The sequence below is a fragment of the Pseudomonas sp. No.117 genome, from assembly GCF_054558395.1.
Genome location: NZ_BAAJNP010000009.1, coordinates 224,356 through 278,615, shown reverse-complemented (window position 1 = coordinate 278,615; position 54,260 = coordinate 224,356). Strand labels below are relative to the sequence as shown.

The window sequence follows — 54,260 nt, the reverse complement described above, 5'->3', positions numbered from 1 at the left end:
CCCGCGCCTTCTTCGGGCTGCTGGAAGTGCGCCTGCCAGAGCGGAGCGAGGAGTTCGACTAGCGCCGGGGCGCGGTCGCGCTAAAGTCGAGGCGACAAACGCCGTTAACCTCTGGGCTCGTTCCGCGGCGTCGCGCCCCTCCCTGCAGGACGTTGACGCCAGTCAAGATCCGGGTTGCCTCGGCCTGTCAGGCTGGACGGCCCCGCCGACTGGATGCCCCCTATGTTCGCCTGGCTGCGCGATATCTCTCTCAAGTACAAATTCTGGGCGGTCAATGCCGTCGCCTTCGTCACCAGCCTCTTGCTGGTGCTGTTCGCCATGCAGCTGGAAGTCGCGGGTCGCGCCGAGCAGCTCAAGGCAGTCAGGACCGCCCTGGGTGAGACGGCCGCCCACCTGAGCGCCCCGACCTTCACTGAGGTCTTCCTGGCCCGGGCGCCGGAATACGCCCTGGCCGTGGGCGTGCTGATGCTGGTGCTGCTGGTGGCCTCGCAGCTGCTGATCCGCTTCATCCTCGGCAACCTGCAACGCCTCAAGGACACCATGCTGCGGGTGGAACGCGACGGCGACCTCACCGCTCGGGTCGAGGTGCGTGGTCGCGACGAGGTCGGGCAGATGACCCAGGCCTTCAACGCCATGCAGGACAGCTACACCCGCGTCGTCGGCACCGTGGCCGCCAGCGCCGCGCGCCTGGACGAAGGCGCCGGCCGCCTGGCCAGCGGCATGCAGGGCGTCCGCGGCGGCATGCACGACCAGCAGCACGAGACCGACCAGGCCGCCACGGCGATCAACGAGATGAGCGCCACCGTGCAGCAGATCGCCGAGCACGCCGCCGGTACCCGCGACCAGTCCCAGGAAGCCGACCGCCTGGCCGGTGCCGGTCAGCAGGCGGTGGATCTCGTCAGCCACTCCATCGCCGACCTGTCGCAGGGCGTGCAGCAGACCGCGGTGATGATCCAGGAGCTGGCCGAGAACAGCGAGCGCATCACCAGCGTGGTCAACGTCATCCACGGCATCGCCGAGCAGACCAACCTGCTGGCGCTCAATGCCGCCATCGAAGCCGCCCGCGCCGGCGAGGCCGGCCGTGGCTTCGCCGTGGTGGCCGACGAAGTACGCAACCTGGCCAAGCGCGTCCAGGGCTCCACCGACGAGATCACCCGCATGGTCGACGGCCTCCAGGCCGGCACCCGCGATGCCGTGGAATTCATGCGCGAGAGTTCGCTCAAGGCCGACAACTGCGTGGTCCAAGCCGGTGCCGCCGGGCAGGCCCTGGCCGACATCACCGCCGCGGTGACCCTGATGCGTGACAGCAACACCCAGATCGCCGTGGCCGCGGAACAGCAGGCCCAGGTGGCGGAAGAGATGAGCAGGTCGGTGGTAGGCATCCGCGATGTCACAGAAAGGACCATGCTGCTCACGCAAGACTCGGCCAGTACCAGTACCGAACTGGCTGCCTTGGCCGGCACCCTGAACCAGGCGATCCGCCAGTTGCGCCTATAGGCTCCATAGCGAGAGCGCATTCGCGCGGTTGCCCGACAGGCGGCAAGATGCCCGCACCTTTCCGGAGACCCGTCATGCGCTCGGTCACTACCCTCACCTCCGTCGTCCTGCTGCTGCTCGGCCTCGGCTGCATTGCCCAGGCCCTGGGCAGCCCCCATCCCCAGGCGTTGATCCTCGGCGCCCTGGCCTGCCTGGTGGCCTTCGCCCTGCAGGAACCCGAGGTGCTCCCCGCGCCTCAGTCGCTGCGCGCCTGACCAGCCCGCAACCGGCGGCCCAGCGACCTGAGCAGGCGCGCCAAAGCGGCCGGGTCCTGAGGGCGACCGGCATAGCGTTGCGCCTGGAATTCCCGGGCAAAGTCCCCGATAGCCTCGCGCGCCGCGGGTAGTTCGGCCATGGCCCGCGCGGCGAAGGTGCCGGCCGGCTCGCCTTGGCGGCGGACTATCCCCTGACGCGCCAGCAGTCGTTCGAACTGGGCGAAGCGCGCCAGCAGTGGATCCCGTTGCCGCTGCCACGGCTTGAGCACCAGCAGCGCCATCACCCCGAGTATCGCCAGCACCATTCCAGCCAAGATCAGCCCCAGGCGTTGCAGCGAGCCCTCCCCCAGCAGGCGCTTGAACACCTCGCCCTGGGTGTCCTCCTGATAGTTGAGCACCCAGCGCTGCCAGCCGTAATTGACCCTGTCCCAGCCCAGTCGCAGGGTGTTGAGCCAGGCGAGATTTCGGTAGCGATTGGCGGCGAAGGGATCCCCAGCGAGGAATTCATTGGCCGTGCCCTGGGCCGCCAGGGCTTCCTGCAGCCCGCGCTCGACCCGCTCGGGCGCCACCTGGGCGGTGGGATCGGCGCTGATCCAGCCGCGCCCCGGCAGCCAGTATTCCACCCAGGCATGGGCGTCGAATTGCTGCACCAGCAGGTAGCCGCCCGCGGCATTGAATTCACCGCCCTGGTAGCCCGCCACCACCCGCGCCGGGATGCCCGCCACCCGCAGGGCAAAGGTCATGGCGCCAGCATAGTGGGCGCAGAAGCCGCGACGGTTGTCGAACAGGAAGGCGTCGATGGCATCGACGCTCGCAGTGGGCGGCTGCAGGGTGTAGACGAAGGGCTGCTGGCGGAAATAGGCCAGGATCGCCGCGGCCAGGGCCTCTGGCGCCGGGTGGCGCGCCTTGAGCTGGGCGACCCAGGCGCGGGTACGGGGTTCGCCGCCACTGGGGAGTTGCAGGGCGCGGCGCTGGCTGGAGGCGGACAGCCGACCGGGCTCGCGCAGCGCCTGGGGCCAACTGGTCGCCCGATAGCGCAGCGCCTGGTCCACCGGGCGCCGGCGCTGCAGGTGGAAGTCACTGGCCAGGCGCACGTCGCGCTGGTCGCTGCGCGCGACGTCCAGCCCATAGAGCCAGGGTCGCCCGCTGGGCTCCATGACCACCTGGTAGTCCAGCCGGGGACCGCTCGGCGTCCAGGCCGGCTCCGGACTCCAGGCCGTGTCCGGATCCACCGACCAACGCGCGCCGTCGAAGCGCTCGTAGGTGGTGGCACGCCAGTAGAGGTCGCGCTGCGCCGGCCGTTCGCCGTCGAAGCTGACGCGGAACACCCGCTCGGCGGACTGCGAGAGCTGGGCGATCTCGCCCGGCGCCATGCTCTCACCCAATCCGGTACGCGCCTGGTCGCCCGGCTGGGGCAGCGACCACAGCGGACCGATCCGCGGGAACACTAGGAACAGCAGCAGCATCAGTGGTACCGCCTGCAACAGCAGGGTGCCGGCGACTTTCAGGGTCGCCAGCGGGCGGCTGGCCAGGGCGCTCTGCTGCAGGCCGATCAGCGCCGCCACCAGGGCGGTCACCGGCAACAGGCTGTAGAGGGCGGCGAGCAGGCCGTCCTCGAACAGGTAGGCGATCACCACGGCGAAGAAACCCAGGTAGATCACCACCAGGGCGTCGCGGCGACTGTGCATCTCGATCAGCTTGAGGGCGAAGGTCACCAGCAGCAGCACGGCGCCGGCATCCAGGCCGATGAAGGAGCCGCGCGACAGCCAGATGCCGCCCATGGCCAGCAGCAGCAACCCGCCTTTCTCGATCCGCGTGGGCGCCCGGACCTGCATGCGGAACAGCAGCACCCGCCAGCCGGCGCAGAAGGCCCAGAGCAGCCCGACCCAGGGCGGCAGGTGGGTGAGGTGCGGCAGGATCACCAGCGCCTGGGCCACCAGCAGCCAGATCAGGGCGATACGGGGGATGGGTTGCGGGAGGCTGGCGCTCATACCGGGCGCCCGAACAGGGCTAGGGCCTGGAGCGCCGCGTCGCGCTGGTTTTCCCCGGTCGCCGGCGCCAGCTCCTGGCCGGGCAGCCGCAAGCCGAAGCGCAACTGGCGGGCGTTGGCGTCCAGTACCGCCTGGCACAGCCAGGACAGCCGCGTCTCGGTATCGCCATCGAGCACGCTGAAATCCAGCCAGAGTTCGCTGCCGGCCAGGGCGGTGAAGTCCTTCACCAGCAGGCCCTGGCCGCGGGAAAAGGCCTTCCAGTCCAGTCGCCGCCGCGAATCCCCCGGCTGATAAGCCCGCAAGCCCTGGAAATCATCGGCGCCCTGCCCCGCCTGGCGCTGGCCTTCCTCGCCGCCGCTGTCCTCGCCACTGCGCGGCGGTGGCGCCGCCTCCAGCGGACGCGGATAGATCAGGCCGCGCACGTCCAGGTCCAGCCAGCTCCAGGCGACGAACAGGCCCAGGGGAAAGCGGCTCTCCACCCGCAGGCGCTCGGGCCTGAGCCAGCCCCGGGTCGGCGCGGGATGGAAGACCTGCAGGGCGACCGTCTCGCCCGCCGGGACATCGCTGACCACCAGGGGCTCGCCGCGCCACCCCAGGGCGATGGCCTGGTGCGCGCGCCGGTCGCTTTCCAGGCGCAGGCGAAAGCCGGCGACCTCCCCGGCGAACACCGGGCTGGCGCCGCCACCGGCCAGTAGCAGGCCGGCCAGGTTGCGATAGGTGTGCAGCATGGCCACCAGCGCCAGGGAAAACAGCAGGAAGGTCAGCCCATAGGCCAGGCTGTTCTGGTAGTTGATGCCGGCCAGCAGCATCAGCAGCAACGCAACGGCGAAGGCCGCGCCCTGGCGGGTGGGCAGGATGAAGATGCGACGCTGATCGAGGGTGATGCGATTGGCCGGCGGTATCCGTCGCGCCAGCCAGCCGTCTCGATAGCGCTGCCAGGCGCTGCCGGTCACAGCGCCGGGACTTCGCGCAGTAGCCACTGCACCAGGGCGCCGCCGCCGTGTCCGGCCGGATCGGCGATGTCGCGCAGGCGGTGCCCCGCCACCGCCGGCAGGACCGTCTGGACATCCTCGGGCAGCACGTGGTCGCGACCGGCCAGCAAGGCCCAGGCCCGCGCCGCCGCCAGCAGCGCCAGGCTGCCACGGGGTGACAGCCCCAGGGCGAAGGACGCCTGGGTGCGGGTCGCCTCCACCAGGCGCAGCACGTAGTCCACCACCGCGTCGCTGGCATGGATGCGCGGCACCTCGGCCTGGATCAGCCGCAGCTGGGCGTGATCCAGCAGCGGCTCCAGCCGCGGCAGCTGCTCGCGACCGGAACCACCGAGCAACAGGGCGCGCTCGGCGGCCCGGCCCGGATAGCCGAGCGACAGGCGCATCAGGAAGCGGTCGAGCTGGGACTCCGGCAAGGCGAAGGTGCCGCCCTGGGAGACCGGATTCTGGGTGGCGATGACGAAGAAGGGCTCGGGCAGCGGCCGGGTGGCGCCCTCGATGGTCACCTGCCCCTCTTCCATGGCTTCGAGCAGCGCACTCTGGCTCTTGGGCGTGGCCCGGTTGATCTCGTCGGCCAGCAGCAACTCGGCGAACACCGGACCGGGATGGAAGACGAACTGGCCGCTGTCGCGATCGAACACCGAGGTGCCGAGGATATCGCCGGGCAACAGATCCGAGGTGAACTGGATGCGCTGGAAGGACAGTCCCAGCACCCTGGCCAGGGCATGGCTGAGGGTGGTCTTGCCCATGCCGGGCAGGTCCTCGATCAGCAGGTGCCCCCGTGCCAGCAGGCAGGCCAGCGCCAGCCTGACCTGGGTTTCCTTGCCCAACAAAACGCCGTCTACCGCCTTGAGACAGGCGTTCAACCTATCGTGCATGCCCTGAGGTCTCTCGCCTTGCGCCGGCGCGAGAAGACGCCGGCTTGCAGATCGAGAATAGCAGCACCTTCGGCCGGCGAACGCCGCCCGAGAGGTTTGCCGCTTATTTCAGGGTGGCGAGGATCTCTTCCACGGCGCGCGCCGGATCGGCGGCGCGGGCGATGGGACGCCCGATCACCAGGTAGTCGGAGCCGGCATCCAGGGCTTGGCGTGGGGTGAGGATGCGGCGCTGGTCGTCGAGGGCGCTGCCGGCCGGCCGGATGCCGGGGGTGACCAGTTGCAGCGCCGGCTGCGCGGCCTTGAGCGCCGGCGCCTCCTGGGCCGAGCACACCAGGCCGTCGAGACCGGCACGCGCGGCCAGGCCGGCCAGGCGCAGGACCTGCTCCTGGGGATCCACGTCCAGGCCGATGTCGGCCAGGTCCTCGCGCTCCATGCTGGTCAGCACGGTCACGCCGATCAGCAGCGGCTTGGGCCCGTTGAAGGCTTCCAGGGTCTCGCGACAGGCGGTCATCATGCGCAGGCCGCCCGAGCAGTGGACGTTGACCATCCAGACGCCCATTTCCGCCGCAGCCTTGACCGCCATGGCTGTGGTGTTGGGAATGTCGTGGAATTTCAGGTCGAGGAAGACCTCGAAGCCGCGTTTACGCAGCGCCTCCACCACGCCGGCGGCGCTGGCGGTGAACAGCTCCTTGCCGACCTTGACCCGGCAGGTGGCGGGGTCGAGCCGGTCGGCCAGCGCCAGGGCGGCGGACGACGAGGGGAAATCCAGGGCGACGATGATGGGAGACTGGCAGGCGGACATGGGGGCTCTCGGCAAAACGGCAAAGGCCGGCATTTTCGCAGAAAAGCGCCGCGCGGGCACTTATCGACTGTCCGGCAGGGCCCCGGCGCGGCTGTCCGCCCGGGGCCCTGCCGCCTCAACCCGGCTTGAGTAGTTGCTCGCGTAGCCAGTTGCCCGCCGGCCCCAAGGCCTGCCGGCGTGACCAGATCACATCCACCGCCACCCGCCGGGGCCAGCCCGGTACGGCCAGCTCCACCAGGCGGCCCTGGCCGAAGGTCGCCACCAGCCAGAGCGGCAACTCGGCCCAGCCGAAGCCTTGCACGGCCATGTCCAGCAACAGCAGATAGTCCGGCGCCGACCAGCAGCGCCCACGGGTATCCGGCAGATGGCACACCTGCTGCGACGACTCGGTCACGGTGCTCAGGCGCAGCAGCCGATGGGGCGCGAGTTCGGCGGGGGTAACGGTCGGCAAGGCCGCCAGCGGATGATCGGCGGCAACGTACAGCCCGAAGGTGACCAGCCCATCCAGGGTCGCGGCCTCGATGCCGGCCGGATAGGGCGGCTGCGCCGCCAGCAGGCCGAGATCCGCCCGCCCCTGCACCAGGCTGAGCACGTCAGCGTCCTCGGCGATCAGGCATTCGAACTCGAGATCCGGATAGCGCTGGTCCAGCTCGGTCAGCAAGGCCTCGTAGCGGGTGGGCTGATAGGTATCGGAGATCACCAGGGTCAATCTCGGCTCCACGCCCGCCGCCAGCTGGGTCGCGCGGCTGGCCAAGCGGTCGTGGGCCGAGAGCACGGCGCGGGCCTGGTCGAGCAACTGTTCACCCGCGGCCGTGAGCTGCGGATAGCGGCCCTGTCGATCGAAGAGCACCACCCCCAGCTCGTCTTCCAGGCGGGCGATGCTCTCGCTGATGCTGGATTGCCGCTTGCCCAACGTCCGCGCCGCGGCGCTGAAGGAGCCGGCAGCGGCGGCTTCGACGAAGGCTTCCAGGGCCTCGGCATTGGGGTACATATCGGCTCAGCCTATGGAATCCACTTTGATACCCCCAGCTTAACCGATGAGACTGCAAGCCTGTCCATCAAGGAGACGCCTCATGTCCCTCTCGCTCACCCAACGTTCCGCCAGTGCCCGATTGCTGCACGCCCTGCTCTTCGAAGGCATTGCCGTGTTGATCGCCACCCCGAGCCTGGCGTGGTTGATGGAGCGCTCTCTGGCTCACATGGGTGCCCTCACCGCCGCCTTTTCCGCCATCGCCATGATCTGGAACCTGCTGTTCAACCTGGGCTTCGATAGGTTGCAGCAGCGCCTGGGCTTCAACCGCGGGCTGAGCGCGCGCCTGCTGCATGCGCTGGGCTTCGAAGGCGGCTTGATCGTATTGCTAGTGCCCTTGGCCGCCTGGTGGCTGTCCATCGACCTGTGGCAGGCGCTGTTGCTGGACCTGGGGCTGATCCTGTTCTTCCTGCCCTACACTCTGGCCTTCAACTGGCTCTATGATCTGGGTTACGCCGCCTGGCTGAAGCGCACGAATAACCCGTGCCAGGCGCACTGATAGGCCCTGGCGTGGTCGAACGATCATAGCCACTCAAGGAGAAGACAGATGCCCTGGTACGCCTGGTTGATCCTGCTGATCGCCGTGGGCTCCGTGGTCGGCAGCCTACTCATGCTCAAGGACACGGCCCGCAAGGTGCCCCTGACCGAAGAGCAGAAAGACAAGATCCGGCAACGCAATGCCGAGATGGACGCCAAGGAGGCCCAGGACCGCTAGCAAGGCGCCCGGGCTCCAGTTGAAGAGGCCCCGCCACACCTCGTGTGGCGGGGCCTCGTGCCGTCAGGACTCCAGTGGTGCCTTGGTATTGACGTACTCCGGTACCTGGGCCAGCGGCAGGCTGCGTACCTGCGCGCGGCTCGGCCCCTGGCGCTTGGGCAGCGGCTCCAGGCGTTGCGCCTGCCCGGTCTCGAGCGCCCTTTCGATGGCCGCCAGTACCCGGACGTCCCGCCAGCCCTCCTCTCCGTCCATTTCCGGTTGGCGATCCTCGAGGATGCAGTCGGAAAAATAGGCCGTCTCGCCGCCAAAATGATCCACCACCGGCGCCTTGAATTCCTGGGTCTCGCCAGCCACCGTCAGGCGATAGCCGATGGCGACGCCTTCACCGAAACCGAAGCACGGCGAAGCCTCGATCTCCCCCTTGCTGCCCACCAGCTGGAAGCGCTCGGTATTGGGTCCGCTGAAGCTGACGGTGAAGCTGGCCAGTCGCTCCTCGGGGAAGCGCAAGGTCACGGTCACGGCATCCCAGGTGGTGATGTCGCGCCCGGGTGTCTGCACCCCCATGGCACCGACTTCGATGGGCTCGTCAGCAAAGAGCGACCGCACGGCATTGAGTGGATAGGGCCCCATGTCGGTGACGGGACCCGCCCAGAAGCCGCTCTGGGCTCGGTGGTTGGCCGTGTCGACCGGCTGGGTGAAGGTCGAGGTGAACAGCCGTGGATCACCGATCTCGCCATTGCGCACCCGCTCGATCATTTCTACCGTACCCGGCTCGCAATGCAGTCTATAGGCGATCATCAACTTGGCCCCGGAACGCTCGGCTGCCGCATTGATCGCCTGGCACTCTTCCTCGCTGATCGCCATCGGCTTTTCCAGCAGCACATGGATACCGGCTTCCAGCGCCGGGACCGCGAATTCCAGATGGCGGAAGTTGGGCGTCGCCAGGTAGATGGCATCGATCTCCCCGGAGGTCAGCAGGATCGGGAATTCCTCGTAGGAGTAACTCTTGAGGCCGTACTTCGCCGCCAGGTCTCGCGCCTTGATCGGATCGCCGGTGACCAGCGCGGTCATCTCGGAGTTGTCGGTCTGGCCGATCCCAGGCATGAAGGCGCCCTGGGAAATCCAACCGCCACCTACCACCGCATAACGAATCTTGCCTGTCGCACTGGGCATGGAATACTCCCGAAGTCAGGCAGACGACACGTCCGCCACCTGAACTGTCGGCAAGCGCCGAGGGCATGAAGTTCCGAACCCGGGAGTCCGCCGCGGCTTCGCGCGCCCCTGGGACTAGCGGCGAAAGCGCAACTCGACTTCCGCTCCCTCGAAGTCGTCGCTGCGATCCCGGCTGATCACCCGCCCGCCCAGTTCGAAACGACCGGGGTCGTCTTCCTTGCGAAACAGCTGCGGCAGCAGGTTGGCGTCGGCCACGGCGTTCTCCGCTTTCCCGGGCGCGGCACGATGGGATGCCAGCGCCTGCGGCGGCGTGGCCTCACCGGGCACGCTGAGGTCGAGAGGATGAGCGGGGGCCGGTGGCGCCTTGGCCGCCGCCGGTTTCCGGAGCTGGCTGTTCTTCGCCAGGTCCTGCTTCTTCGGCGGCGGCGCTGGCAGCACGAAGGCCTTGGCTGGCAAGGGATCCAGGCGCAGGGCGCGCAAGTCGGCGGCGCTGCCTTGAGGGGCACTGGCGACTGGCGGGGTCGGGGTCACAGGGGTAGGGGCAGGATTCGCCTGGGTCGTCTTCGGCGGCCCGTCCTGGTCGCAACCCGCCAGCAACAGGAGGGTTGCCGTCGCCCACACCGCCAGGTATCCACGCATAGGTCACCATCCCAAAAGGGACCGCGCCCGCAAAGCAATGGCCGGCGCGGCAGGATCTGTCCCTACAACCGACCTTTCCGTCCTGAAACGGGTTCCGGAGGGGCCCCTAGGCGGCCAGGGTTTCCTGGCAGAGCTGACGAGCGAGCAGGCCGAGGGTCATAAGCGCCCGCTGGGCATCCCGGCCCCAGGGCAGCCCGCAATTGAGGCGAATGCAATGGTTGAACTGGTCGGTGTTACTGAAGATCATGCCCGGCGCGATGCTCACGCCCTGATCCAGCGCCCGCTGGTGCAGCAGGCGCGTATCCACCCGCACCGGCAGGCTGACCCAGAGGATGAAGCCGCCATTGGGCCTGCTCATCTGGGTGCCCTCGGGGAAATGCTCCTGGATCGCCAGCTGGAAAGCGGTCATGTTGCGCCGGTATTCCTGGCGGATGGCGCGCAGGTGGCGGTCATAGCCGCCGTTCTCCAGGTAGGCGGACACCCCCATCTGGGTCACGCTGCAGGCAGAGTGGGTAGTGAAGGTCTGCAGCCGGCAGATGTCGTCCTGGTAGGGACCGGCCACCACCCAACCGATGCGCACCCCCGGCGAGATGGTCTTGGAAAAGCTCGAGCAATAGATGACCCGCCCCTGCTTGTCGAGGGCCTTGAGCGCCTTGGAGCCGCTGTCGTAGGTCAGCTCGCCATAGATGTCGTCTTCGACGATGGCGATGTTGCGCTCGGCTGCCAGCCGCAGCAGCTGCTTCTGCCGCGCCTCCGGCATGCTGCCACCCAGCGGGTTGCTCAGGCGCGCCGCCACCACCAGGGCCTTGACCGGCCACTGGCTCGCCGCCAGTTGCAGGGCCTCGACACTGAGGCCGGTCTCGGGATCGCAGGGGATCTCGATCACCTTGAGGCCCAGCACCTCGGCCAGTTGCAGCAGCCCATAGTAGGACGGCGACTCGGTGGCGATCAGATCGCCGGGCTTGGTCAGCACCCGCAGCGACATCTGCAGGGCATCCACGCAGCCATGGGTGATCACCACCTCTTCCGGACCCACCACCACCCCGGCATCGCGCAGGCGGATGGCCACCTGGCGGCGCAGGGGCTCGAAGCCCGGACTGTGCAGATAGGAAAAGGCCGCCCGGGCCTGGAAGCGGGTCACCTTGGACAGCTGCTGGTGCAAGGCCCGCAGCGGCAGATAGTCGGGCTGGGGTACCGCCATGCCCAGGGGCACCACGCCTTCGCGGCGCGATTCGGCCAGCACCTGGTTGATGATGCCGGCGCGGGTCACCAGGCTCGGCCGCTCCACGGTGGCGATGTCCGGCGTCGGTGCGGTCAGGGCCGGCGTCTGGTGTACGTAGAAGCCCGACTGCGGCCGCGCGCGGATCAGGCCCTGGTCCTCCAGGGTGGCATAGGCCTGCAGGACGCTGGCATGGCTGACGCCCAGTTGCTGGCTCAGCTTGCGCACCGAGGGCACCCGCTCACCGGGCTTGTAGACCCCCGTGCGGATGTCGTTCGCCAATTGCTGGGCGATGCGCTGATAGAGCAACAGATTGGTCATGGCGTCTTCCTGGACAAGAGCGGAACAGTAGCAGGCTACCCTGAAGGTATACCGGTACAGCTGGTACTGACCTTACCGCTTCCATTCCCAAGGCGGCAATGTCCAAAAACGACAAGGCAGCGCCATGCTCCAGCTCGATGCCGAGGCTCTGCGCTAAGCATTGGCGCGGCCATGAAAAAGCCCGCCGAGGGGCGGGCTTCTTGCGAGCGGAAGAGCCTTAGACGGCCTTTTCCAGCTCCGGCACCAGTTCGAACAGATCACCCACCAGGCCATAGTCGGCCACCTGGAAGATCGGGGCCTCCTCGTCCTTGTTGATGGCGACGATCACCTTGGAATCCTTCATGCCCGCCAGGTGCTGGATGGCCCCGGAGATGCCCACGGCGATGTACAGCTGCGGAGCGACGATCTTGCCGGTCTGGCCGACCTGCATGTCGTTGGGCACGAAGCCGGCGTCCACCGCGGCCCGCGAGGCACCCACCGCCGCGCCCAGCTTGTCGGCCAGGGCGTAGAGGATCTTGAAGTTGTCGCCGTTCTGCAGGCCGCGACCACCGGAGACCACCACCTTGGCGGCGCCCAGCTCGGGACGGTCGGACTTGGCCAGCTCTTCGCCGACGAAGCTGGAGATGCCGGCGTCCTTGACCAGGCTCACGGCCTCGATGGCGGCGGAGCCACCCTCGGCGGCGACCGGATCGAAACCGGTGGCGCGCACGGTGATCACCTTGATCGGGGCGGTGGAGCGCACGGTGGCGATGGCATTGCCGGCATAGATCGGCCGCTTGAAGGTATCAGCGGATTCGACGGCGATGATCTCGGAGATCTGGTCGACGTCCAGCAGCGCCGCGACGCGCGGCAGGAAGTTCTTGCCGTTGGTGCTGGCGGCAGCCAGCACGTGGCTGTAGTTGCCGGCCAGCTCGACCACCAGCGGCGCGACGTTTTCCGGCAGCTGGTGGGCGTAGGCGGCGTTGTCGGCCAGGAGCACCTTGCTGACGCCGGCGACCTTGGCGGCGGCCTCGGCGACCGGCTGGGCGTTCTGGCCGGCGACCAGCACGTGGATGTCGCCACCGATGGCCTGGGCCGCGGCGACGGTGTTCAGGGTGGCGCCGAAGAGGCTGGCGTTGTCGTGGTCGGCAATGACGAGAATGGCCATCAGATCACCTTAGCTTCGTTCTTGAGTTTTTCGACCAGTTCGGCCACGGACTTGACCTTGATGCCCGCTTGGCGGCCGGCCGGGGCTTCCACCTTGACCACCTCGTAGGAGGCTTGGACCGCCACACCCAGGGCGTCGGGGGTCAGGGTTTCCAGCGGCTTCTTCTTGGCCTTCATGATGTTCGGCAGCGAGGCGTAGCGCGGCTCGTTGAGGCGCAGGTCGGTGGTCACCACCGCCGGCAGCTTGAGCGCCACGGTCTGCAGACCGCCATCGATCTCGCGGGTCACGTTGAGGCCATCACCGGCCTGCTCCACCTTGGAGGCGAAGGTACCCTGGGCGAAGCCGGTCAGGGCGGCCAGCATCTGGCCGGTCTGGTTGTTGTCGCTGTCGATGGCCTGCTTGCCGAGGATCACCAGCTGCGGCTGCTCCTTATCTACCACGGCCTTGAGCAGCTTGGCGGTGGTCAGCGACGACAGCTCGGCAGCGCCGGTGTCGATCAGCACGGCGCGATCGGCGCCCAGGGCCAGGGCGGTACGCAGTTGTTCCTGCGCCTGGGCGGGACCGGCGGTCACCACCACGATCTCGCTGGCAATGCCCTTTTCCTTCAGGCGCACCGCTTCTTCCACGGCGATTTCGCAGAAGGGGTTCATGGACATCTTGACGTTGGCCAGGTCGACCCCGGTCTGGTCGGCCTTGACGCGGACCTTGACGTTGTAGTCCACCACGCGTTTGACAGCTACGAGAACCTTCATGAATCCCTCGATTTATTCTGGTGAATAAACAGGACGCCAAGGCGGCCTTGCGTTGACACGACCCCTGTCGGCCAACACCTAGTTGCAAATTCTTCCTATGTTGACGTCCAAGCCAGCAGGGGTCAACGCGACAGTCCGTCAGGGGCCAGTGATACCCGAGTCTAACAGGCTTGCAGAAAATTTAAACAAACGTTTGAATGGGTGCCAGGGAGCGCCCCGGATATAATGAAGTCTTTTGTTGTACCCCTACATAAATAACCAGATCGTGAGTTTTGCCTGAGGAGAGTGAGCCGTGGAACGCGAATACATGGAATTCGACGTGGTGATCGTCGGGGCTGGCCCCGCGGGCCTGTCCGCGGCCTGTCGCCTCAAGCAGCAGGCCGCCGAACAGGGCCAGGAAATCAGCGTGTGCGTGGTCGAGAAAGGCTCCGAGGTCGGCGCCCATATCCTCTCCGGTGCGGTCTTCGAACCCCGGGCGCTGGACGAGCTGTTTCCCAACTGGAAGGAGCTGGGCGCGCCGCTGAACACCCCGGTCAAGCGCGATGACATCTACCTGCTCAAGGACGAGCGCCAGGCCACCAAGGTGCCCAACTTCTTCGTGCCCAAGCCCATGCACAACGAGGGCAACTACATCATCTCCCTGGGCAACCTCTGCCGCTGGCTGGGCCAGCAGGCCGAAGCCCTGGGCGTGGAGATCTATCCGGGCTTCGCCGCCCAGGAACCGCTGATCGATGAGCAGGGCGTGGTGCGCGGCATCATCACCGGCGACCTTGGCGTGGATCGCGAAGGCCAGCCCAAGGAAGGCGTCTACACCCCCGGCATGGAATTGCGCGGCAAGTACACCCTCTTCGCCGAGGGCTGCCGTGGTCACCTGGGCAAGCAGCTGGGTCAGAGATTCAAGCTCGGCGAAGGCGCCGATCCGCAGCACTATGGCATCGGCATCAAGGAACTGTGGGAGATCGATCCGGCCAAGCACGAGCAGGGCCTGGTGATCCACACCTCCGGCTGGCCGCTGGACAAGGAGAATCCGGGCGGCTCCTTCCTTTATCATCTGGAAAACAACCAGGTGGTGGTCGGCCTGATCGTCGACCTGGCCTACAGCAATCCGCACCTGTCGCCCTACGACGAATTCCAGCGCTACAAGCACCACCCGGTGGTGGCCCAGTACCTGGAAGGTGGCAAGCGCGTCTCCTACGGCGCCCGCGCCCTGGTCAAAGGCGGCCTGAATTCCCTGCCGAAGATGGTCTTCCCCGGTGGCGCCCTGATCGGTTGCGACCTAGGCACCCTCAACCCGGCCAAGATCAAGGGCAGCCACACCGCGATGAAGTCCGGCATGCTCGCCGCCGACGCCATCGTCGCCGCCCTGGCCGCAGGTCGCGAGGGTGACGAGCTGCAGGGCTACGTGGACGGCTTCAAGGGCAGCTGGCTGCAGGAAGAACTCCATGCCAGCCGCAACTTCGGCCCGGCCATGCACAAGTTCGGTCCGCTGCTCGGCCCGGCCTTCGCCTTCGTCGAGCACAACCTGCTGGGCGGCGCCCTGCCCTTCACCCTGCACGACCGCCGCATGGACCATACCTGCCTGAAGAAGGCCGACGAGGCGCAGCGCATCAGCTATCCCAAGCCGGATGGCAAGCTGAGCTTCGACAAGCTCTCCTCGGTATTCCTTTCCAACACCAACCATGAGGAAGACCAGCCGGTCCACCTGAAGCTCAAGGACCCGTCGATCCCCATCGCCCAGAACCTGCCGCTGTACGACGAGCCGGCGCAGCGCTATTGCCCGGCCGGGGTCTACGAGGTGGTGCGCGATGGCGGCGAGCCGCGCTTCCAGATCAACGCCCAGAACTGCGTGCACTGCAAGACCTGCGACATCAAGGATCCCGCGCAGAACATCACCTGGGTGGCGCCGGAAGGCAGTGGCGGCCCGAACTACCCCAACATGTAAGTCACAAGAAAGGGCCCCTCGGGGCCCTTTCTTCATTCGGCGGGAGCGACGGGAAAGAAGACGCCGCGACTCCAGAGGCCGAGCCAGTCCTGCCCTTGATGGCTGCCCTGCTCGACCCTGTCCATCAGCTGGTAGAAGACCGCCCGATTGAGCCGCGCCTCCAGGCCACCGCGCACCCGGACATAGGGCGCCGGCTGGCCATCCTGCTCGGCGAAGCGCAGCGAGTGCTCGGCGCCAGCGGCGACCCTGTCGCCCACGTTGGTGAGGAAATCCAGCGCCTGGTCTGTTCCGTCGCCGCGCCATTCGACGTCCACGGCGAGGAAGGGTACGTCCTCCACCTGGATGCCGACGCATTCCACCGGTGTCACCAGTACATAGCGCTCCGGATCACGGCGCAGGATGGTGGAGAAGAGGCGCACCATGGCCGGCCGGCCAATGGGCGTGCCCTGGTGGTACCAGGTGCCGTCGCGGGCGATGCGCATGTCGATGTCGCCGCAGAAAGGCGGATGCCAGAGTTCCACCGGCGGCAGGCGGCCATCTTCGCTGGTCGGCAGTTGCGCCAGCAGATTGCGCGTTACGTCACCTGGCTGCACAGCCCTCTCCTCTAGCGTGGGCCCAACCCCAGGAGGCGTTGGGCGTATTCGTTCAGCGCCGGGCCGAGCAGGTCTTCCGGGCGCTCGTCGTAGAACGTCAAGAAGCCGCCGCGACTACGGATCCGCGCCGTGTCCACCAGGCGGAAGGTGGCGACCTCCACCAACATCATCTGCACCACGCTGCGGTCACGGCCGACTCGCCCGATGTCGTCCTGGTCTTCCCACTCCTCCCAGGTCCCGATGCGGTCGTCCGCCCCGGCGAAACGGGTATAGAGCACATAGTGGGCACCCAGTTGGCGGGCCTTGGCCATGGCCTCGTCGAAGCCCTCGGGCTTGTCCGCCCGCCTGACCCGCGGGAAGTACTCCACGAACCCCTTGAAGGCCTCCTCGGCGACCACGTTGGGCCGGGCATAGGGATGGCCGATGGGGACGAAGGCGCCCTGGGCGATGTAGATATAGGAGTCGGCCTGCAGCCGAAAGTTGTTCAGCCGCTGGGTCTTGCTGTAGTCGAGCAGTCCCGCATCGCGCAGGTGGTACTCGACGCCGGACGCCATGTCGCTGACGTTCATGCAGCCGCCGAGGCCGGCGAACATTAGGGAGAGAAGCAGAAATCGCAGTCGTACCATGGAGATGAAGCCCCTGTCCGGCGCCAAGATGCCGTCGATACAGGGGCCATAGCAGCTTTCGCGCCAGCTCTAGCCGCCGATGATCTTCATAACCGTCACGCCACCGGAGAAGGCCACGTCCTGCTTGTCGCCCAGGGCCTTGACCAGCAGCCGCTGCAAGGCGGGCAGTGCCAGGTGGCGGGGCTTGTCCAGCAGATCGCCGACATAGTGGCGATTGCTCGACGACAGGCAGCCGTGCAGCCAGCCGGTGGACGACAGCCGCAGGCGCGAGCAGGTCCGGCAGAAGGGCACGCTCTCGTTGGCGATGATGCCGAAGTGGCCACCGGATTCGACGCGATAGCGCAAGGCAGTGGAATCCACCGGCGCATTGGCCTGCACATAGGCGTGGCGGGAACCGATGATCTCCAGCAACTCGGCCAGGGGCACCAGCTGGTTGTTGAAGGTCACCGGATCCTTGGCCAGATGGCCCATGCGCATCAGCTCGATGAACCTGAGCTCGAAGCCGCGTTCCAGGCAGTAGTCCAGCAGCGGCAGCACCTGGTCCAGGTTCTGCCCACGCAGGGGCACCATGTTGAGCTTGATCTTGAGGCCCGCCGCGTGGGCCGCTTCGAGTCCGGCCAGCACCGTCGCCAGGTCGCCACCGCGGGCCAGCCGTGGAAAGGCCTCGGCGTCGAGGGTATCGAGGGAGACGTTCAGGCGCCGGATGCCATGGTCGATGAGGAAATCCAGCTTGCGCGGCAACAGCTGGCCGTTGGTGGTCAGGCTGATGTCCTTGAGGCCGAGCTGCGCGACACGCGCGAGGAACGGCTCCAGCCGCGGCGTGACCAGCGGCTCGCCGCCGGTGATACGCAGCCGCTCGATGCCGGCGGCATCGATCAGGTATTCCACCCCACGCGCCATGGTCTCGGCACTGAGTTCGTCCTGCGCAGCCACGAGTCGCTTGCCATTGGGCACACAATACGTACAGGCATAGTTGCAGGCCGCCGTGAGGCTGATCCGCAAGTTGCGAAACGCCCTACCCTGGCGGTCGACGATCATCTTGGGAACTCCACTAGAACGAGAGAAAAGGGATGGCACGGCATCCCTTGCCTCTATCGGACCCTAGGATCGGACAGGCGTTTCGACATCCCGCTTGCGGCGATTGCCCATGCGGACGCCGATATCCATGAGGAACTGGAAGAAACCTTCCTGATCCTCCAGCACGTCGCGCCAGAACGGCGAATGGTAAAGGGCCACGGCCCCGTGCACCAGCGCCCAGGCAGCGCAGTAATGGAAATAGGGCGGCACGTCCTCGAGCTTGCCCTCGTCGATCCGGCCTTCGATCAGGCTGGTCAGCCGCTGGAAATTCGAGGTGCGGATGCTGTGCAGCTGCTCGACCAGTTCGGGCACCTGCCGTGTCTTGACCACCTTTTCCTCGAGCCGGTCGAACAGCCGGTAGCGCTGCGGATCGCTCATGCGGAATTCGAAATAGGCGCGGGAGAGCGCCTCGCGGTCTCGGGCGACGTTGTCCGACTGGAACAGCTCGGCCAGGTCCCGTTCGTAATCCAGCATCAACCGCAGATAGATCTCGGCCTTGGAATTGAAATGCTTGTAGATGGTGCCTTTGCCGATACCGACCGCCTCGGCGATCATCTCGACGGTGACGCTGTCTTCTCCTTCGGAGAGGAAGAGTTGTAGCGCGGTGTCGAGGATTTCCTGTTCGCGGCGACGGAACTCGCGGACTTTGCGGGATTCTTTCTGCATGGCAGCCCACTTGTTGTTTTGAAAAAGGGATAGGGCCTGCGAATCGCCGGTCGCCCCTCGGCTTACCGGCACTTCGTCACACCTTGGGCGGGCTCCCCCGAAAGCATCGGTGAACCGCGCGGGCGCGCCCCTTATTATGCCCCATCACACCCAGATTGTACGGATCGAGTCAATGTCTTCCTGGAAGCACGAATTCCCGCAGGCCTACGCCATGCGCTATCTCAACCATGCGGCCGTGGCCCCCTGGCCCAAGCGCGCCGCGCAGGCCGTCACCGAATTCGCCGCCGAGAACTGCCAGTACGGCGCGCGCAACTACCCGACCTGGCTGGGCCTGGAGCAGCGCCTGCGGGAGCGCCTGACGCGGCTGCTCAACGCCCCGGCGAGTAGCGACATCGCCCTGGTGAAGAACACCTCCGAGGCGCTGTCCTTCGTCGCCTTCGGCCTGGACTGGCAGAGCGGCGACCAGGTGGTGATCAGCGACGAGGAGTTCCCGTCCAACCGGGTGGTCTGGGAGGCCCTGGCGCGCTTCGGCGTCGAGGTGGTGGAGGTGACCCTGGGCGAAACCCCCGAGGCCAATCTGCTCGCCGCCTGCGGTCCGCGGACCCGCCTGATGGCCATCAGCGCCGTGCAGTACGCCAGCGGCCTGCGCCTCGATCTCCCCACCCTGGGCCAGGGCTGCGAGGCCAGGGGCGTGCTGCTGTGCGTCGACGCCATCCAGCAACTGGGCGCCCTGCCCTTCGATGTCCAGGCCTGCAACTGCGCCTTCGCCATGGCCGACGGCCACAAGTGGCTGCTCGGCCCGGAAGGCCTGGGGGTCTTCTACTGCCGCGCCGACCTGCGCGAGCAGCTGAAACTGCACGAATACGGCTGGCATATGCTGGATAACGCCGGCGACTACAGCCAGCGCGAATGGCAACCGGCGAAAACGGCCATGAGATTCGAATGCGGCAGCCCAAACATGCTCGGCGCCGTGGCCCTGGAGGCCAGCCTGTCGCTGCTGGAGGATGCCGGCATGGCCCAGGTGGGCCAGGACCTGCTGGCGCGAGTCGAACTGCTGGACAGCCAGATCCGCCAGCTGCCCGGTGCGGTCCTGCATTCGCCACTCGATCCGCAGCGCCGCTCCGGCATCCTCACCTTCTCGCTCGAAGGCTGGGACAACCGCCAGCTGTTCGAGCGCCTCAAGACCGCCGACGTGATCTGCGCCCAGCGTGGACCGGGCATCCGGCTGTCGCCGCACTTCTACACCAGCGAGCACGTGCTGGAGCAGACGCTGGACCTGATCCGGGCACTGGCACGCTTTTAATCGCCTGACCTTTCAGTTAGCCCAGTGCCAGAGCGGCGCTATTCCAAAACTGTTTAAAAAATGTCCAGTTGCGGCTGGACCTTTGCCGGGGCTGACCAATACTCAAGGGACTGGTCGCGCCGACCCCCGCGGCGAGATCCAGGCAGGCAGTCCGCCCATCCGGCGAACCGCTGGTCCGGCCCGGGTATCCCAGGATACCCGGGCCATTTTTTTGCCTAGCCCGAGGCGCGGGGAAACAGCCGTTGGAAGTTGGCGGTGGTCTGTTCGGCGAGGGTTGCCAGGCTGACGCCGCGGACATCGGCCAGGCACTGGGCGACCTCCACCACGAATTGCGGCAGGTTGGCCTTGCCCCGGTGGGGCACCGGGGCAAGGTAGGGCGAATCGGTTTCCACCAGCAGGCGATCGGCCGGCACCTGGCGGGCCACCTCGCGCAGCTCGGCGGCGTTGCGGAAGGTCAGGATGCCGGAAAAGGAGATGTAGAAGCCCAGGTCCAGCGCGGCCTTGGCGGTCGCCCAATCCTCGGTGAAGCAGTGCAGCACGCCCGCCCCGGGCAGGTCCGTCGCGGCCAGCATCGCCAGGGTGTCGGCGCGCGCCTCGCGGGTATGGATCACCAGCGGCAGCGCCGTGCGGCGGGCCGCCTCCAGGTGCAGGGCGAAGGAGCGCTGCTGGATCTCAGCGGTATCCGGCTGGTAGTGATAGTCCAGGCCGGTCTCGCCGATGGCGGCGACGCGGGGATGGGCCAGCCGCTCCAGCAGCCAGTCGAGATCGATGGCGTTGCCCTGGGCGGCATCCAGCGGATGGATGCCCACCGCGCAGTGGACGTCGGCATAGCGCTCGGCCAGGGCCTGTACCGTAGGGGCGTTGCCGGCATCGACGCCGATGCAGAGGAACTGGCTGACGCCCCGGGCGCGCGCGGCATCCAGCGCTGCATCCAGGGAGCCGTCGTGGAGGGAAAGATCGAGTCGATCCAGGTGACAGTGGGAGTCGACGAAGTGCACGAGAGATAGCCTTGAATCAGCCGCGACGCCCCGCCCCGAGCGGGACGGCGAAGGCATCACATGGTATGGGTGGGACGGTCCGACTTCAGCGAGCCGGCCAGATAGGTTTCGATCTTGTTGCGCGCCGTGTTGTCGCCTTCGTTGAACTGCACCCCGACGCCTGCCGCGCGGTTGCCCTGGGCACCCTTGGGGGTGATCCAGACCACCTTGCCGGCGACCGGGATCTTGTCCGGCTCATCCATCAGATTGAGCAGCATGAAGACCTCATCGCCCAGCTTGTAGGTCTTGCCGGTGGGGATGAACAGCCCGCCATTGCGGATGAAGGGCATGTAGGCGGCATAGAGCACCGACTTGTCCTTGATGGTCAGGGACAGGATGCCATTACGGGGGCCCAGGTTCTGCGGCAAACTCATGAGATTCTCTCGAGACAGGCAAGACGGACGCGCGGCTCGCTAGCGTCCGGGCACCAGATCGGCCCAGCGGATCAGCAGCGATTCCAGCAACAATACGCGGTTGAGGTTGGCTTTGCCCAGCACCTTCTGCCGCTCGGCATGCAGCCATTCCTGCAGCGCCAACACCTCGTGCGGCGCGCTCTTTTCGGCCAGGTAACCCAGCACCTTAGCCATGTCCGGCGCGGCTTCCCCATCGGCGCCGCCCCACTGCTGGCGGAGCACGCCGTGGGTCCATTCGCAGAACCAGTCGAGCAGCAGCGGCAGGGGCACGGCGGTCCAGGTCTCGGCCAGCTGGCTGGGGGCTGCCTGGCGCTTGAGCAGGCGTTTCACCCCCTCCACCACCAGGGCCCGGCGGGCGAGCACGTCTTCGCCGTGCAGGCGCAGCGCCGCCAGTGGCGAGCCACCGGCCAGCACCAGCAGCTGCAGACGGACCTCCTCGGCGAGCTCCGGCAGGCGTTCGCCCAGCCAGGCGAGACTCGCGGCCCGCGACGGTACCGGGCAGGCCTGCTGCACGCAGCGGCTGCGCACCGTGGGCAGCAGGCGACTCGGCTGGTGGCTCACCAGCAGCAGCACGGTCGCGCCCGAGGGTTCTTCCAGGCTCTTGAGCAGGGCGTTGGCGGCATTGAGGTTCATCGCCTCCACCGGCTCCAGCAGGATCAGCTTGCGCCCGCCGAGCTGGGCGGTCTGGGTGACGAAATCCACCAGGGCGCGGATCTGGTCGACCCGGATGGGCTTCTCGGGCTCGTCCGGCTGGATCACGCAGTAGTCGGGATGGGTACCCGCCTTCAGCAGCGCACAGGCCTTGCACTGACCGCAAGGCGCCTCGCCCTGGGGCGACTGGCACAGCAGCAGATGCGCGAGTCGCTCGGCCAGGTCGCGCTTGCCGATGCCGCGCGGCCCATGCAGCAGATAGGCATGGGGATGCTGTGGCCGCGGCCAGATCCGCGCCCAGAGCGCCTGCTGCCAGGGATAGACGTCAGCCACCGAACGCCGGCTCCAGGCGGGCGACCAGGGCACGCAGGTCGGCTTGCACCTCGGCTAGGCTGCGGGAGGCATCGATGATCCGATAACGCTCGGGCACGGCCTGGGCACGTTGCAGATAGGTCTGGCGCACCGCCTCGAAGAAGGCACGCTGTTCCTGCTCGAAGCGGTCCAGGGCGCCACGCCGGGCGGCGCGGGCCAGGCCGATTTCCACGGGCAGGTCGAACACCAGGGTCAGGTCGGGTCGCAGGTCGCCGAGCACGAAGGCTTCCAGGGTGGCGATGCGTTCCACGGGCACACCGCGGCCGCCGCCCTGGTAGGCGTAGGTGGCATCGACGAAACGATCGCAGAGCACCAGGGCGCCCCGCGCCAGGGCCGGCCGGACGACCTGGGCCAGGTGCTGGGCCCGGGCGGCGAACATCAGCAGCAACTCGGTATCCACGGCCATGGGCTCGGCCGCCGGTGCCAGCAGGATCTCGCGGATCCGCTCCGCCAGGGGCGTGCCACCCGGCTCGCGGGTCAGCACCACCTCGCGGCCGCTGGCACCCAGCAATTCGGCGAGATAGTCGCGGTTGGTGCTCTTGCCGGCGCCCTCGGGGCCTTCGAGGGTGATGAACAGGCCTGTTCCGGTCATGGGGTTTCCTTGCTGTCCGGCGTCTGGGGTGCAGGACTCGAACGGTAGTCGGCGCGCCGCTTGAGCTGGAAGTCCTTCACCGCCTGGTTGTGCGCCTCGAGATCCTTGGAGAAGACGTGGCTGCCGTCGCCGCGGGCGACGAAGTAGAGGCTGTCGCCGTCCTTGGGATGCAGGGCCGCATGGATGGCCTCACGGCCGGGCATGGCGATGGGCGTGGGCGGCAGCCCCGCATTGAGGTAGGTATTGTAGGGCGACGGCTCGCGCAGATCGGCGCGGGTGATCCGCCCGGCGTAGCGCTCGCCCATGCCGTAGATCACCGTCGGATCGGTCTGCAGCAGCATGTTGGCGGCCAGGCGGCGGACGAAGACCCCGGCGATCTCGTCGCGCTCGCTGGGGACACCGGTCTCCTTCTCCACCAGCGAGGCCATGATCAGCGCCTGGTAGGCATCCTTGTAAGGAACGCTGGGATCGCGCTCCTGCCATTCCTGGTCGAGCACCGCCTGCAGGCGCTGGTTGGCCTGGCGCAGCAGATCCGACTCGCGCTGCCCCTTCACATAGCGATAGGTATCGGGAAAGAAGCGGCCCTCGGGGTGCTCGCCGTCCAGGCCGAGGCGCTTCATCAGGGCGGCATCGTCGAGGCCTTCGGTGTCATGCTCGAGCTTGGGCTGCCGCGCCAGGGCGGCACGGACCTGGCGGAAGTTCCAGCCCTCCACCAGGGTGAGGCCGTACTGCACCACCTCGCCCTTGCGCCAGAGGGTGAACAGCTCCTGCACCGTCATGCCACGGGTCAGGCGATACTCGCCACTGTGCAGCGTCTGGTCGGCCAGGTTGAAGCGCCAGTACAGGCGCAGCCAGAAGGCCCCCGTGAGCACGCCCTGGTCTTCCAGGCGCAGCAGGCTGCCGCCCGGGGTGGCGCCCTTGGGAATCTCGATCAGTTGCTCGCTTGCGACCTTCAGCGGCTGAATCAGCGCCTGGTGCTGGCGCCAGCCGGCCAGGACCAGCAGCAGGCCGGCGCCGGCCAGCAGCGCCGTAAGCAGAGCTCTCGCCTTGCGCATCGGCTATTCCAGAATCTCGTTTATCGAACCTTGCAGTTTACGGGTCAGCGGCCCTACCGACCAGTTCGCCGCTGCGTACCGGCGCACGGGCCAGATACCGTACTGGCTATTGCAGAGGAAGACTTCGTCGGCCCCGGTCAGCTCGGCGAGGGACAGCGGCCGGACCTCGCTGGCGAGCCCCTGCTGGGCGGCGAGGTCGAGCAGCAGGCCGCGCAGCACTCCGGCGACCCCGCAGCGCTCCAGCGCCGGCGTCAGCAACCGCCCCTGGCGAACCAGGAACAGATTGCTGAACACCCCCTCGATGGGGCGCTCATCCTGGTCGAGCATCAGACCTTCGGCGTACTCCGCCGCGCGCCACTCGTCACGGGCGAGCACCTGCTCCAGTCGATTCAGGTGCTTGAGCCCGGCCAGCAGCGGCTGGCTGGCCAGGCGCGTCTGGCAGGGATAGAGGGCGATTCCCTCGACGGCATGGGCCGCTGGATAGGCGGGGGTGGGCGATCCCAGCAGCAGCCGCCGCACCTCGGGTGCCGCGGGCGAGGCATAACCCCGCAGGCCATCGCCGCGGGTGACCAGCAATTTGGCGACGCCTTCGCCCAGCTGGGCCGCGAAGGCCTGGACCTCGGCGCCGACCTGGGCGATGTCACAAGGGATCCGCAGTCGCTGGCAACCCGTGGCCAGCCGTTGCAGGTGCCGCTCCAGCAGGCGCGGCTGGCCGCGGCGCACGGCGATGGTCTCGAACAGTCCATCACCGTAGGCCAGGCCCCGGTCGCGCTGCAGGCCGGCGCCCAGGGGTTGGCCGTTGAGCCAGTCCTGGATCAAGTGGTGAAGCGCCGAAACACCAGGCTGCCGTTGGTGCCACCGAAGCCGAACGAATTGGACAGGGCCACTTCGATGGGCCGCTGCCGCGCCTCGTGGGGCACGAAATCCAGATCGCAGCCGTCGCTGGGATTGTCCAGGTTGATGGTGGGCGGCGCCACCTGGTCGCGCAGGGCGAGCACCGTGAAGATAGCTTCCACCGCGCCGGCGGCACCCAGCAGGTGACCGGTCATGGACTTGGTCGAGCTCACGCTCAAACGCCTGGCCTGCTCGCCGAACACCTGCTTGAGCGCCGCCACTTCGGCCAGGTCGCCGGCCGGGGTGGAGGTGCCGTGGGCATTGACGTAGTCGACCGCTTCCGGCGCGATACCGGCGTCCTTGAGGGTCGCCCGCATGCAGCGGGCGGCGCCGGCGCCGTCTTCCGGCGGGGCGGTCATGTGGAAGGCGTCCGCACTCATGCCGAACCCGATCAGCTCGGCATAGATGCGCGCGCCACGGGCCTTGGCATGCTCGTATTCCTCGAGCACCAGGGCGCCGGCACCATCGGACAGCACGAAGCCGTCGCGGTCGCGATCCCAGGGCCGGCTGGCACGGGTCGGATCGTCATTGCGCGTGGACAGGGCACGGGCGGCACCGAAGCCACCCAGGCCCAGACCCGAGGTCGCCATCTCCGCACCACCAGCGACCATGACATCGGCCTCATCGTAGGCGATGTTGCGCGCGGCCATGCCGATGCAGTGCGTCGCCGTGGTACAGGCGGTGGCGATGGCATAGTTGGGCCCCTGCAGACCCAGGTGGATCGACAGGAAACCGGACACCATGTTGATGATGGAACCCGGTACGAAAAAGGGGGAAATACGGCGCGGACCCTGAGCCAGCAACGATTGGCAATTCGCCTCGATGTTGGTCAGGCCACCGATGCCGGAACCCATGGCGACACCCATCCGCTCGCGGTTGCCATCGTTGACTTCGATGCCGCTGTCGCGCATGGCCTGGAAGCTGGCAGCGAGACCGTATTGGATGAACAGATCCAGCTTGCGGGCTTCCTTCGCGGACAGGTACTGCTCCACGTCGAATCCCTTGACCGATCCGCCGATCCGCGTGCTGAAGGCAGAGACGTCCATATGCTCGATCGGCGCGATACCGCTGCGACCGGCCAGGATGCCCTCCCAACTGCTCGCCACATCGGCGCCAAGCGGCGATACCATGCCCATACCCGTGATCACGACACGTCTACGCGACACACCCAACTCCTCTTGTCCTTCCGGGGCGGCCAACCCACCTAAAAAAAGCCGATTCCAACGAGCTAGACCCTGGACCTAAAGAAAAGCCGCACGCCCTGCAGGACGTGCGGCTTTTGATGTCCGAAACTAGGGACTACTTATTGCTGGTGAGCAACGATGTAGTCGATAGCTTCCTGGACGGTGGTGATCTTCTCAGCCTGCTCGTCCGGGATTTCGGTCTCGAATTCCTCTTCCAGAGCCATCACCAGTTCGACGGTGTCAAGGGAGTCGGCGCCCAGATCCTCGACGAAGGAAGCGCTGTTGGTAACTTCCTCTTCCTTCACGCCGAGCTGCTCAGCGACGATCTTCTTAACGCGTTCTTCGATGGTGCTCATACCGTGTTCTCACTCCTAAAGGAAAAATCCGCACAACGGATTGCGCGTAAGTGTATAGAAAGGGATTTCCGTATTTCAAGCTGACGCGACATTAAGACGTACGCGCGGCCATTGCTGGTCCGACAGTTTACCAGCTTAGCGCAATAGCCGCGCGGGGTAACGCCGGTCAGCTCATGTACATTCCGCCGTTCACGGGGATCGTGGCGCCGGTCACATAGGCCGCACCCTCGCCCGCCAGGAAACCCACCACCTTGGCGATTTCATCGGCCTGGCCGAGGCGGCCGGCCGGGATCTGGGTCAGCAGCGCGGTGCGCTGGGCTTCCGGCAGCTCGCGGGTCATGTCGGTGTCGATGAAACCGGGAGCCACGGCATTGACGGTGATGTTACGCGAACCCACCTCGCGGGCCAGCGCCCGGGTGAAGCCCTCGAGACCGGCCTTGGCCGCGGCATAGTTGGCCTGGCCGGCGTTGCCCATGGCACCGACCACCGAGCCGATGCTGACGATGCGACCCCAGCGGCCCTTGGTCATGCCCTTGAGCACGGCCTTGGACAGGCGGAACAGGCTGTTCAGGTTGGTATCGATCACATCGAACCACTCCTCGTCCTTCATCCGCAGCATCAGGTTGTCGCGGGTGATGCCGGCGTTGTTGACCAGGATCGACGGCGCGCCGAACTGGGCCTGGACCTGCTCGAGGGCGGCCGCGACGGAGGCGTTGTCGGAGACGTTGAGCACCAGCCCGGTGCCCTCGATGCCGTTGGCCTTGAGCGACTCGGCGATGCGCTGGGCGCCCGCCTCGCTGGTCGCGGTGCCGATCACGGTGGCGCCCAGCCGACCCAGTTCCAGGGCGATGGCTTGACCGATGCCACGCGTGGCGCCCGTGACCAGGGCGACCTTACCTTGCAGACTCATCTCGTTTTCCTCGGATTCAAAAAGCCGCGCGGGCGGCGGCGAAGGCGTCGGGGGTATCCAGGGCCAGCGTTTCCACGCCCTTGACGCATCTCTTGTTCAGACCGGCCAGGACCTTGCCCGGGCCGCACTCCACCAGGTGGGTGATGCCCTGGGTCGCCAGGTACTGCACGGACTCGACCCAGCGCACCGGGCTGTACAGCTGGGCCAACAGGTCCTGCTGGAGGCTGGCCAGCTCGGTGTTGACGCCGGCATTGACGTTCTGCACCACCGGAATCTCGGGCTGGCTCCAGGTGCAGCCACGCACGTCCTCGGCGAAGCGCTCGGCCGCCGGACGCATGAGCTCACAGTGCGACGGCACGCTGACCGGCAGCGCCACGGCACGCTTGGCGCCCAGCGCCTTGCAGGCCTCGATGGCGCGCTCCACCGCCGCGGCGGTACCGGCGATGACCACCTGGCCCGGGGCATTGAAGTTGACTGCGCTCACCACCTCACCCTGGGCGGCTTCAGCGCAGGCGGCCAGCACCTGGGCGTCTTCCAGACCGAGGATGGCGGCCATGCCGCCCTGCCCGGCCGGTACGGCCTGCTGCATCAGCTCGCCGCGGCGAGCCACCAAGCGGACCGCCTCGGCGAACGGCAGGCTGCCCGCAGCGACCAGCGCCGAGTACTCGCCCAGGCTGTGACCGGCGACATAGGCCGGCTTGGCGCCGCCTTCGGCCAGCCACAGCCGCCACAGCGCGATGGATGCGGTCAGGATGGCAGGCTGGGTACGGTCGGTCTGGTTGAGCGACTCCTGCGGGCCCTGCTGGGTCAGCGCCCAGAGGTCGTAGCCGAGCACGGCGGAGGCTTCCGCGAAGGTTTCACCGATCAGCGCATGGTGCGTGGCCAGCTCGCCCAGCATGCCCAGGGCTTGGGAACCCTGGCCGGGAAAGACGAAAGCGAGAGAGGCAGACATAGGCAGGTCTCTTGTGGGTCCATTGCGGGCGAACACTCTGTTTCGCCACTGACAGACTGAGATGTCGGTGTCGACCGGTCGGTCACACCGCTTTCAGAGCCGCCAAGTTTAACCGGATCCGCCCGGGGAGATCAGTCTCCACGTCGCGCAGGGCACGCTCGATGGCCTGAACGAGACCGACTTCGCCTGCCGCGCCATGGCTTTTCACCACCACGGCGTTGAGTCCGAGAAAGCTGGCGCCGTTGCGCAGCTCCGGATCCCAGTGGCGGAAACGCCGGGCCAGCCAGGGCTGCAGCAGCCAGCGCTCGAGCGGGGAGGCCGTGCCGCTGCGCTCGACCAGCAGGCGCAACAGCGCCTCGCCGGACTTGAGCACGGCGTTGCCGGTGAAGCCATCGCAGACCACTACGTCCGCCGCCGCGGCGTAGAGATCGCTGCCCTCGACGAAGCCGATGAAGTCGAAGGTCCGACTCTCGGCGAGCCGGCGCGCGGCCTCCTGGATCACCGGCGTCCCCTTGCCCGGCTCGCGCCCGACATTGAGCAGCGCCACCCGTGGCCGTGCCAGGCCCCGTGCCTGGGCCGCACCTGCGCCCAGATAGGCGAACTGCAGCAGTTGTTCGGCAGTGGTGTCGAGATTGGCACCGAGGTCGAGCAGCAGCGTCTGGTGCTCTCCCCGGCCGGGCAGCGCCGACATCATGGCGGGCCTGTCGATTTCCGGCAGCGTGCCGAGCAGGGATCGCGCCAGCGCCATCCAGGCCCCGGTGTTGCCCGCGCTCAGGCAGCCCTGGGCACGCCCCTGCTGGACAGCCTCCAAGGCGGCATGCATGGAGGTGCGGGCACGGCTGCGCACGACGCTGGCGGGGCGCTCATCGGGCCCTACGGCGGAGTCGACGTAGTCGAAATGCAGGCGGCTGGCGAGGGAAGCGGGCGGTGACCAGGCCGACAGGGCGTCGCGCTGACCACAGAGGAGAAGACTTAAGGCGGGGAAACGCGCGAGCGCGCGGAGTGAAGCAGGAACAATGCAGCGGGGACCGAAGTCCCCGCCCATTGCATCGATCGCGATGACGGTTTCGATCGAGGATTACTCGTCGGAACCCTTGTCGATCACTTTGCGACCGCGGTAGAAACCGTCGGGCGACACGTGGTGGCGCAGGTGAACTTCACCGGTGCTCTTTTCCACGGACAGGGCGTTCGCTTCGAGGGCATCGTGCGAACGACGCATGTCGCGAGCGGAACGGGATTTTTTGTTCTGCTGAACAGCCATGATTTAACTCCTAAACGTTTGGGTCACGCTTCAACTGCGCAAGTACACTGAACGGGTTGGGTCGCTTTTCCTCGTCCGCCGGCTCTTCGGGCGCCTCGAAACCTTCCGGATGCTGGCAAGCCCCTTCTGGATGCACGGGAATGATCGGCAGCGCGAGCAACAGCTCCTCTTCGACCAGGCTATGCAGATCCAGGGGATCTTCGCCAACCTCCAGGGCATCGTAACCCTGTGGCAAGGCATCGGCCGACTGCCCTTCCCAGAGCACGGCGAAATCGAATTCGCTGTGGATGGGAAGCACTGCCGGCTCCAGACAACGCTGGCAAATCATCTCGACCGCGGTGTCCAGGACACCGTGGATGACGAACTGCCGCTGTTGATCACGCCCGAAGTCGAGGACGACGGCTACCGCGCCTTCGGACTTCACGAGCTGCTCGCCGACACGCCGCATGTTCGCGAGAGGCAGCTCACCCTTGAGGGTGACGCCGCGATCCGCCAATTTGCGAGGATCGACCTGAGGTGGAATTGGCCCATTCAACATAAGCGCGCCATTATAGGGACGGCCTTACGGCTGTCAAAGGAAATTAACCCCGAAGCGACGCCGACCGACCTCTGGTCGACCTCGCCCGAGAACAAACTGATGCCTCTTATTCTACTCGCTTCCAGTTCACCTTACCGCCGCCAATTGCTGGAAAGGCTGCACCGGCCCTTCGCCCACCGGTCGCCCGACATCGACGAAACGCCACTGCCAGGCGAAGGCCCGCGGGAGCTGGTGGAGCGCCTGGCCCGGGCCAAGGCCGCGGCCCTCGCCGACCAGCCGGAGCCCACCCTGATCATCGGCTCCGACCAGGCCACCGCCATCGATGGCGAGATCCTCGGCAAGCCCCTGAGTCATGAGCGTGCGCAGGAACAGCTGGCGCGGGCCAGTGGCCGCACCCTGGTGTTCCATACCGGACTGGCGCTGCTGGACAGCCGCACCGGCGAGTGCCGCAGCGAGGTGGTGGAGTTCCGGGTGCGCTTTCGCCAGCTGGACCCTGCGACCATCGACCGCTACCTGCACGCCGAGCAACCCTATGATTGCGCTGGCAGCTTCAAGGCCGAGGGCCTCGGCATCGCCCTGTTCGAATCCATGCAGGGGGATGATCCGACCAGCCTGATCGGCCTCCCCCTCATCCGCCTGGCCGCGCTGCTGCGCGCGGCCGGGCAGCAGATGCCCTAGGTCACCTGCCACGACACCCGTCAGCGTAGGGTCGGCCCCTGCCACCCCATATAGAGGGCGAGGCGCTCGGCGACGCTGGCACCGAGTCGCTTGGCGAAGCGATCGAAGGGCGAGTCTTCCTGGGTGTAGTCCACCAGGCGCTCTTCCTTGATCACTTCGCGGGCGACATAGCTGGTACTGCCGAGACCGTCGATCAGCCCCAGCCCCAGGGCCTGCTCGCCGGACCAGACCAGGCCGGAGAACAGCTCGGGATGGCCCTCGACCTTCAGCCGGTCGCCGCGGCCCTTCTTGACGCTGTCGATGAACTGCTGGTGGGTGGTGTCCAGCACCTGCTGCCAGAAGCGGGTTTCCTCGGGCTTCTGCGGCTGGAAGGGGTCGAGGAAGGCCTTGTGCTCGCCGGAGGTATAGACCCGCCGCTCCACACCCAGCTTGTCCATGGTGCCGACGAAGCCGAAGGAGGCCGCCGTCACGCCGATGGAGCCCACCAAACTGGCCTTGTCGGCATAGATGGCATCGGCCGCACTGGCCACGTAGTAGGCGCCCGAGGCACCCAGATCGCTGATCACCGCGTACAGCTTGATGTCCGGATGCAGGCCACGCAGGCGCTTGATCTCGTCATAGATATAGCCGGACTGCACCGGGCTGCCACCCGGGCTGTTGATGCGCAGCACCACGCCGCGGGTATTGCTGTCGTCGAAGGCCTTGCGCAGTGCGGTGACCACATTGTCGGCACTGGCCTTCTCGTCATCGGCGATCACACCCTTGAGCTCGATGAGCGCGGTATGGGCACCGGACTCGGTCATCCCGCCCTTCTTGCCCAGCGACAACAGCGGGGTGAACAGCACCAGCATGAGGATCAGGTAGGCGAAGGTCAGCAACTTGAAGAAGATGCCCCAGCGCCGCGCCCGCCGCTGCTCGCGCACACTGGCGAGCATGGTCTTCTCGATCAGGGCCCAGGTCTTGTCGTCCGCCGGGCGCGTACGCCCGCTGTCTTCCTTCCACTCGTCAGCCATGCCCTGCCTCACTCCTGACCACAACATTGTCACCCAGCCATAGCGCCAGGTCCGTGAAAGCTTCGATCATCGCGCGCGGCGCGAAATCCCTGAGGACCTCCGCCGGCTGGGCACCATAGGCCGCGCCGACCGCGGCGACACCCGCCCGCCGCGCCATCTCCAGGTCGAACACCGCGTCTCCCACCAGCAGCGCCCGCGCCGGCGCCACGCCGCAGTGAGCGAGAATCTCCTGCACCATCTGCGGATCCGGCTTGCCGGCCGTCTCGTCGGCGCAGCGGGTGATATCGAAGAAGTCGCTCAAGCCATGCTGCTGCAGCGAACGGGCGAGACCCCGACGGCTCTTCCCGGTCGCCACGGCCAGCTGATAGCCCTGGGCGCGAAAGCGCTGCAGGCCCTCGAGCACGCCGGGGAACAAGGGCGACGCCTGCTGTTCGCGGCGCACGAATTCGGCGCTGTAGGCGTCACGGAAGCCTTCGATCTGGGCCGGGGTCACCAGGTGCGGGTAAAGGGTCTGGATCGCCGCGACCAGCTCCAGGCCGATGATGCCCTTGATGGCCACGTCGCTGCGGGGCGGCAGACCCAGTGTCTCGGCCGCCACGTGCATCACCTCGACGATCCGGCCGATGGAATCCGCCAGGGTGCCGTCCCAGTCGAAGATCAGCAGCTGGTAGTCAGGCATCCAGCCGCTCCAGCGTCTGGCTCCAGGTACTGTCGACCGGCGCCTCCAGGCGCAGCTCGCCGCCTTCGGGCAGCGGAATCACCAGGCTCGCCGAATGCAGGAACAGCCGCTTGCCGCCCAGGTCGCGGATCTCCTGGGAGAAGTCCTCGTCGCCGTACTTGGGATCGCCGGCGATGGCGTGCCCGGCGTGGCGGGCATGGACGCGGATCTGGTGGGTGCGCCCGGTCACCGGCCGCGCCTCGACCAGGGTGGCGAATTCGCCATAGCGCCGCAGCACGCGGAATTCGGTGAGCGCCTCCTTGCCTTCGTCATTGACCTCGACCATGCGCTCGCCGGATCTGAGGGTGTTCTTCAGCAAGGGGGCATTGATCTTCTTCTTGGCCGCCGGCCAGTGGCCGCGCACCAGGGCGTGATAGCGCTTGTCGACGCCATCGCCGCGCAAGGCTTCGTGCAGGAACCTCAGCATGCTGCGCTTCTTGGCGATCATCAGCAGACCCGAGGTGTCCCGGTCCAGGCGATGGACCAGCTCGATGTCCCGGGCGTCGGGGCGCAACTGGCGGAAGACCTCGATGACCCCGCCGGACAGGCCGCTGCCCCCATGCACGGCGATACCCGCCGGCTTGTTGATGACGATGAGCGTCTTGTCCTCGTGGACGATGGAGGCCTCCAGGCGCTCGAGCAGGCCCTTGGCCAGGGGAGCCGGCTCGTCCGGCTCGGACAGCCGCAGCGGTGGCACCCGCACCTGGTCACCGGCCTGCAGGCGGTAGTCGGGCTTGATGCGACCCTTGTTAACCCGTACCTCGCCCTTGCGCAGGATGCGATAGATGAGGGTCTTGGGCGCGCCTTTGAGCTGGGTACGCAGGAAATTGTCGATACGCTGGCCGGCATAGTCGGCGGGCACATCGAGCAGTTGAACGCCGGTGCTGGGAGAAGGAGGCTTAGTCATGGGCGAATGATAGCAATTTTCCCTGATTTGAAGCACTTAAAGCTTGCTGCTATAGTCCGGAGGCGGTTATCAGTCCTGTCTGGATGGCACCGCTCGCGAGGCCGTCGATTCCGCCCGCGAATATAGGCTGCAAATGCAATAGTCACTGGACGTCTGGCCGTCCAGCAGATTGCCGACTCTGCCCAAGGGGGTGAGTGGCGAGCTGCGATCCGCCTGGTAACCAAGGCAGCGGCACCCAGGGTGCCAGCTGTAAAACGACAACCGCTCCGGACCTCGCGGGCGGCACCTGATTCCTGAAGATTGTGTGCAGGATGGAGATGCACAACCAGCGTATCGCGTAGCCTGACAGTACGCCTGCAGCCCGCTTCGCGCCCAGCTTCGGCCAAGGTGACGATCGCAGGTGGAAGCCTCAAGGCCAACGGCCGATGCTCCAACCGAGCGACACCTGACACGAATCCCGCGACGACCCGGCTGCCCGAGCCTTTCGGCTGTCACGCCCGCACCATGCCTGGTTGATTCCTCCTCCTGTGGAGCTGCAAAGGCAGTCGCTCAAGCGCCTGCAGGAGACGTAGTCGCGGCACGCCCCCGGGCCTGCTGCTGGACACGAAGGCCGGATCCATACCGGCTTCGATACGACCCCGTGCACCCTTCTCCTGAATCCTGTTGCCACCACGCGGGCCGAGAGCCCGGAACGTAGTGGTATTACATGAAGAGAATGCTCATCAACGCGACCCAGCCCGAGGAATTGCGGGTTGCCCTGGTCGACGGTCAACGGCTGTTCGACCTGGACATCGAGTCCGGTGCCCGCGAACAGAAGAAGGCCAACATCTACAAAGGCCGTATCACCCGCATCGAGCCCAGCCTGGAAGCCGCCTTCGTCGACTTCGGCGCCGATCGCCACGGCTTCCTCCCGCTGAAGGAAATCTCCCGGGAATACTTCAAGAAGAACCCGGAAGGCCGGGTGAACATCAAGGAAGTGCTCTCCGAAGGCCAGGAAGTAGTCGTCCAGGTCGAAAAGGAAGAGCGCGGCAACAAGGGCGCGGCCCTGACCACCTTCATCAGCCTCGCCGGCCGCTACCTGGTGCTGATGCCCAACAATCCCCGCGCCGGCGGCATCTCCCGCCGCATCGAGGGTGAAGAGCGCAACGAACTGCGCGAAGCCCTGAATGGCCTCAACGCCCCGGGCGACATGGGTCTGATCGTGCGCACCGCCGGCCTGGGCCGCAGCACCGAAGAACTGCAGTGGGACCTCGATTACCTGCTGCAACTCTGGTCCGCCATCACCGAAGCCTCGGGTGAGCGCAAGGGACCCTTCCTGATCTATCAGGAAAGCAACGTCATCATTCGCGCCATCCGCGACTACCTGCGCCAGGACATCGGCGAAGTCCTGGTCGACAGCGTCGAAGCCCAGGAAGAAGCCCTGAGCTTCATCCGCCAGGTGATGCCGCAGTACGCCAGCAAGATCAAGCTGTACCAGGACAGCGTCCCGCTGTTCAATCGCTTCCAGATCGAAAGCCAGATCGAGACCGCCTTCCAGCGCGAAGTGAAGCTGCCGTCGGGCGGCTCCATCGTCATCGACCCGACCGAAGCCCTGGTCTCCATCGACATCAACTCGGCGCGCGCCACCAAGGGCGGCGACATCGAAGAGACCGCACTGCAGACCAACCTGGAAGCGGCCGAGGAAATCGCCCGCCAGCTGCGCCTGCGCGACATCGGCGGCCTGATCGTCATCGACTTCATCGACATGACCCCGGTGAAGAACCAGCGCGCCGTGGAAGATCGCGTCCGCGAAGCCCTGGAAGCCGACCGCGCCCGCGTGCAGATCGGTCGCATCTCGCGCTTCGGCCTGCTGGAAATGTCCCGCCAGCGCCTGCGCCCTTCCCTGCGCGAAACCAGCGGCATCGTCTGCCCGCGCTGCAACGGCCAGGGCATCATCCGCGACGTGGAATCCCTGTCGCTGGCCATCCTGCGCCTGATCGAGGAAGAAGCCCTGAAGGATCGTACCGCCGAGGTGCGTGCCCACGTGCCCATCCAGGTGGCGTCCTTCCTGCTCAACGAGAAGCGCAACAGCATCACCAAGATCGAGCTGCGCACCCGCGTGCGCATCATCATCCTGCCGGACGATCACATCGAGACCCCGCACTTCGAAGTGCAGCGTCTGCGTGACGACAATCCCGAGCTGCTGAACAGCCAGTCCAGCTACGAGATGGCCAACACCGAAGCCGAAGAGGTGCAGCCGGTCAGCTCGACCCGCACCCTGGTGCGCCAGGAAGCCGCGGTGAAGGTCGCCCCCGAGCGCGCCCCGGCGCCCACCCCGGTGACCGCCGAAGTCGTGACCCCCGTCGCCACCGCGCCGGCCAAGCCGGTAGCCGAGCCCAATCTGTTCAAGGGCCTGGTCAAGTCCCTGGTCAGCCTGTTCGCCGGCAAGACCGAAGAGCAGCCCATGGCCGACAAGACCGTCGCCACCCCCGAGGCAGCCAAGAGCAGCGACGAGCAGCGCCGCCAGGACGAGCGTCGCAACGGCCGCCAGCAGAATCGCCGCCGCGAGGGCCGTCGTGACGACGAGCGCAAGCCGCGCGAGGAACGCCAGCCGCGCGCCGACCGTGGCGAGCGCAGCGAGCGGCCGGCCCGCGAAGAACGCAAGCCGCGTGAAGAGCGCCAGCCTCGCGAAGAGCGTCAGGCCCGCGAGGACCGCCCGGCTCGCGAGGAGCGTCAGCCCCGCGAGGAGCGCGCCAACCGTGAAGAGCGCCAGCCCCGCGAGGAGCGTCAACCGCGCGAAGAGCGCCAGCCGCGTGAAGAGCGTCAGCCCCGTGAGGAGCGCGCCACCCGCGAGGAGCGTCAGACGCGTGAAGAGCGTCAGCCCCGTGAAGAACGTCAACCCCGCGAGGAGCGTGCCGCTCGCGAAGAGCGTAAGCCCCGTGAAGAGCGTCAACCTGGCGAAGCGCACATGAGCGCCGAAGAGCGTCCGGCTCGCGAGGAACGTCAGCCCCGTGAGGAGCGCAAGCCCCGCGAAGAGCGCCAGCCGCGTGAAGAGCGCAAAGCTCGCGAAGAGCGTCAGGCAGCGGCCACCGCCGAAGAGCTGAACGAAGAAGAGGTGCTGGAAGGCAACGAGGAGCTGGAAGAAGGCGAAGAGCGTCCCCGCCGTCGCTCCCGCGGCCAGCGTCGTCGCAGCAACCGTCGCGAGCGTCAGCGTGATGCCAACGGCAACTTCATCGAAGACGACGAGCAGAGCGCAGCGGGCACCGACACCCCTGTCGCGCCGGCCGCCGTCGCCCTGGGTACCGCCGTGGTGGTTAGCGAGAGCGTGACCGCCATCGCGACCCAGGAAGAAGCAAAGGACGCTCGCCAACAGGATGCGGCACCAGCCGTGGCAAGTCCCGCCGCCAGCGCGGAAGCTCCGGCGGAACAGCCGGCCGCCGATGCGCCTGCCCAGCCGGAAATCCTCACCCCCTCGGTGAGCCAGCTGCAGGACGAGCGCGCGCCGCATCAGGACGTGGAAATCACCGCGCCGGTTGCCGAGCAGGTCGCTCCGGTCGCAACCCCCGCTCCTGTCCCCGCCGCACCCGTCGAGCCCGAAACCGCGGAATCGGCTGCCGGCCGCGCCTCCAACGACCCGCGTGAGCGTCGTCGCCGCGAGCGCCTGGCCCGCGAAGCTGAAGCCGCCGCTCGGGCCAAGCAGGCTGAGCAGCCCGAGCAAGCAGCTCCGGCACCGGCCTTGGGCGCCATCGCCGAAACCGAGGAAACCTTCGCTACCGCAGCGGTAGGGACCCTCGAGCCGCAGCCGGTAGTCGAGTCCGAGCCTACCCCGGTGGCCGAGACCACGCCTGCCGTCGAAGCGGAATCGGCGCCCATCGTAGTGGAGCAACCCGCCGAACTCGCACCGAGCGCTGTGCAGGAAGAAGCGGCCCCCGCCGCTCCGGCCAGCACCGAGATCGCAGCCGACGAGCACGCCAAGACCGACGCGGAGAAGGAGGACGAGCCCGCTCAGTCCGAGCTCGAGCGCAAGCGTGAAGAGTCGCGGGAAAACCATCCCCGCTGATTCCTGACGCAAAGGAAAAAGGGCGCTTCGGCGCCCTTTTTCATGCCCGGGATTCGTGGTGGCGCCGCCCTGTTGACGAGACTGCGGGCTACCCCTCCCCTCGCGCCCCTCCCGACCTTATCAATGCCAGGCGGCCAGCGCAGGCTGGCGGCGAAGCCCATCACTGCGAGCCGTGAACCCTCTGTTGGGCTTCGGCGGTGGAGCCGCCTCAACCCAACCTACGCGGCCAGATAAAGCACCGTAGGTTGGCGCTGAGCGCAGCGAAGCCCAACACCCCCAGGCACAGAGCGGCTGTTGGGCTTCGGCGGTAGGGCTGCCTCAACCCAACCTACGTTGCCTCGCTGAAACGCCGTAGGTTGGCGCTGAGCGCAGCGAAGCCCAACGCTGCGAGATACAGAGCGGCTGTTGGGCGTCGGCGATGGAGCCACCTCGAACCAACCTACAGGTGTCGCGCCAAAAAATCCCAGGCATAAAAAAACCCAGCCAACAGGCTGGGTTTTTCGAGCGAATCCCGAGGGATTAACGCTTGGAGTACTGCGGACGCTTACGCGCTTTGCGCAGACCGACTTTCTTACGCTCGACTTCACGGGCGTCACGAGTGACGTAGCCAGCTTTGCGCAGGGAGCTGCGGTAGCCTTCGTCGTACTCGATCAGGGCGCGGGTGATGCCGTGACGGATGGCACCGGCCTGGCCGCTTACACCACCGCCAGCGACGGTAACGTAGACGTCGAACTTCTCCAGGGTCTCGGTCAGCTCGAGGGGCTGACGAACGACCATGCGTGCGGTTTCGCGGCCGAAGAAGGTGTCCAGGGTGCGATCGTTGATGGAGATCTTGCCAGTGCCCGGACGGAGGAAGACACGAGCGGTGGCAGTCTTACGACGGCCGGTACCGTAATTTTGAGTTGCCGACATGTTGTACTATCCCGATTAAAACTTGAGTTCTTGGGGCTGCTGAGCGGTGTGCGGATGGTTCGCACCCTTGTACACCTTGAGCTTGCGATACATGTCGCGGCCCAGCGGGTTCTTCGGCAGCATACCCTTGACGGCGGTCTCGATGACGCGCTCGGGAGCACGGGCGATCAGCTTTTCGAAGTTGATCGACTTGATGCCACCCGGGAAACCGGAGTGATGGTAGTACATCTTGTCGGTAGTCTTGGCACCGGTCACCCGAACCTGCTCGGCGTTGATGACGACGATGTAGTCGCCGGTGTCAACGTGAGGAGTGTATTCGGGCTTGTGCTTGCCACGCAGGCGAGTGGCGATTTCAGTAGCCAGACGACCCAGAGTCTGGCCAGCAGCGTCGACGACGTACCAGTCGCGCTTAACGGTTTCCGGTTTTGCGGTGAAAGTTTTCATTCTCTATGGCCTCAGAGGCCGCCCTGGTAAAAAGACGGCAAATTCTACACAACAGTGCAACCCCGGACAAGTCAGGGGCAGCCGGAAACAGACGCTCTTCGGGGGCTCGGGTCGGCGTCCGCTACGGCGATCTCGGCAGGCTTAGGCATCCCCCGCCAAGAAAGCTGCGGCATGATACCCCTTCATGGCGAAAAAGCAACCGGAGATTAGAAGGAAAACAGCGCCTGGGTCGCCGCCGAGCCCTGCCGACGCGAGGCCAGATGATCCGCCAGCCGGGTCGGCTCCGGCAGGCGATGGCGCCGCACGCAGGCCATGACCAGCGCCGGCGCGGTGGCGAGACTGACCCTATGGCCGGGCGAGACGATCAGCGGCTTGACCCTGTCCTTGCTGCGCAGCACCGTGCCGATCACCGCGCCGTCCCGATCCAGCAAGTCGACCTGGCTGCCGCGCGTCTCGGCCAATTCGACGTGGTGACCGGTGAGGATCTTCTTGGCGACGCCGATGGTCGGCAGACCAGTGACCACTCCCAGATGGGCGGCGATACCGAGACGGCGCGGATGGGCGATGCCATGGCCGTCGCAGAACACCAGCTCGGGCGTCTCCGGCAACTCTTCCAGGGCCTGCAGCAGCGCCGGCAGTTCGCGAAAGGACAGCAGCCCCGGCACATAGGGCATCACGGTGGGGATGCGGGCGACGGCATGGGCCAGCGGCTGCAAAGTGTCGGCATCCAGCAGCACGGCCACCGCCCGGGTGATCTCGCCACCGTCCTCGAAGCCCACGTCGACCCCGGCGTAGCGCCGTGGCGAACCGAAGTCATCGTCCAGGCGGACCTGTCTGGCCAATTGCTTTTGCAGAAGGCGCGCCTGGGCGGGCGAGCCGTCCCAGTCGGCGAAGGGGTCGGAATTCACGAGCAGCTCCCAAGAACCTGAGTCAAAGGATTGATCCTTCAACCCGAGCAGGGTTCAGGGCTTGTGCGGACGGGCCAGGTACTCGTGGGATTGCATTTCCAGCAGCCGGCTGAGGGTACGCTGGAACTCGAATTCCAGCCGACCGCCGGCATAGAGGTCCTTGAGTTCGACCTCGGCGGACAGGATCAGCTTGACCTGGCGGTCGTAGAATTCGTCGACCAGGTTGATGAAGCGCCGCGCCATGTCGTCCTTGAGGGCGTCCATCCGTTCGACATTGGAAACCAGCACGGTCTGGAAGATCTTGCCCAACTCGATGTAGTCGTTCTGGCTGCGCGGGCCATCGCACAGAGCGCGGAAATCGAACCAGGCGACGTCTTCGCAGGTACGGCGCGCGCGGATCTCGCGATTCTCGATCATCAGCGGCACGTCCTCGCAGAGGTCGTTGCACTCGACGGTCAGCGAACGGAAGCTCTTGGCCATGGCCGCCTCGACTTCCTCGCTCAGCGGGTAATGGAAGAGCTGGGCCTGTTCCAGGGCACGCAGGCGATAGTCCACGCCGCTGTCGACGTTGACGATCTCGGTGTGTTCCTTGAGCAGCGCGATGGCCGGCAGGAAACGGGCGCGCTGCAGGCCGTCCTTGTAGAGGCCGTCCGGCACGATGTTGGAGGTGGCGACCAGGCTCACGCCGTTCTTGAACAGCTCTTCGAGCAGGGTCGCCAGGATCATGGCGTCGGTGATGTCGGAGACGAAGAATTCATCGAAGCAGATCACCCGCGCCTCGTCGGCGAAGCGCCGGGCGATGATGGTCAGGGGGTTCTTCTCGCCCTTGAGAGTGCGCAGCTCTTCGTGCACGCGCTTCATGAAGCGGTGGAAGTGGGTACGCATCTTCTGCTTGAACGGCAGGGCGTCATAGAAGGTGTCGACCAGATAGGTCTTGCCGCGCCCTACCCCGCCCCAGAAATACAGGCCCTTGATCGGCGTGACCGTCTTGCGCCCGAGCAGCTTGCCGAACAGGCCGCCCTTGGCCGCCGGCTCGGCGAGCAAGTCATCATAGAGCCGCTGCAGATGGCGGACGGCCTCTTCCTGGGCGGCATCGTAGAAAAACTCCGGGCGCTTGAGGTCGGCCTGGTAACGCTCGAGGGGGGTCATGGCGGCTTCTGGTCGGATGAAAAAGGGTGGTCACTGTAATGGCGGTCCCTGGCGTTGACAACGCCGGGGACCGCAGGTGCCGTCAGCCTTCGGCCAATTGCGCCAGGGCGGCGCGGGTGCGCTCGACCAAGGCATCGCGGGCGGCAGGAGAGTCGCTGGCGACGCCTTCGGCCACGACCTGGTCGTCCAGCAGCAACTGGAAGCCGTTGCCTTCTCCCGACAGGACACGGGCAGGCGTGGTGACCAGCTGCTTGCTGGTGATGCCGGCGGTCTTGGCTTCGGCGAAGGGGATCGACAGCGCCAGTTCGGTGCCGTCGGCATCGAGCAGGCGGAAGCGGAAGCTGCCATCGCTCTCGCGGAAGCTGACGAAACGGGCGGTCTTGCTGGCCTTCTTCTTGGTGGCACCGGTGGCGACCTGGGTCTTGAGCGAGCGCAGGCCCACGGCTTCGCGCAGTTCGCCGAGGAAGGGCGTGGCGTAGCGGCGGGCCTTGGCGGCGCCGGCCAGCAGGATGTCTTCGAGGTCATCGGGACGGGCGATCAGCGCGGCGTAGCGCTCGCGCGCCTCGCCCAGCTCGGCGTCGAGCAGGTCGAACAGCTGGCCCTTGGCGTCGCCCCAGGCCAGGCCGTCCTGCAGGGCCGCACGGAACGCCGCGCTCTGCTCGGGGGTGGCGAAGGCCTGGTAGAGGGTGAAGAGGTGGGCGCTGTCGGGGTCCTTGGGTTCGCCGGGCAGGCGCGAGTCGGTAACGATGCGGGCGATGGCGTCCTTGAGCTGCTTGGCGCTGCCGAACAACGGGATGGTGTTGTCGTAGCTCTTGGACATCTTGCGGCCGTCGAGACCGGGCAAGGTGGAGACGCTTTCCTCGATGACCGCCTCGGGCAGGGCGAAGTAGTCGCGGCCATTGCCGAACAGGTGGTTGAAGCGCTGGCCGATGTCGCGGGCCATTTCCACGTGCTGGATCTGGTCGCGACCGACCGGCACGCGCAGGGCGTTGAACATCAGGATGTCCGCCGCCATCAGCACCGGGTAGCTGTAGAGGCCCATGGTCACCCCGGCGTCCGGGTCCTCGCCCTGCTCCAGGTTGCGATCCACCGCGGCCTTGTAGGCGTGGGCGCGGTTGAGCAGGCCCTTGCCGGCGACGCAGGTGAGCAGCCAGGTCAGTTCGGGGATCTCGGGGATGTCGGACTGGCGGTAGAAGGTCACCCGCTCCGGATCCAGGCCACTGGCCAGCCAGGTGGCGGCGATCTCCAGCCGCGAGCGCTGGATGCGCGCCGGGTCGTCGCACTTGATCAGGGCGTGGTAGTCGGCGAGGAAATAGAAGGAGTCGGCATCGTCGGCCAGGCTGGCGCGAATGGCGGGACGGATGGCGCCGGCGTAGTTGCCCAGGTGCGGGGTACCGGTGGTGGTGATGCCAGTGAGGATGCGAGTGGTCATGGAGGCGCTGGAAATCCGAGAGACGAGGGCTTATCTGAAGAGGTCAGGCCTGCAGGCGCGGCAGGACCAGATCCTTGAGTTCGACGAGTTTGCCATGGAAGAAGTGGCTGCACTCGGGAACGCGGAGCAGTTCGTGAGGCAGGTCGAGGCCGGCGGACCAGGCGTAGACGCGCTCGGGGGTCACCACCTCGTCGGCTTCGGGCTGGATGACGGTGAGACGTGCCCGGGCGGGCAGCCGGCCCTCGACCGAGAAGCGCTCCACCGGGGGCGCCAGCATGAACAGCCGCGCCACCGCGACGCCCTCGCCTTCCAGGCGCCCGCCGAGGCAGGCGGCGACACAGGAGCCGAAGGAGAAGCCACAGAGGGTCAGCGGCAGGTCGGGATGGCGTTCGCGCAGCCAGGCCACGGCGGCCGCGGCGTCGTCGATCTCGCCTTCGCCGCCGGCATGCACGCCGGTGCTGGCGCCGACGCCCCGGAAGTTGAATCTGAGGGTGGCCTGGCCGGCGTCCCGGGCGATGCGCTGCAGGGTGGCGACCACCTTGTTCTGCATGGCGCCGCCATGCAGCGGATGGGGATGGCAGAGCAGGACCGCGCCGGTGGGTTCGGCCGGGCTCTGGTACAGGGCTTCCAGAGTGCCCGCCGGGCCCTCCAGCAGCAGGGGTTCTTCACGGGCTGACACGCTTGACTCCGTGACCTCGGACGCACAGTGCTCATCCAAGGAGTTGATTTTGATAGGGTCGATCCTGCGCGATGCCTGAGTGCGGGGTATGATGACGCCCAGCGAATGGCAGATGACGCAACCCAGTGTACAGGCTCGCCGGTCTGCCGTTACCGTAAAGCAAAGCCGCTCATAGAGGAAGTTTCGTGGAACAGTCGCTCACTACCTGGTTGTTGCCCCTGCTCGCGCTGCTGATCGGGGTCGGGATAGGTTTTCTGCTGGCGCGCCTGCTGCCGGGCGCCGCGCCGAGCCGGGTGCAGCGCCAGCTGGATGACCTGCAGAAGAAGTTCGACGACTACCAGCACGAGGTCACCAGCCACTTCAGCACCACCGCCGGTCTGGTGCGCAAGCTGACCCAGACCTACCAGGACATGCAGACCCACCTGTCCGAGGGCGCCGAGCGCCTGGCGCAGGACGAACTGACCCGCCAGCACCTGCTGGCCTCGCTGCACAGCGCCGAGCAGCGCTATCCGACGAGTCGCGAGCGGATCGACGGTCCGACCGAAGCGCCGCGGGACTACGCGCCCAAGGGTGACGGCACCCCGGGCACCCTCGACGAAACCTACGGCGTGAAGAGCCGCGGTTGATCCCAGCGGCCGGGCACTGTCCCGGCCTTTTTCCTGGCTGCTTCGCCTTGCTGGCCTGGGTGCAACGCCCGGCCCTTTTCCAGCTCGACATGGCATAATCCGCGGTTGCAGTCTTTCGCAGGAGAACGCCATGCCCGTAGCGGCCGATGGCCTGAGCCTCTACGGCATCAAGGCCTGTGACACCATGAAGAAGGCCCGCCTCTGGCTCGACGAGCACGGCCAGGCCTATCTCTTCCATGACTACAAGCAGAGCGGCATCGACCGCGAACGCCTGGCCGCCTGGTGCGCCGAGCACGGCTGGGAGAAGGTGCTCAATCGCGCCGGCACCACCTTCCGCAAGCTCGACGACGCCCAGAAGGCCGACCTCGACACCGCCAAGGCCATCGACCTGATGCTGGCGCAGCCTTCGATGATCAAGCGACCCGTGCTCGATCTCGGCGACCGTACCCTGCTGGGCTTCAAGCCCGAGCTCTATGCCGCGGCCCTGAACTGAGCCCAGCGGCGACAGCCCATTACGCACACCCCGCACCGAACCGGATCGGTGCCTTTGCAAAGGATAAATAGAATGTCGAATGCCCTCTTCAGTATCGCCTTCGGTGTCGGCACCCAGAATCGCCAGGACGCCTGGCTGGAAGTCTTCTATGCGCAGCCCCTGCTGAACCCCGCCGCCGAGCTGGTCGCGGCGGTCGCGCCGCTGCTCGACTACCAGGGCGGCAACCAGGCCATCGCCTTCGCCCCGGCCCAGGCCCGCGGCCTGGCCGAGGCGCTCAAGGGCATCGACCCGGTGCAGTCGGCGCTGCTGACCCGCCTGGCCGAGAGCACCAAGCCGCTGGTGGCGACCCTGCTGGCCGAAGACGCCGCGCCTGCTTCCACCCCCGAGGCCTACCTGAAGCTGCACCTGTTGTCCCACCGCCTGGTCAAGCCGCACGGCCTGAACCTGAGCGGCATCTTCGCCCTGCTGCCCAACGTGGCCTGGACCAACCAGGGCGCCGTCGACCTGGCCGAACTGCCGGCCGAGCAGCTGGAAGCCCGCCTGCGCGGCAAGCTGCTGGAAGTCTTCTCGGTGGACAAATTCCCCAAGATGACCGACTACGTGGTACCGGCCGGCGTGCGCATCGCCGACACCGCCCGCGTGCGCCTGGGCGCCTACGTGGGTGAAGGCACCACGGTGATGCACGAAGGCTTCGTCAACTTCAACGCCGGTACCGCCGGCCCCGGCATGATCGAAGGCCGCGTCTCCGCGGGCGTCTTCGTCGGCAAGGGTTCGGACCTGGGCGGCGGCTGCTCCACCATGGGCACCCTGTCGGGCGGCGGCAACATCATCATCAGCGTCGGCGAAGGCTGCCTGATCGGCGCCAACGCCGGCATCGGCATTCCGCTGGGCGACCGCTGCACCGTGGAATCCGGTCTCTATGTGACCGCCGGCACCAAGGTCGCCGTGCTGGATGACCAGAACCAGCTGGTGCGAGTGGTGAAGGCCCGCGAGCTGGCCGGCCAGAGCGACCTGCTGCTGCGCCGCAACTCGGAGACCGGCGCGGTCGAATGCAAGACCAACAAGACCGCCATCGAACTCAACGAAGCGCTGCACGCGCACAACTGAGTCCCCCACCGGGCAGCCCGCCGCGCGCGGGCTACCCCGGAGCTGTCGCCATGTCGCTACCCTCTCCCTGGAGAGCCGAATTTCCGGCTTTCACCGCCTTCGCCGCCGACGGCATCACCTACCTCGACAGCGCCGCCACGGCGCAGAAGCCCCAGGTGGTGCTGGATGCCCTGCTGGCCAGCTACAGCCTGGGCGCGGCCAATGTGCACCGGGCCCAGCACTGGGCCGCCGAGCGCGCCACCGCCGCCTACGAGGGCGCGCGGGGGCGGATCGCCGCCTGGTTGGGCGCTGCCGCGCCGCACGAGGTGGTGCTGACCCGCGGCGCGACCGAGGCGCTCAACCTGCTGGCCTATGGCCTGGAAGACGCCTTCGCCCCGGGTGACGAGATACTGATTAGCGCCCTGGAGCACCATGCCAACCTGCTGCCCTGGCAGCAGCTGGCCCAGCGGCGTGGTCTGCGCCTGAAGGTGATCCCCCTGACCCCGAGCGGTCATCTGGACCTGGATGTCGCCGAGACGCTGCTGGGATCCAAGACCCGCCTCGTCGCGGTCAGCCAGCTGTCCAATGTACTGGGCACCTGGCAGCCGCTGGCAGAACTGGCCGAACGGGTACGGGCCCGTTCACCGGCCTGGCTGGTGGTGGACGGCGCCCAGGGCGCGGTCCATGGCCGCCATCGCCCGGGCGACTTCGCTGCCGACTTCTATGTCTTTTCCGGTCACAAGCTCTATGCACCCGAGGCCATCGGCGTGCTCTGGGGCAAGGCCGAGTGCCTGGCGCAGCTCAAGCCCTGGCAATTCGGTGGCGAGATGGTGCGGCACACCACCTTCGCCGAAGCCCAGTTCCAGGCCGCGCCCATGGGTTTCGAGGCGGGGACGCCACCCATAGGCGCGGCCATCGCCCTGGGCGCAGCAGTGGACTGGCTGCAAGGTCAGGACGAGACCTTGATCCGCGGTCACGAGCAGGCACTGAGCCTGAAGCTGCTGGCCGGTCTCGCTGCTCGGGACGGGGTGCGAATCCTTGGCGAGCCGCAGATCGCCCTGGCCAGTTTCCAGGTCACAGGGATCGACGTCGGTGACCTGTCCCATTTATTGGGTGAACAGGGCATCGCCGTACGGGCTGGGCAGCACTGTGCCATGCCGCTGTTCCAGACCCTGCAGACGCCCGGCGCGTTGCGGGTATCCCTGGGCCTCTACAACGACGCCGAGGATCTGCAGCGCTTCTTCACCGCGCTGGACAACGCACTGGAGCTCTTGCGATGAATCTACTTCCCGATGCGGCGGAAGCCCGCCGCGCCTTCGTCATCGCCAAGGGCTGGGAAGCGCGGTCGCGTCTCCTGCTGCAATGGGCCGAGCGCCTGCCGGCGGTCCTGGAGGAACGCGACGAAGACCTGGTGCAAGGCTGCGAGAGTCGCGTGCGCCTGACCCATGAGGCCCAGGGTGACCGCCATTTCTTTCGCGCCAGCAGCGAATCCCGGGTGCTCAAGGGGTTGCTCGCCGTGGTACTGGTGCGCGCCAACGGACTCACCCACGAGGAACTGGGCCGGCTCGATATCCATGGCTGGCTGGGCGAACTCGGCCTGGAGCGGCAGCTGTCGCAGTCGCGCAGCAATGGTTTGAATGCGGTGCTGGCCAGGATGCGCGAACTGGCAGCCTAACCCTCACCTGCCGCCGGGTTCCGGCGGGCACGGAAGAAGTCGGTCAGTACCTGGCCGCAGGCCTCGGCCAGCACCCCACCCTCCACCAGCACCCGGTGGTTGAGGAAATCCTGCTCGAAGAAACGCCCCCGACTCTGGGCCATGCCGGCGCGGGGTTCGCTGGCGCCGTAGACCAGCCGCTGGATGCGGCTATGGACGATGAGGCCGGCGCACATGCTGCAGGGCTCCAGGGTCACGTAGAGGGTGGCGCCCGGTAGCCGGTAGTTGGCCAGGCGCGTGGCGGCGGCGCGGATGGCCTGCATCTCGGCATGGGCGCTGGGGTCATGGGCGCCTATGGGGCTATTGAAACCGCGGCCGATGATCTCGCCCGCGAGTACCACCACCGCGCCGACCGGTACCTCGCCTTGCAGGGCTCCCTGTTCCGCCAGGGTGAGCGCCTCACGCATGAAGCGATCATCCTGACTACGGTCGACGATGGGCGAGGGACGGAAGCGGGCCATGGGGAGCACTCGACGCAAAGGTCCATGATACCGCGGCCGACCGCCGAGATCAGTCACGGCACTCCATGATCGGGTGTGCGGTGCTCGACAAAAATACATCGCAGTAATAGTTATTGAAAAATCCAAATGAAAGAATGACCCCAGGTCAGCTCGCGCATTTTTGCGACACTCGTCACATCACCGGTCATTCGACGACTAAACTTCAACAGCCGAGGCCGCCCGCGGTCTTATTCAAGAGTTCATCTGAGACAGTCGCATGATTGCTGCACCTTCCGGTCAGTCGCTGCAAAGCTGTGAAAGCGAGCCGATCCGCATCCCAGGCGCGATCCAGGCGCATGGCTACCTTCTCGCCTTCGACGCGGTAGAGCAGCTGGTGAAGCACATCAGTCGTAACCTGCCCGAGCTGTTCGCAAGACCGGAAGTCGAGCTGCTGGACCGCCCCCTGGACCAGATCCTGCCTGCCGACCTCTATGAGCAGGTACAACAGGCCCTGACCTTGGAGCATTTGGAGGAAGCCAATCCCCTCGGCTGGACCCGCCCGAGCCGGGACATGGATGTGATCCTGCATCGCAGCCATGGCCTGGTCTTCATGGAGTTCGAGCCGGATGACCATGGCGGCGTCGAGCCCGCGGGTCTGGCCCGCGCTTTGGCCCGCCTGCAGCAAGCGCGCACCCTGCCCGAGCTCTGCGCCGGCGCGGTACGCGAGGTGCGGGCCCTGACCGGCTTCGACCGGGTGGTGGTCTATCGCTTCGACGATGGCGGCGATGGCCAGGTGGTCGCCGAGGACCGCATCGAGGACATCGACAGCTACCTGGGCATGCATTTCCCGGCGAGCGACATCCCGGCCCAGGCCCGCGCCCTCTATCACGAGAACTGGATTCGCAACATTCCCGATGCCCAGTACGAGGCGGTGCCGCTGGTGCCCGCCTACCTGCATGGCACCGCCCACGATCCCATCGACCTGACCCACGCGGTATTGCGCAGCGTCTCCCCCATCCATTGCCAGTACGTGCGCAACCAGGGCCTGCGGGCGTCCATGAGCGTCTCGCTGATCAGCGACGACAAGCTCTGGGGCCTGATCAGCTGCGGCCATCGCGAGCCGCTGTACCTGCCGTTTCGCACGCGCATGGCGTGCCGCTCGGTCGGGGTGCTGGTCTCGCTGATGATCCGCGCCCTGGAAAATCGCCAGGTGCAGCGTGAAATCGACGCCCGCGAGGCGCAACTCGCCGCGCTGATCCAGGCGATGTGCGATTCCCGTGGCGAGGTCCTGAGCGGGCTGTGCGAGCGAGCGACGGATCTGCTGGAGCTGGTGGATGCCGCGGGCGCCGCGGTGCTGGTGGAAGACGAGCTGGTCACCCTGGGCGAATGCCCGACGGCAGAGGACATCCGCCTGCTGGCGGCCTGGGTCACCACGGAGATGGATACCTCCGGTATCTACGCCACCCGCTGCCTGGCCGACGAAGTGCCCGATGCGCGCCGCTACAGCGACAGGGCCAGCGGCATCCTGGCCTTGGCATTGCCCAAGCCGGTGCGCAACCTGGTGCTCTGGTTCCGCCCCGAGATCGTGACCACCGTGGTCTGGAGCGGCAACCCGGCCAAGCTGGAACCCACTGCCGCCACGCCGGGGTCCGGCCTCAACTATCCCCACCCGCGACGCTCTTTCGACGCCTGGAAGGAACTGGTACGGCTGCGTTCCGAGCGCTGGCGGTCCTCCGACCTGTTCGCGGCCAAGGACCTGCGCCGCTCGGCGGTCGAGCTGGACCTCGCCCGCCAGGTGGAGCGCGAACGCCAGGCCGTACGACTGCGCGACGAGATCGTCGCGGCGGTCTCCCATGACTTGCGCAGCCCCATCACCATCATCCTGATGAAGGTGGGCATGCTGCAGCGCCTGCTGGAAAAGCTGGCGGTGAATGACGACCGCCTGCCGGCGTCGCTGGAGGTGATAGAGACCGCCGCCAATCGCATGAACGCCCTGATCAACGATCTGCTGGACCTGTCGAAGATCGAGTCCGACCGGCTGGCGCTGGACCTCAAGGCGGCGCGGCTGGTGGACGTTTGTGCCCAGCCCATCCTGCTGTCGCGCCCGCTGGCGGAAAGCAAGACGATCAGCCTGGAATACGCCGCCGATCCGGAGATCCAGGTACTGGTGGAGTCCGAGCGCATCTTCCAGGTGCTGATGAACCTGCTGGGGAATGCCATCAAGTTCACCGCACCGGGTGGCTTGGTGCAGCTCAGCATGCAGCGTGTCGGTGACATGGCGGAGATCAGCGTGGCGGACAACGGCCGCGGCATGAACCAGGCACAGCAGGCGCGGGTATTCGAGCGCTTCTGGCATGTCCAGGAAGACAACCCCACCGGTCACGGGCTGGGGCTGTATATCGCCAAGGGCATCGTCGAGGCCCACGGCGGTGAACTGAGCGTCACCAGTGCCCTTGGGCAGGGCAGTACCTTCAGCTTCACCCTGCCGCTCGCACCCCAGGCCGCCCCCTAGCGGAAGAAAAGCCCCGGTGGCCGACAGCGACGTTGAAACCACCGGGGGAGCGCTAGGCTCGCGGTAATGGACGCGTGCGAAACGCCTTGAATTCCCGCCTTTCGTCGGCCCGCAGGGTCATTTTCTTCAATACCGCCCGCCGGTAGGCTCGCTAGGGTCAGGTCTCCCCTTTACCGAGACCTCGAGATGACCCTGATCCTGTCCATGGCCGCCTTCGCGCTGGTGGCTTCGCTCTCCCCCGGCCCGGTCAATCTGGTGGGCTTCAATACCGGCCTCACCCACGGCTGGCGCCCGGCGCTGTGGCATGTCGCCGGGGCGACCCTGGGCTTCGTCGCCCTGCTGCTGGCGGTCGGCCTTGGCCTGCACGAGGTGTTGGCCAGCTGGCCGGTACTGCTCGACGTCCTGCGCCTGGCCGGGGCGCTGTTCCTGCTGTACCTGGCCTGGAAGCTGGCTCGGGCTCCAGGCGAGCTGGGGACGGGACGGCTGGCGCACTGCCCGGGCTTTCGCGATGGCGCCCTGCTGCAGTGGCTCAACCCCAAGGCCTGGCTGGCCGCCGCGGCCGGGGTGGCGCTGTTCGTCGGCGAGGATCGCGGTCGCCTGGCGCTGTTCGCCGGCCTCTACCTGGTGATCTGCTTCGCTTCCCTCGCCTGCTGGGCGGTGGCCGGGGAGCTGCTGCGGGGGCGGGCCCTGACCGCCCGGCGGCTGCAACTGCTCAATCGCGCCCTGGCGGCGCTGCTGGTGCTCTGCGCCGCCTCGCTGCTATGGGAGGGCTGAAGCGGCCCGGTACTGGCCGGGCGTCGCCGCCACCAGGCGCTTGAAGGTCCGTTGCAAATGGGCCTGGTCGGCGAAGCCGGTGGCCAGGGCCACCTCGGCCAGCGTCTCGCCCTGGCGCAGTCGTTGCCGGGCCAGGCGGATGCGACGGTCGATCAGATAGGCGTGGGGCGTGAGCCCGTAGCGCCGACGGAAGCTGCGGATCAGCTGGGTAGCGGACAGCTGCGCGACCTCGCTGAGCTGCTCCAGGCTGACCCCTTCGCCGCAATGGGCATCGAGGAACTCGGCGACGCGACGCAGGCGGCGATCCTCGCCCACCAGGGCTGGCGTGCCGGGCGTCCGCCCCAGCCGGGCCAGCACCGTCTCGAAGTACAGCAGCGTCCGGCTCTGGCGCTGCAGGGTGGTGCTCACGGGGTCGACCAGGCAGGCATGCAGGGCTTCCAGCCCGAGGTACAGCTGCCGGTCTTGAGACAGCTGCACCGCCAGCGGCTGGAAGTCCGCGGTAGCCCGCCCCTGCAACCCGGCCAACCAGCCGGCATCCACGTGCAGCATCCGATAACGCCAGGGCTCCTCGCCCTGCGGGTTGCAGGCATGGACGTCACCGGGATTCATCAGCACCAGGGTGCCCGCCCCGACCAGTTCGCGGGTCGGGCCGTTGTGATAGCGGCTGCGACCGCCCAGCACGGTCCCGATGGAGAAACTCTCATGGGAATGGGGCGCATAGCAGAGTGCCCGGCCGTCCTGGATGGAACGGGCCTCGAGGAAGGACAGCGCGGGATCGCGCCAGAAGCGGGGAACGGCGGTGCCGGTAGCGGTCATGCGGCGAGGATTCCGGGACGACGGACCGGATCAGTCTAGACGTCGCCCCGGAGGGAGGAAAGTCAGGCGCTCACCGGGTGGCGGCGTCCTCGGCCTCCTCCAGCAGCACGTCGGCGGTGATGACGTAGTCGGCATCCGGGTGCAGTTCGGCGCCCAGGGCCAGCTGCTGCGCAGCGGCGGCCAGGGTCGGGGCACCCTGGAAGGTGGCATTGAGTTCGGCCAGCAGGAGGCCCATGTCCTTGTGCATCAGCGCGGCCGGAAATTGCGGGGCGAAGTCGCCATCGCGCAAGGCGGCCAGCTTGCGCTGGTGGTGGGGCGAGAGCACTGCCAGATCGCCGAACACCTCGAACAGCACCTCGGCATCCAGACCGGCACGGGTGGCATAGGCCAGGGCTTCGGCCAGGGCGGCGAGACCGGCGCCCATCAGGCCGTTGATGGCCAGCTTGATGGCGGCGCCCTGCCCGGTCGGGCCGACGTGGTGCACCGTCTTGCCCAAGGTCTCGAGGATAGGACGAGCGCGCTCCACCGCCTCGGGTTCGCCGCCGGCCAGCACCACCAGTTGCGCCTTCTCGGCCTCCGGCGTGCTGCCGGACACTGGCGCCTCGACCACGGCGATGCCGCGGGCGCGACCAGCCTGCTCCAGGCGCAGAGCCAGGGCCGGCGAATTGGTGCTGGTGTTGATCAGCAGGCGACCGCTCTCCAGTCGGGCCAGCACGCCATCGGCTCCGAGCAAGACCTGTTCGAGGATGGCATCGTTGGGCAGCGAGACGATCACCACCTCGGCCTGAGGCAGCAGCGTAGCCAGGGGCTCCATGGGCGTGCCGTGGCGCTCGCCGTCCTGCTGGTGTTCGGCATAGGCGCGGACGGGATAACCAGCTTCGCGCAGGTTGGCGCCCATGCGCTGGGCCATGGCACCGAAGCCGATGAAACCGATCGAGGGATGGGCGGACATGGCGAGACTCCTGGGTAAAGGATGGGTGGTATCTCGACTGCCCCCGAAGACGGGGGTTCCGCCGGCTAGATCCCGCTCAACGTCTCGCGAGCTAGAGACAGACAAGGCGCAACGACCAGCGGGAGGACCAGCGGGAGGACCAGTCAAAGCCTGGCCCGAAGGGTGAGCGCCAGCGAATCAAAGACCTGAGGAAGCGGATCGGACCCGCGCTCGGGTTCACGAGTGGTTAATGAGCATTGCGACGGGGCCGCCTAGGTGGGGCTGACGACCCAGGGTCTTTTCAACGCAGTTTGACCGACGCGCAGCAGACGTCGAGTGGGATCTTAGATCCCGCTGAACCAGTTGTAGCCCTGGTCCTCCCAATAGCCGCCGGGATAGTCGTTGGTCACGAACAGCGCCTGGATGTGCTTGGGATTCTTGAAGCCGAGCTTGGTCGGTACCCGCAGGCGCAGCGGGTAGCCGTAGTCCGGCGGCAGGGCCACTTGGCCGAAGTCCAACGCCAGCAGGGTCTGGGGATGCAGCGCCGAGGCCATGTCGATGCTGGAGTAATAGCGGTCGGCGCACTTGAAGCCGACGTACTTGGCCGTGGTGTCGGCGCCGATGCGTTCGAGGAAGGTACGCAGCGGTACCCCACCCCACTGGCCGATGGCGCTCCAGCCTTCGATGCAGATGAAGCGGGTGATGTCGGCCCGTTGCGGCAGGCGGCGCAGGTCTTCGAGGGTCCAGGCCTGCTTGTGGGCGACCAGCCCGGAGACCTCCAGGCGATAGTCGCTGAGGTCGATTTCCGGAACGTTGTATTCGGGATAGAAGGCATTGAACGGAAAGGGGGTGGTGATCTGGCTGGCGGCGAAGGTCGGCGCCATGCGCTCGCGGCCGAACAGCCAGGCCTGCACCCGGTCATTGAAGCGCGACATGGACCAGAGCACCTTGTCGACGCTGTCGCCGTCCTGCAGGTTGCAGCCGCTGAGCATGGCCAGGGCGCCCACGGTAAGACCCTGCTTGAGCAGCAGGCGCCGCTGCAGGTTCTCCACCTGCCGCTGTTGCGCCGGCTCCAGGCGCAGTCGTTCACGCCGACTCATCGTTCACCTCCTCGTGCGCCCGGCCGGTGATCATTGGCGGCAGGGTGCGGGGGACCAGGATGACCAGGGCCAGGTGCACGACGACGAAGGCGCCGATGCCGGCCATGGCGAAGAAATGCACGTAGCGGGCGGTGTCGAAGCCCCCCAGCAGCGCGGCCAGCCCTTGCAGCTGTACCGGCTTCCAGATGGCCAGGCCCGAGAGCACCACCAGCACCCCGAGGGCCAGCACCCCCCAATAGAGCAGGCGCTGCACGGCGTTGTAGGTGCCCAGCTGGTGCCCAAGCCGTAGACGTGCGGCGGCGATGAAATCCCGGCCGATGGCCCGCGGCGACAGCGGCAGAAAATCCCGCCGGAAGTGGCCACTGAACAGTCCATAGAGCAGATAGATCAGGCCATTCACCGCCAGCAGCCAGAACACCGCCAGGTGCCAGGCGATAGCACCGCCCAACCAGCCGCCCAGAGTGGCCCAGGCGGGAAAGGTGAAGGGGAACAGCGGCGAGGCGTTGTAGATCGCCCAGCCGCTCATGAACATGCAGGGCATCGCCAGGGCGTTGAGCCAATGGGTAAGGCGCACCGGCCAGCGGTGCACCAGGCGCCGTCGCGAGGTGGTCATGGGGTTCCCCTCCACGAAAAGTTGGACGCGGTCGCCAGGCGACCGCGCAGCGGCTTACATGGGCGGCGTGAAACCGTCCTTACCGATCGCCACGCCCCTGACGTGCTTGCCGTCTTCGGCGGGGAACAGCACCACCTTGGCGCCGGGCTTCAGCAGGCTGCGGTCGCCCTTCTCGACGTAGGCGATGGGGACGTCTTCCGGCACCACCAGCTGCTTCTCGCCACCCTTGTACTGCACGGTCAGGGTGCGGCCGTTGGCTTTCTTGAGTTCGCCCACGGTGCCGTTGGTCATGGTGCCGGTGCTGCCGTCGGCATTTTCCCAGCCGTAGTGGCCTTCACCGGAGCCACGCAGGCTGGCTTCGAAGACCGTCACTTCCAGCGCCTTGAGGGTGCCGTCGGGCTGGGGCGTGGCGGCCGAGCCGATGAAGCTGTTGGCCTCGATGCGGTC

Annotated in this window: 58 protein-coding genes (2 of these 58 only partly in view); 16 read left to right on the top strand and 42 right to left on the bottom strand. The window is 66.9% G+C overall.

Features of this window, described 5'->3' with window-relative positions; translation table 11 throughout:
• From ACYJP6_RS22270 to ACYJP6_RS22260, 3 genes are all read left to right on the top strand, one after another.
• Positions 1-62: the 3' end of a TatD family hydrolase gene (locus ACYJP6_RS22270; RefSeq protein ID WP_459477930.1), read on the top strand. It extends 769 nt beyond the left edge of the window; 62 of the gene's 831 nt are visible here — the last part of the coding sequence; the start codon falls outside the window, past its left edge; it ends in the stop codon at positions 60-62.
• A 160-nt stretch (positions 63-222) separates the two neighbouring features.
• A complete protein-coding gene (locus tag ACYJP6_RS22265) occupies positions 223-1,497 on the top strand; it encodes a methyl-accepting chemotaxis protein (protein WP_459477928.1) in 1,275 nt (424 codons plus the stop codon).
• A 74-nt stretch (positions 1,498-1,571) separates the two neighbouring features.
• Positions 1,572-1,751, top strand: a complete 180-nt coding sequence (locus ACYJP6_RS22260) for a hypothetical protein (RefSeq protein WP_459477926.1) — start codon at positions 1,572-1,574, stop codon at positions 1,749-1,751.
• On the opposite strand, the gene ACYJP6_RS22255 is transcribed toward ACYJP6_RS22260, so the two are convergent.
• The 5 genes from ACYJP6_RS22255 to ACYJP6_RS22235 form a co-directional block, all read right to left on the bottom strand.
• Complete coding sequence (locus ACYJP6_RS22255) at positions 1,733-3,742, bottom strand: transglutaminase TgpA family protein (protein ID WP_459477924.1); 2,010 nt, start codon at positions 3,740-3,742, stop codon at positions 1,733-1,735. The genes ACYJP6_RS22260 and ACYJP6_RS22255 overlap by 19 nt on opposite strands.
• Entirely contained in the window at positions 3,739-4,695 is a 957-nt protein-coding gene (locus ACYJP6_RS22250; RefSeq protein WP_459477922.1) for a DUF58 domain-containing protein, read from the bottom strand. The genes ACYJP6_RS22255 and ACYJP6_RS22250 overlap by 4 nt, the downstream gene beginning before the upstream one ends.
• Positions 4,692-5,609 carry an AAA family ATPase gene (locus ACYJP6_RS22245; RefSeq protein WP_459477921.1) on the bottom strand — a complete coding sequence of 306 codons (918 nt, stop codon included), beginning with the start codon at positions 5,607-5,609 and terminating at the stop codon, positions 4,692-4,694. Before ACYJP6_RS22245 ends, ACYJP6_RS22250 begins: the two co-directional genes overlap by 4 nt.
• Before the next feature lie 103 nt (positions 5,610-5,712).
• Complete coding sequence (gene pyrF / locus ACYJP6_RS22240; protein ID WP_459477919.1) at positions 5,713-6,411, bottom strand: orotidine-5'-phosphate decarboxylase; 699 nt, start codon at positions 6,409-6,411, stop codon at positions 5,713-5,715.
• Between the two features lie 115 nt (positions 6,412-6,526).
• On the bottom strand, positions 6,527-7,402 hold the full coding sequence (locus tag ACYJP6_RS22235; protein WP_459477917.1) for a LysR family transcriptional regulator: 876 nt from the start codon (positions 7,400-7,402) through the stop codon (positions 6,527-6,529).
• Positions 7,403-7,484: 82 nt separating this feature from the next.
• Between ACYJP6_RS22235 and ACYJP6_RS22230 the strand changes: the two genes are divergently transcribed.
• Positions 7,485-7,940 (top strand): multidrug/biocide efflux PACE transporter, encoded by a 456-nt coding sequence (locus tag ACYJP6_RS22230; RefSeq protein WP_459477915.1) that lies wholly within the window; start codon positions 7,485-7,487, stop codon positions 7,938-7,940.
• Between the two features lie 48 nt (positions 7,941-7,988).
• A complete protein-coding gene (locus tag ACYJP6_RS22225; RefSeq protein ID WP_459477913.1) occupies positions 7,989-8,156 on the top strand; it encodes a DUF2897 family protein in 168 nt (55 codons plus the stop codon).
• 63 nt (positions 8,157-8,219) lie between these two features.
• On the opposite strand, the gene ACYJP6_RS22220 is transcribed toward ACYJP6_RS22225, so the two are convergent.
• From ACYJP6_RS22220 to ACYJP6_RS22200, 5 genes are all read right to left on the bottom strand, one after another.
• Positions 8,220-9,329, bottom strand: a complete 1,110-nt coding sequence (locus tag ACYJP6_RS22220; protein WP_459477911.1) for a Gfo/Idh/MocA family protein — start codon at positions 9,327-9,329, stop codon at positions 8,220-8,222.
• Between the two features lie 114 nt (positions 9,330-9,443).
• A complete protein-coding gene (locus ACYJP6_RS22215) occupies positions 9,444-9,968 on the bottom strand; it encodes a hypothetical protein (RefSeq protein ID WP_459477909.1) in 525 nt (174 codons plus the stop codon).
• 106 nt (positions 9,969-10,074) lie between these two features.
• Positions 10,075-11,508, bottom strand: coding sequence for an aminotransferase-like domain-containing protein (locus ACYJP6_RS22210; protein ID WP_145008762.1), 1,434 nt, complete (start codon positions 11,506-11,508; stop codon positions 10,075-10,077).
• 217 nt (positions 11,509-11,725) lie between these two features.
• Positions 11,726-12,655, bottom strand: coding sequence for an electron transfer flavoprotein subunit alpha/FixB family protein (locus ACYJP6_RS22205; RefSeq protein WP_459477907.1), 930 nt, complete (start codon positions 12,653-12,655; stop codon positions 11,726-11,728).
• Positions 12,655-13,407 carry an electron transfer flavoprotein subunit beta/FixA family protein gene (locus ACYJP6_RS22200; RefSeq protein ID WP_459477905.1) on the bottom strand — a complete coding sequence of 251 codons (753 nt, stop codon included), beginning with the start codon at positions 13,405-13,407 and terminating at the stop codon, positions 12,655-12,657. The genes ACYJP6_RS22205 and ACYJP6_RS22200 overlap by 1 nt, the downstream gene beginning before the upstream one ends.
• Positions 13,408-13,699: 292 nt before the next feature.
• Here ACYJP6_RS22200 and ACYJP6_RS22195 point away from each other — a divergent pair, with 292 nt between their 5' ends.
• Positions 13,700-15,349: an electron transfer flavoprotein-ubiquinone oxidoreductase gene (locus ACYJP6_RS22195; protein ID WP_459477903.1), complete on the top strand. Its 1,650-nt coding sequence runs from the start codon at positions 13,700-13,702 to the stop codon at positions 15,347-15,349.
• A gap of 32 nt (positions 15,350-15,381) precedes the next feature.
• Here ACYJP6_RS22195 and ACYJP6_RS22190 read toward each other — a convergent pair whose 3' ends face one another.
• From ACYJP6_RS22190 to ACYJP6_RS22175, 4 genes are all read right to left on the bottom strand, one after another.
• Positions 15,382-15,942 carry a DUF1285 domain-containing protein gene (locus tag ACYJP6_RS22190; protein WP_459477901.1) on the bottom strand — a complete coding sequence of 187 codons (561 nt, stop codon included), beginning with the start codon at positions 15,940-15,942 and terminating at the stop codon, positions 15,382-15,384.
• 11 nt (positions 15,943-15,953) lie between these two features.
• Complete coding sequence (locus ACYJP6_RS22185; protein ID WP_459477899.1) at positions 15,954-16,568, bottom strand: DUF4823 domain-containing protein; 615 nt, start codon at positions 16,566-16,568, stop codon at positions 15,954-15,956.
• A 69-nt stretch (positions 16,569-16,637) separates the two neighbouring features.
• Complete coding sequence (locus ACYJP6_RS22180; RefSeq protein WP_459477897.1) at positions 16,638-17,606, bottom strand: GTP 3',8-cyclase MoaA; 969 nt, start codon at positions 17,604-17,606, stop codon at positions 16,638-16,640.
• 63 nt (positions 17,607-17,669) lie between these two features.
• Positions 17,670-18,311 carry a TetR/AcrR family transcriptional regulator gene (locus ACYJP6_RS22175; protein ID WP_058764584.1) on the bottom strand — a complete coding sequence of 214 codons (642 nt, stop codon included), beginning with the start codon at positions 18,309-18,311 and terminating at the stop codon, positions 17,670-17,672.
• A 172-nt stretch (positions 18,312-18,483) separates the two neighbouring features.
• Between ACYJP6_RS22175 and ACYJP6_RS22170 the strand changes: the two genes are divergently transcribed.
• Positions 18,484-19,614: an aminotransferase class V-fold PLP-dependent enzyme gene (locus ACYJP6_RS22170; RefSeq protein ID WP_459477895.1), complete on the top strand. Its 1,131-nt coding sequence runs from the start codon at positions 18,484-18,486 to the stop codon at positions 19,612-19,614.
• Between the two features lie 215 nt (positions 19,615-19,829).
• Here the strand turns inward: ACYJP6_RS22170 and ACYJP6_RS22165 are convergent, their stop codons facing one another.
• From ACYJP6_RS22165 to ACYJP6_RS22105, 13 genes are all read right to left on the bottom strand, one after another.
• The gene (locus tag ACYJP6_RS22165; protein WP_459477893.1) at positions 19,830-20,612 is read right to left on the bottom strand and encodes a TatD family hydrolase; all 783 of its coding nucleotides are present in this window, start codon (positions 20,610-20,612) and stop codon (positions 19,830-19,832) included.
• A gap of 56 nt (positions 20,613-20,668) precedes the next feature.
• A complete protein-coding gene (locus tag ACYJP6_RS22160) occupies positions 20,669-21,025 on the bottom strand; it encodes a PilZ domain-containing protein (RefSeq protein ID WP_017641886.1) in 357 nt (118 codons plus the stop codon).
• A 39-nt stretch (positions 21,026-21,064) separates the two neighbouring features.
• Positions 21,065-22,048, bottom strand: coding sequence for a DNA polymerase III subunit delta' (locus tag ACYJP6_RS22155; protein WP_459477890.1), 984 nt, complete (start codon positions 22,046-22,048; stop codon positions 21,065-21,067).
• Positions 22,041-22,679, bottom strand: a complete 639-nt coding sequence (tmk, locus tag ACYJP6_RS22150; RefSeq protein WP_459477888.1) for a dTMP kinase — start codon at positions 22,677-22,679, stop codon at positions 22,041-22,043. Before tmk ends, ACYJP6_RS22155 begins: the two co-directional genes overlap by 8 nt.
• Positions 22,676-23,734 (bottom strand): endolytic transglycosylase MltG, encoded by a 1,059-nt coding sequence (mltG, locus tag ACYJP6_RS22145; RefSeq protein ID WP_459477886.1) that lies wholly within the window; start codon positions 23,732-23,734, stop codon positions 22,676-22,678. The genes tmk and mltG overlap by 4 nt, the downstream gene beginning before the upstream one ends.
• A gap of 3 nt (positions 23,735-23,737) precedes the next feature.
• Complete coding sequence (pabC, locus tag ACYJP6_RS22140; RefSeq protein WP_459478072.1) at positions 23,738-24,550, bottom strand: aminodeoxychorismate lyase; 813 nt, start codon at positions 24,548-24,550, stop codon at positions 23,738-23,740.
• Complete coding sequence (gene fabF, locus ACYJP6_RS22135; protein WP_459477884.1) at positions 24,550-25,794, bottom strand: beta-ketoacyl-ACP synthase II; 1,245 nt, start codon at positions 25,792-25,794, stop codon at positions 24,550-24,552. Before fabF ends, pabC begins: the two co-directional genes overlap by 1 nt.
• Before the next feature lie 137 nt (positions 25,795-25,931).
• Positions 25,932-26,168, bottom strand: a complete 237-nt coding sequence (gene acpP, locus ACYJP6_RS22130; RefSeq protein WP_007160597.1) for an acyl carrier protein — start codon at positions 26,166-26,168, stop codon at positions 25,932-25,934.
• Between the two features lie 166 nt (positions 26,169-26,334).
• The gene (gene fabG, locus ACYJP6_RS22125) at positions 26,335-27,078 is read right to left on the bottom strand and encodes a 3-oxoacyl-ACP reductase FabG (protein ID WP_459477881.1); all 744 of its coding nucleotides are present in this window, start codon (positions 27,076-27,078) and stop codon (positions 26,335-26,337) included.
• A 16-nt stretch (positions 27,079-27,094) separates the two neighbouring features.
• Positions 27,095-28,030 carry an ACP S-malonyltransferase gene (gene fabD, locus ACYJP6_RS22120; RefSeq protein ID WP_459477879.1) on the bottom strand — a complete coding sequence of 312 codons (936 nt, stop codon included), beginning with the start codon at positions 28,028-28,030 and terminating at the stop codon, positions 27,095-27,097.
• An 82-nt stretch (positions 28,031-28,112) separates the two neighbouring features.
• Positions 28,113-29,084, bottom strand: a complete 972-nt coding sequence (gene plsX / locus ACYJP6_RS22115; RefSeq protein WP_459478070.1) for a phosphate acyltransferase PlsX — start codon at positions 29,082-29,084, stop codon at positions 28,113-28,115.
• Positions 29,085-29,108: 24 nt separating this feature from the next.
• Positions 29,109-29,291 carry a 50S ribosomal protein L32 gene (gene rpmF, locus ACYJP6_RS22110; RefSeq protein ID WP_007160601.1) on the bottom strand — a complete coding sequence of 61 codons (183 nt, stop codon included), beginning with the start codon at positions 29,289-29,291 and terminating at the stop codon, positions 29,109-29,111.
• Between the two features lie 10 nt (positions 29,292-29,301).
• Positions 29,302-29,829, bottom strand: a complete 528-nt coding sequence (locus ACYJP6_RS22105; protein ID WP_459477876.1) for a YceD family protein — start codon at positions 29,827-29,829, stop codon at positions 29,302-29,304.
• A 99-nt stretch (positions 29,830-29,928) separates the two neighbouring features.
• Between ACYJP6_RS22105 and ACYJP6_RS22100 the strand changes: the two genes are divergently transcribed.
• Positions 29,929-30,507, top strand: a complete 579-nt coding sequence (locus ACYJP6_RS22100) for a Maf family protein (RefSeq protein WP_459477874.1) — start codon at positions 29,929-29,931, stop codon at positions 30,505-30,507.
• Positions 30,508-30,527: 20 nt separating this feature from the next.
• Here the strand turns inward: ACYJP6_RS22100 and sppA are convergent, their stop codons facing one another.
• From sppA to rluC, 3 genes are read right to left on the bottom strand one after another with little or no spacing between them, the layout of a single operon-like run.
• A complete protein-coding gene (gene sppA, locus ACYJP6_RS22095) occupies positions 30,528-31,520 on the bottom strand; it encodes a signal peptide peptidase SppA (protein WP_459477872.1) in 993 nt (330 codons plus the stop codon).
• On the bottom strand, positions 31,513-32,199 hold the full coding sequence (locus ACYJP6_RS22090) for an HAD-IA family hydrolase (RefSeq protein WP_459477870.1): 687 nt from the start codon (positions 32,197-32,199) through the stop codon (positions 31,513-31,515). The genes sppA and ACYJP6_RS22090 overlap by 8 nt, the downstream gene beginning before the upstream one ends.
• A complete protein-coding gene (gene rluC / locus ACYJP6_RS22085; RefSeq protein WP_459477868.1) occupies positions 32,192-33,145 on the bottom strand; it encodes a 23S rRNA pseudouridine(955/2504/2580) synthase RluC in 954 nt (317 codons plus the stop codon). Before rluC ends, ACYJP6_RS22090 begins: the two co-directional genes overlap by 8 nt.
• Positions 33,146-33,851: 706 nt before the next feature.
• Here rluC and rne point away from each other — a divergent pair.
• Complete coding sequence (gene rne, locus ACYJP6_RS22080) at positions 33,852-37,184, top strand: ribonuclease E (RefSeq protein ID WP_459477866.1); 3,333 nt, start codon at positions 33,852-33,854, stop codon at positions 37,182-37,184.
• Between the two features lie 519 nt (positions 37,185-37,703).
• Here the strand turns inward: rne and rpsI are convergent.
• From rpsI to ACYJP6_RS22050, 6 genes are all read right to left on the bottom strand, one after another.
• The gene (gene rpsI, locus ACYJP6_RS22075) at positions 37,704-38,096 is read right to left on the bottom strand and encodes a 30S ribosomal protein S9 (RefSeq protein ID WP_058764621.1); all 393 of its coding nucleotides are present in this window, start codon (positions 38,094-38,096) and stop codon (positions 37,704-37,706) included.
• A gap of 15 nt (positions 38,097-38,111) precedes the next feature.
• The gene (gene rplM / locus ACYJP6_RS22070; RefSeq protein ID WP_007160609.1) at positions 38,112-38,540 is read right to left on the bottom strand and encodes a 50S ribosomal protein L13; all 429 of its coding nucleotides are present in this window, start codon (positions 38,538-38,540) and stop codon (positions 38,112-38,114) included.
• Between the two features lie 206 nt (positions 38,541-38,746).
• Positions 38,747-39,448: a deoxyribonuclease V gene (gene nfi, locus ACYJP6_RS22065; RefSeq protein ID WP_459477863.1), complete on the bottom strand. Its 702-nt coding sequence runs from the start codon at positions 39,446-39,448 to the stop codon at positions 38,747-38,749.
• A 54-nt stretch (positions 39,449-39,502) separates the two neighbouring features.
• Positions 39,503-40,597, bottom strand: coding sequence for a cell division protein ZapE (gene zapE / locus ACYJP6_RS22060; protein ID WP_145008738.1), 1,095 nt, complete (start codon positions 40,595-40,597; stop codon positions 39,503-39,505).
• Positions 40,598-40,679: 82 nt separating this feature from the next.
• Positions 40,680-42,029 carry a tryptophan--tRNA ligase gene (locus ACYJP6_RS22055; protein WP_459477860.1) on the bottom strand — a complete coding sequence of 450 codons (1,350 nt, stop codon included), beginning with the start codon at positions 42,027-42,029 and terminating at the stop codon, positions 40,680-40,682.
• A gap of 43 nt (positions 42,030-42,072) precedes the next feature.
• Positions 42,073-42,708 (bottom strand): alpha/beta hydrolase, encoded by a 636-nt coding sequence (locus ACYJP6_RS22050; RefSeq protein ID WP_459477858.1) that lies wholly within the window; start codon positions 42,706-42,708, stop codon positions 42,073-42,075.
• A gap of 185 nt (positions 42,709-42,893) precedes the next feature.
• Here ACYJP6_RS22050 and ACYJP6_RS22045 point away from each other — a divergent pair, with 185 nt between their 5' ends.
• The 5 genes from ACYJP6_RS22045 to ACYJP6_RS22025 all read left to right on the top strand — a co-directional run bounded on the left by ACYJP6_RS22045 (position 42,894) and on the right by ACYJP6_RS22025 (position 46,588).
• Positions 42,894-43,334 carry a Z-ring associated ZapG family protein gene (locus ACYJP6_RS22045; RefSeq protein ID WP_145008735.1) on the top strand — a complete coding sequence of 147 codons (441 nt, stop codon included), beginning with the start codon at positions 42,894-42,896 and terminating at the stop codon, positions 43,332-43,334.
• A gap of 130 nt (positions 43,335-43,464) precedes the next feature.
• A complete protein-coding gene (locus ACYJP6_RS22040) occupies positions 43,465-43,827 on the top strand; it encodes an ArsC family reductase (RefSeq protein ID WP_459477855.1) in 363 nt (120 codons plus the stop codon).
• A 72-nt stretch (positions 43,828-43,899) separates the two neighbouring features.
• Positions 43,900-44,934, top strand: a complete 1,035-nt coding sequence (gene dapD / locus ACYJP6_RS22035) for a 2,3,4,5-tetrahydropyridine-2,6-dicarboxylate N-succinyltransferase (RefSeq protein ID WP_459477853.1) — start codon at positions 43,900-43,902, stop codon at positions 44,932-44,934.
• Between the two features lie 50 nt (positions 44,935-44,984).
• A complete protein-coding gene (locus ACYJP6_RS22030) occupies positions 44,985-46,193 on the top strand; it encodes an aminotransferase class V-fold PLP-dependent enzyme (protein ID WP_459477851.1) in 1,209 nt (402 codons plus the stop codon).
• Positions 46,190-46,588: a SufE family protein gene (locus ACYJP6_RS22025; protein WP_140217522.1), complete on the top strand. Its 399-nt coding sequence runs from the start codon at positions 46,190-46,192 to the stop codon at positions 46,586-46,588. The genes ACYJP6_RS22030 and ACYJP6_RS22025 overlap by 4 nt, the downstream gene beginning before the upstream one ends.
• Here the strand turns inward: ACYJP6_RS22025 and tadA are convergent.
• Positions 46,585-47,088 carry a tRNA adenosine(34) deaminase TadA gene (tadA, locus tag ACYJP6_RS22020; protein ID WP_459477849.1) on the bottom strand — a complete coding sequence of 168 codons (504 nt, stop codon included), beginning with the start codon at positions 47,086-47,088 and terminating at the stop codon, positions 46,585-46,587. The two genes, ACYJP6_RS22025 and tadA, sit on opposite strands and share 4 nt — an antisense overlap.
• A 256-nt stretch (positions 47,089-47,344) precedes the next feature.
• On the opposite strand from tadA, the gene ACYJP6_RS22015 reads away from it, so the two are divergent.
• Both ACYJP6_RS22015 and ACYJP6_RS22010 read left to right on the top strand, forming a co-directional pair.
• Entirely contained in the window at positions 47,345-49,579 is a 2,235-nt protein-coding gene (locus tag ACYJP6_RS22015) for an ATP-binding protein (RefSeq protein ID WP_459477847.1), read from the top strand.
• Between the two features lie 186 nt (positions 49,580-49,765).
• The gene (locus ACYJP6_RS22010; RefSeq protein WP_459477845.1) at positions 49,766-50,353 is read left to right on the top strand and encodes a LysE family translocator; all 588 of its coding nucleotides are present in this window, start codon (positions 49,766-49,768) and stop codon (positions 50,351-50,353) included.
• Here the strand turns inward: ACYJP6_RS22010 and ACYJP6_RS22005 are convergent.
• The 5 genes from ACYJP6_RS22005 to ACYJP6_RS21985 all read right to left on the bottom strand — a co-directional run.
• Entirely contained in the window at positions 50,339-51,169 is an 831-nt protein-coding gene (locus ACYJP6_RS22005) for an AraC family ligand binding domain-containing protein (protein ID WP_459477843.1), read from the bottom strand. The two genes, ACYJP6_RS22010 and ACYJP6_RS22005, sit on opposite strands and share 15 nt — an antisense overlap.
• Positions 51,170-51,239: 70 nt before the next feature.
• Positions 51,240-52,121, bottom strand: coding sequence for an NAD(P)-dependent oxidoreductase (locus tag ACYJP6_RS22000; protein WP_459477841.1), 882 nt, complete (start codon positions 52,119-52,121; stop codon positions 51,240-51,242).
• A 323-nt stretch (positions 52,122-52,444) separates the two neighbouring features.
• Entirely contained in the window at positions 52,445-53,200 is a 756-nt protein-coding gene (locus ACYJP6_RS21995) for a molybdopterin-dependent oxidoreductase (protein ID WP_459477839.1), read from the bottom strand.
• Entirely contained in the window at positions 53,187-53,813 is a 627-nt protein-coding gene (locus tag ACYJP6_RS21990; protein WP_459477837.1) for a cytochrome b/b6 domain-containing protein, read from the bottom strand. Before ACYJP6_RS21990 ends, ACYJP6_RS21995 begins: the two co-directional genes overlap by 14 nt.
• A gap of 54 nt (positions 53,814-53,867) precedes the next feature.
• A protein-coding gene (locus ACYJP6_RS21985; protein ID WP_459477835.1) for a hypothetical protein crosses the window boundary here: on the bottom strand, positions 53,868-54,260 show its 3' portion. It continues 219 nt past the right edge of the window; the window shows 393 of its 612 coding nt (coding positions 220-612); its start codon lies beyond the right edge, outside the window; it ends in the stop codon at positions 53,868-53,870.

What these genes read in the sequence shown, in the direction of transcription:
- ACYJP6_RS22055 (WP_459477860.1), bottom strand. Translation starts at nt 42,029, where the DNA reads ATGACCACTCGCATCCTCACTGGCATCACCACCACCGGTACCCCGCAC.
- rpmF (WP_007160601.1), bottom strand. Translation starts at nt 29,291, where the DNA reads ATGGCTGTTCAGCAGAACAAAAAATCCCGTTCCGCTCGCGACATGCGT.
- zapE (WP_145008738.1), bottom strand. Translation starts at nt 40,597, where the DNA reads ATGACCCCCCTCGAGCGTTACCAGGCCGACCTCAAGCGCCCGGAGTTT.
- ACYJP6_RS22215 (WP_459477909.1), bottom strand. Translation starts at nt 9,968, where the DNA reads ATGCGTGGATACCTGGCGGTGTGGGCGACGGCAACCCTCCTGTTGCTG.
- ACYJP6_RS22235 (WP_459477917.1), bottom strand. Translation starts at nt 7,402, where the DNA reads ATGTACCCCAATGCCGAGGCCCTGGAAGCCTTCGTCGAAGCCGCCGCT.
- tmk (WP_459477888.1), bottom strand. Translation starts at nt 22,679, where the DNA reads ATGACCGGAACAGGCCTGTTCATCACCCTCGAAGGCCCCGAGGGCGCC.
- ACYJP6_RS22225 (WP_459477913.1), top strand. Translation starts at nt 7,989, where the DNA reads ATGCCCTGGTACGCCTGGTTGATCCTGCTGATCGCCGTGGGCTCCGTG.
- rne (WP_459477866.1), top strand. Translation starts at nt 33,852, where the DNA reads ATGAAGAGAATGCTCATCAACGCGACCCAGCCCGAGGAATTGCGGGTT.
- rluC (WP_459477868.1), bottom strand. Translation starts at nt 33,145, where the DNA reads ATGACTAAGCCTCCTTCTCCCAGCACCGGCGTTCAACTGCTCGATGTG.
- ACYJP6_RS22170 (WP_459477895.1), top strand. Translation starts at nt 18,484, where the DNA reads ATGTCTTCCTGGAAGCACGAATTCCCGCAGGCCTACGCCATGCGCTAT.
- tadA (WP_459477849.1), bottom strand. Translation starts at nt 47,088, where the DNA reads ATGGCCCGCTTCCGTCCCTCGCCCATCGTCGACCGTAGTCAGGATGAT.
- ACYJP6_RS22245 (WP_459477921.1), bottom strand. Translation starts at nt 5,609, where the DNA reads ATGCACGATAGGTTGAACGCCTGTCTCAAGGCGGTAGACGGCGTTTTG.
- rpsI (WP_058764621.1), bottom strand. Translation starts at nt 38,096, where the DNA reads ATGTCGGCAACTCAAAATTACGGTACCGGCCGTCGTAAGACTGCCACC.
- ACYJP6_RS22005 (WP_459477843.1), bottom strand. Translation starts at nt 51,169, where the DNA reads ATGACCGCTACCGGCACCGCCGTTCCCCGCTTCTGGCGCGATCCCGCG.
- fabD (WP_459477879.1), bottom strand. Translation starts at nt 28,030, where the DNA reads ATGTCTGCCTCTCTCGCTTTCGTCTTTCCCGGCCAGGGTTCCCAAGCC.
- ACYJP6_RS22220 (WP_459477911.1), bottom strand. Translation starts at nt 9,329, where the DNA reads ATGCCCAGTGCGACAGGCAAGATTCGTTATGCGGTGGTAGGTGGCGGT.
- ACYJP6_RS22175 (WP_058764584.1), bottom strand. Translation starts at nt 18,311, where the DNA reads ATGCAGAAAGAATCCCGCAAAGTCCGCGAGTTCCGTCGCCGCGAACAG.
- ACYJP6_RS22255 (WP_459477924.1), bottom strand. Translation starts at nt 3,742, where the DNA reads ATGAGCGCCAGCCTCCCGCAACCCATCCCCCGTATCGCCCTGATCTGG.
- ACYJP6_RS22025 (WP_140217522.1), top strand. Translation starts at nt 46,190, where the DNA reads ATGAATCTACTTCCCGATGCGGCGGAAGCCCGCCGCGCCTTCGTCATC.
- ACYJP6_RS22205 (WP_459477907.1), bottom strand. Translation starts at nt 12,655, where the DNA reads ATGGCCATTCTCGTCATTGCCGACCACGACAACGCCAGCCTCTTCGGC.
- ACYJP6_RS22105 (WP_459477876.1), bottom strand. Translation starts at nt 29,829, where the DNA reads ATGTTGAATGGGCCAATTCCACCTCAGGTCGATCCTCGCAAATTGGCG.
- dapD (WP_459477853.1), top strand. Translation starts at nt 43,900, where the DNA reads ATGTCGAATGCCCTCTTCAGTATCGCCTTCGGTGTCGGCACCCAGAAT.
- ACYJP6_RS21990 (WP_459477837.1), bottom strand. Translation starts at nt 53,813, where the DNA reads ATGACCACCTCGCGACGGCGCCTGGTGCACCGCTGGCCGGTGCGCCTT.
- ACYJP6_RS22200 (WP_459477905.1), bottom strand. Translation starts at nt 13,407, where the DNA reads ATGAAGGTTCTCGTAGCTGTCAAACGCGTGGTGGACTACAACGTCAAG.
- ACYJP6_RS22010 (WP_459477845.1), top strand. Translation starts at nt 49,766, where the DNA reads ATGACCCTGATCCTGTCCATGGCCGCCTTCGCGCTGGTGGCTTCGCTC.
- ACYJP6_RS22265 (WP_459477928.1), top strand. Translation starts at nt 223, where the DNA reads ATGTTCGCCTGGCTGCGCGATATCTCTCTCAAGTACAAATTCTGGGCG.
- ACYJP6_RS22090 (WP_459477870.1), bottom strand. Translation starts at nt 32,199, where the DNA reads ATGCCTGACTACCAGCTGCTGATCTTCGACTGGGACGGCACCCTGGCG.
- ACYJP6_RS22260 (WP_459477926.1), top strand. Translation starts at nt 1,572, where the DNA reads ATGCGCTCGGTCACTACCCTCACCTCCGTCGTCCTGCTGCTGCTCGGC.
- ACYJP6_RS22180 (WP_459477897.1), bottom strand. Translation starts at nt 17,606, where the DNA reads ATGATCGTCGACCGCCAGGGTAGGGCGTTTCGCAACTTGCGGATCAGC.
- ACYJP6_RS22030 (WP_459477851.1), top strand. Translation starts at nt 44,985, where the DNA reads ATGTCGCTACCCTCTCCCTGGAGAGCCGAATTTCCGGCTTTCACCGCC.
- sppA (WP_459477872.1), bottom strand. Translation starts at nt 31,520, where the DNA reads ATGGCTGACGAGTGGAAGGAAGACAGCGGGCGTACGCGCCCGGCGGAC.
- ACYJP6_RS21995 (WP_459477839.1), bottom strand. Translation starts at nt 53,200, where the DNA reads ATGAGTCGGCGTGAACGACTGCGCCTGGAGCCGGCGCAACAGCGGCAG.
- pyrF (WP_459477919.1), bottom strand. Translation starts at nt 6,411, where the DNA reads ATGTCCGCCTGCCAGTCTCCCATCATCGTCGCCCTGGATTTCCCCTCG.
- ACYJP6_RS22210 (WP_145008762.1), bottom strand. Translation starts at nt 11,508, where the DNA reads ATGACCAATCTGTTGCTCTATCAGCGCATCGCCCAGCAATTGGCGAAC.
- ACYJP6_RS22160 (WP_017641886.1), bottom strand. Translation starts at nt 21,025, where the DNA reads ATGAGTTTGCCGCAGAACCTGGGCCCCCGTAATGGCATCCTGTCCCTG.
- ACYJP6_RS22100 (WP_459477874.1), top strand. Translation starts at nt 29,929, where the DNA reads ATGCCTCTTATTCTACTCGCTTCCAGTTCACCTTACCGCCGCCAATTG.
- fabG (WP_459477881.1), bottom strand. Translation starts at nt 27,078, where the DNA reads ATGAGTCTGCAAGGTAAGGTCGCCCTGGTCACGGGCGCCACGCGTGGC.
- ACYJP6_RS22000 (WP_459477841.1), bottom strand. Translation starts at nt 52,121, where the DNA reads ATGTCCGCCCATCCCTCGATCGGTTTCATCGGCTTCGGTGCCATGGCC.
- mltG (WP_459477886.1), bottom strand. Translation starts at nt 23,734, where the DNA reads ATGCGCAAGGCGAGAGCTCTGCTTACGGCGCTGCTGGCCGGCGCCGGC.
- ACYJP6_RS22230 (WP_459477915.1), top strand. Translation starts at nt 7,485, where the DNA reads ATGTCCCTCTCGCTCACCCAACGTTCCGCCAGTGCCCGATTGCTGCAC.
- rplM (WP_007160609.1), bottom strand. Translation starts at nt 38,540, where the DNA reads ATGAAAACTTTCACCGCAAAACCGGAAACCGTTAAGCGCGACTGGTAC.
- ACYJP6_RS22185 (WP_459477899.1), bottom strand. Translation starts at nt 16,568, where the DNA reads ATGGTACGACTGCGATTTCTGCTTCTCTCCCTAATGTTCGCCGGCCTC.
- ACYJP6_RS22015 (WP_459477847.1), top strand. Translation starts at nt 47,345, where the DNA reads ATGATTGCTGCACCTTCCGGTCAGTCGCTGCAAAGCTGTGAAAGCGAG.
- acpP (WP_007160597.1), bottom strand. Translation starts at nt 26,168, where the DNA reads ATGAGCACCATCGAAGAACGCGTTAAGAAGATCGTCGCTGAGCAGCTC.
- ACYJP6_RS22040 (WP_459477855.1), top strand. Translation starts at nt 43,465, where the DNA reads ATGCCCGTAGCGGCCGATGGCCTGAGCCTCTACGGCATCAAGGCCTGT.